57 protein-coding genes (1 of these 57 running past the window's edge) are annotated in these 57,671 nt (G+C 54.4%); 14 read left to right on the top strand and 43 right to left on the bottom strand.

What is annotated here, in order from left to right; all coding sequences use genetic code 11:
- The 17 genes from GZ1_RS06605 to GZ1_RS06525 form a co-directional block, all read right to left on the bottom strand.
- Window positions 1-352, bottom strand: the 5' portion of a protein-coding gene (locus tag GZ1_RS06605; protein WP_060788155.1) for a methyl-accepting chemotaxis protein. The gene continues 938 nt to the left of window position 1, outside the view; only the first 352 of its 1,290 coding nucleotides appear in the window; it begins with the start codon at window positions 350-352; the stop codon falls past the left edge of the window.
- A gap of 25 nt (window positions 353-377) precedes the next feature.
- Entirely contained in the window at window positions 378-824 is a 447-nt protein-coding gene (locus GZ1_RS06600; RefSeq protein WP_033017317.1) for a low molecular weight protein arginine phosphatase, read from the bottom strand.
- Between the two features lie 253 nt (window positions 825-1,077).
- Window positions 1,078-1,629 carry a manganese efflux pump MntP gene (locus GZ1_RS06595; protein WP_011232841.1) on the bottom strand — a complete coding sequence of 184 codons (552 nt, stop codon included), beginning with the start codon at window positions 1,627-1,629 and terminating at the stop codon, window positions 1,078-1,080.
- A gap of 412 nt (window positions 1,630-2,041) precedes the next feature.
- On the bottom strand, window positions 2,042-3,109 hold the full coding sequence (locus GZ1_RS06590; RefSeq protein WP_013146615.1) for an L-threonylcarbamoyladenylate synthase: 1,068 nt from the start codon (window positions 3,107-3,109) through the stop codon (window positions 2,042-2,044).
- A gap of 129 nt (window positions 3,110-3,238) precedes the next feature.
- The gene (gene spoIIR / locus GZ1_RS06585; protein WP_013146616.1) at window positions 3,239-4,102 is read right to left on the bottom strand and encodes a stage II sporulation protein R; all 864 of its coding nucleotides are present in this window, start codon (window positions 4,100-4,102) and stop codon (window positions 3,239-3,241) included.
- A gap of 59 nt (window positions 4,103-4,161) precedes the next feature.
- Entirely contained in the window at window positions 4,162-5,043 is an 882-nt protein-coding gene (gene prmC / locus GZ1_RS06580) for a peptide chain release factor N(5)-glutamine methyltransferase (protein WP_033005969.1), read from the bottom strand.
- A complete protein-coding gene (gene prfA / locus GZ1_RS06575; protein ID WP_033005971.1) occupies window positions 5,033-6,109 on the bottom strand; it encodes a peptide chain release factor 1 in 1,077 nt (358 codons plus the stop codon). Before prfA ends, prmC begins: the two co-directional genes overlap by 11 nt.
- Window positions 6,110-6,204: 95 nt before the next feature.
- Window positions 6,205-6,645 (bottom strand): hypothetical protein, encoded by a 441-nt coding sequence (locus GZ1_RS06570; protein WP_011232846.1) that lies wholly within the window; start codon window positions 6,643-6,645, stop codon window positions 6,205-6,207.
- Window positions 6,646-6,780: 135 nt separating this feature from the next.
- The gene (locus GZ1_RS06565) at window positions 6,781-6,963 is read right to left on the bottom strand and encodes a hypothetical protein (RefSeq protein ID WP_060788154.1); all 183 of its coding nucleotides are present in this window, start codon (window positions 6,961-6,963) and stop codon (window positions 6,781-6,783) included.
- A 17-nt stretch (window positions 6,964-6,980) separates the two neighbouring features.
- The gene (locus GZ1_RS06560; RefSeq protein ID WP_014196962.1) at window positions 6,981-7,604 is read right to left on the bottom strand and encodes a thymidine kinase; all 624 of its coding nucleotides are present in this window, start codon (window positions 7,602-7,604) and stop codon (window positions 6,981-6,983) included.
- A 401-nt stretch (window positions 7,605-8,005) separates the two neighbouring features.
- The gene (rpmE, locus tag GZ1_RS06555; RefSeq protein ID WP_011232848.1) at window positions 8,006-8,206 is read right to left on the bottom strand and encodes a 50S ribosomal protein L31; all 201 of its coding nucleotides are present in this window, start codon (window positions 8,204-8,206) and stop codon (window positions 8,006-8,008) included.
- A gap of 257 nt (window positions 8,207-8,463) precedes the next feature.
- Complete coding sequence (rho, locus tag GZ1_RS06550; protein ID WP_020754397.1) at window positions 8,464-9,738, bottom strand: transcription termination factor Rho; 1,275 nt, start codon at window positions 9,736-9,738, stop codon at window positions 8,464-8,466.
- A gap of 252 nt (window positions 9,739-9,990) precedes the next feature.
- Complete coding sequence (gene glpX / locus GZ1_RS06545) at window positions 9,991-10,953, bottom strand: class II fructose-bisphosphatase (protein ID WP_011232850.1); 963 nt, start codon at window positions 10,951-10,953, stop codon at window positions 9,991-9,993.
- A 34-nt stretch (window positions 10,954-10,987) separates the two neighbouring features.
- Entirely contained in the window at window positions 10,988-12,274 is a 1,287-nt protein-coding gene (gene murA / locus GZ1_RS06540; protein WP_013524815.1) for a UDP-N-acetylglucosamine 1-carboxyvinyltransferase, read from the bottom strand.
- Between the two features lie 132 nt (window positions 12,275-12,406).
- Window positions 12,407-13,048 (bottom strand): fructose-6-phosphate aldolase, encoded by a 642-nt coding sequence (fsa, locus tag GZ1_RS06535; RefSeq protein WP_011232852.1) that lies wholly within the window; start codon window positions 13,046-13,048, stop codon window positions 12,407-12,409.
- A 75-nt stretch (window positions 13,049-13,123) separates the two neighbouring features.
- The gene (locus tag GZ1_RS06530; protein WP_011232853.1) at window positions 13,124-13,987 is read right to left on the bottom strand and encodes a class II fructose-bisphosphate aldolase; all 864 of its coding nucleotides are present in this window, start codon (window positions 13,985-13,987) and stop codon (window positions 13,124-13,126) included.
- 209 nt (window positions 13,988-14,196) lie between these two features.
- The gene (locus GZ1_RS06525; protein ID WP_013146624.1) at window positions 14,197-14,559 is read right to left on the bottom strand and encodes a response regulator; all 363 of its coding nucleotides are present in this window, start codon (window positions 14,557-14,559) and stop codon (window positions 14,197-14,199) included.
- 123 nt (window positions 14,560-14,682) lie between these two features.
- On the opposite strand from GZ1_RS06525, the gene GZ1_RS06520 reads away from it, so the two are divergent.
- Window positions 14,683-15,204, top strand: coding sequence for a DUF2529 domain-containing protein (locus GZ1_RS06520; protein ID WP_025949631.1), 522 nt, complete (start codon window positions 14,683-14,685; stop codon window positions 15,202-15,204).
- Between the two features lie 180 nt (window positions 15,205-15,384).
- Here GZ1_RS06520 and pyrG read toward each other — a convergent pair whose 3' ends face one another.
- The 9 genes from pyrG to GZ1_RS06475 form a co-directional block, all read right to left on the bottom strand.
- Window positions 15,385-16,980 carry a CTP synthase gene (gene pyrG, locus GZ1_RS06515; RefSeq protein ID WP_020754390.1) on the bottom strand — a complete coding sequence of 532 codons (1,596 nt, stop codon included), beginning with the start codon at window positions 16,978-16,980 and terminating at the stop codon, window positions 15,385-15,387.
- Between the two features lie 160 nt (window positions 16,981-17,140).
- Window positions 17,141-17,698: a DNA-directed RNA polymerase subunit delta gene (gene rpoE, locus GZ1_RS06510; RefSeq protein WP_060788153.1), complete on the bottom strand. Its 558-nt coding sequence runs from the start codon at window positions 17,696-17,698 to the stop codon at window positions 17,141-17,143.
- Between the two features lie 380 nt (window positions 17,699-18,078).
- Window positions 18,079-21,339: a fused isobutyryl-CoA mutase/GTPase IcmF gene (gene icmF, locus GZ1_RS06505; RefSeq protein ID WP_060788152.1), complete on the bottom strand. Its 3,261-nt coding sequence runs from the start codon at window positions 21,337-21,339 to the stop codon at window positions 18,079-18,081.
- Between the two features lie 17 nt (window positions 21,340-21,356).
- Complete coding sequence (locus GZ1_RS06500; RefSeq protein WP_011232859.1) at window positions 21,357-21,989, bottom strand: TetR/AcrR family transcriptional regulator; 633 nt, start codon at window positions 21,987-21,989, stop codon at window positions 21,357-21,359.
- A 207-nt stretch (window positions 21,990-22,196) separates the two neighbouring features.
- Window positions 22,197-23,339, bottom strand: a complete 1,143-nt coding sequence (locus tag GZ1_RS06495) for an acyl-CoA dehydrogenase (RefSeq protein ID WP_060788151.1) — start codon at window positions 23,337-23,339, stop codon at window positions 22,197-22,199.
- A gap of 426 nt (window positions 23,340-23,765) precedes the next feature.
- Entirely contained in the window at window positions 23,766-24,911 is a 1,146-nt protein-coding gene (locus GZ1_RS06490; protein ID WP_060788150.1) for an acyl-CoA dehydrogenase, read from the bottom strand.
- A gap of 233 nt (window positions 24,912-25,144) precedes the next feature.
- Window positions 25,145-25,996, bottom strand: coding sequence for a 3-hydroxybutyryl-CoA dehydrogenase (locus GZ1_RS06485; protein WP_013146630.1), 852 nt, complete (start codon window positions 25,994-25,996; stop codon window positions 25,145-25,147).
- Window positions 25,997-26,239: 243 nt separating this feature from the next.
- Window positions 26,240-27,418, bottom strand: coding sequence for an acetyl-CoA C-acetyltransferase (locus GZ1_RS06480; protein WP_060788149.1), 1,179 nt, complete (start codon window positions 27,416-27,418; stop codon window positions 26,240-26,242).
- A 156-nt stretch (window positions 27,419-27,574) separates the two neighbouring features.
- The gene (locus GZ1_RS06475; protein ID WP_060788148.1) at window positions 27,575-29,671 is read right to left on the bottom strand and encodes a heterodisulfide reductase-related iron-sulfur binding cluster; all 2,097 of its coding nucleotides are present in this window, start codon (window positions 29,669-29,671) and stop codon (window positions 27,575-27,577) included.
- A 335-nt stretch (window positions 29,672-30,006) separates the two neighbouring features.
- Here GZ1_RS06475 and cls point away from each other — a divergent pair, with 335 nt between their 5' ends.
- Complete coding sequence (gene cls, locus GZ1_RS06470) at window positions 30,007-31,197, top strand: cardiolipin synthase (protein ID WP_060788147.1); 1,191 nt, start codon at window positions 30,007-30,009, stop codon at window positions 31,195-31,197.
- Window positions 31,198-31,325: 128 nt separating this feature from the next.
- On the opposite strand, the gene GZ1_RS06465 is transcribed toward cls, so the two are convergent.
- The 5 genes from GZ1_RS06465 to speE all read right to left on the bottom strand — a co-directional run bounded on the left by GZ1_RS06465 (window position 31,326) and on the right by speE (window position 35,635).
- Window positions 31,326-31,493, bottom strand: a complete 168-nt coding sequence (locus GZ1_RS06465; protein ID WP_060788146.1) for a XapX domain-containing protein — start codon at window positions 31,491-31,493, stop codon at window positions 31,326-31,328.
- Window positions 31,494-31,572: 79 nt separating this feature from the next.
- Window positions 31,573-33,246, bottom strand: coding sequence for an arginine--tRNA ligase (argS, locus tag GZ1_RS06460; protein WP_060788145.1), 1,674 nt, complete (start codon window positions 33,244-33,246; stop codon window positions 31,573-31,575).
- 3 nt (window positions 33,247-33,249) lie between these two features.
- Entirely contained in the window at window positions 33,250-33,681 is a 432-nt protein-coding gene (locus tag GZ1_RS06455) for a YwiB family protein (RefSeq protein WP_011232869.1), read from the bottom strand.
- Between the two features lie 237 nt (window positions 33,682-33,918).
- Window positions 33,919-34,794, bottom strand: coding sequence for an agmatinase (gene speB / locus GZ1_RS06450; protein WP_014196976.1), 876 nt, complete (start codon window positions 34,792-34,794; stop codon window positions 33,919-33,921).
- Between the two features lie 13 nt (window positions 34,795-34,807).
- Window positions 34,808-35,635, bottom strand: a complete 828-nt coding sequence (gene speE, locus GZ1_RS06445) for a polyamine aminopropyltransferase (RefSeq protein WP_033006446.1) — start codon at window positions 35,633-35,635, stop codon at window positions 34,808-34,810.
- A 226-nt stretch (window positions 35,636-35,861) separates the two neighbouring features.
- On the opposite strand from speE, the gene GZ1_RS06440 reads away from it, so the two are divergent.
- Entirely contained in the window at window positions 35,862-37,907 is a 2,046-nt protein-coding gene (locus GZ1_RS06440; RefSeq protein WP_060788144.1) for a transglycosylase domain-containing protein, read from the top strand.
- Between the two features lie 131 nt (window positions 37,908-38,038).
- Here GZ1_RS06440 and GZ1_RS06435 read toward each other — a convergent pair whose 3' ends face one another.
- Window positions 38,039-38,554: a YwhD family protein gene (locus GZ1_RS06435; protein WP_060788143.1), complete on the bottom strand. Its 516-nt coding sequence runs from the start codon at window positions 38,552-38,554 to the stop codon at window positions 38,039-38,041.
- A gap of 19 nt (window positions 38,555-38,573) precedes the next feature.
- Window positions 38,574-39,242, bottom strand: a complete 669-nt coding sequence (locus GZ1_RS06430) for a site-2 protease family protein (protein ID WP_013146641.1) — start codon at window positions 39,240-39,242, stop codon at window positions 38,574-38,576.
- 131 nt (window positions 39,243-39,373) lie between these two features.
- On the opposite strand from GZ1_RS06430, the gene thmT reads away from it, so the two are divergent.
- Together thmT and GZ1_RS06420 are read left to right on the top strand one after the other, a co-directional pair.
- The gene (gene thmT, locus GZ1_RS06425) at window positions 39,374-39,562 is read left to right on the top strand and encodes a 2-hydroxymuconate tautomerase (RefSeq protein WP_025949649.1); all 189 of its coding nucleotides are present in this window, start codon (window positions 39,374-39,376) and stop codon (window positions 39,560-39,562) included.
- A gap of 99 nt (window positions 39,563-39,661) precedes the next feature.
- Window positions 39,662-40,963 carry an NCS2 family permease gene (locus GZ1_RS06420; protein WP_060788142.1) on the top strand — a complete coding sequence of 434 codons (1,302 nt, stop codon included), beginning with the start codon at window positions 39,662-39,664 and terminating at the stop codon, window positions 40,961-40,963.
- 183 nt (window positions 40,964-41,146) lie between these two features.
- On the opposite strand, the gene GZ1_RS06415 is transcribed toward GZ1_RS06420, so the two are convergent.
- The 3 genes from GZ1_RS06415 to GZ1_RS06405 form a co-directional block, all read right to left on the bottom strand.
- On the bottom strand, window positions 41,147-41,665 hold the full coding sequence (locus GZ1_RS06415; RefSeq protein WP_020753878.1) for a YwgA family protein: 519 nt from the start codon (window positions 41,663-41,665) through the stop codon (window positions 41,147-41,149).
- A 13-nt stretch (window positions 41,666-41,678) separates the two neighbouring features.
- A complete protein-coding gene (locus tag GZ1_RS06410) occupies window positions 41,679-42,977 on the bottom strand; it encodes an HD domain-containing protein (RefSeq protein ID WP_013524829.1) in 1,299 nt (432 codons plus the stop codon).
- Between the two features lie 144 nt (window positions 42,978-43,121).
- Window positions 43,122-43,349 (bottom strand): YuzB family protein, encoded by a 228-nt coding sequence (locus GZ1_RS06405; RefSeq protein ID WP_011232879.1) that lies wholly within the window; start codon window positions 43,347-43,349, stop codon window positions 43,122-43,124.
- Between the two features lie 175 nt (window positions 43,350-43,524).
- On the opposite strand from GZ1_RS06405, the gene GZ1_RS06400 reads away from it, so the two are divergent.
- Window positions 43,525-44,178, top strand: a complete 654-nt coding sequence (locus GZ1_RS06400; RefSeq protein WP_033011014.1) for an RsfA family transcriptional regulator — start codon at window positions 43,525-43,527, stop codon at window positions 44,176-44,178.
- A gap of 144 nt (window positions 44,179-44,322) precedes the next feature.
- Here the strand turns inward: GZ1_RS06400 and lipL are convergent, their stop codons facing one another.
- Both lipL and pta read right to left on the bottom strand, forming a co-directional pair.
- Complete coding sequence (lipL, locus tag GZ1_RS06395; protein ID WP_033011015.1) at window positions 44,323-45,174, bottom strand: octanoyl-[GcvH]:protein N-octanoyltransferase; 852 nt, start codon at window positions 45,172-45,174, stop codon at window positions 44,323-44,325.
- 439 nt (window positions 45,175-45,613) lie between these two features.
- Window positions 45,614-46,594, bottom strand: coding sequence for a phosphate acetyltransferase (pta, locus tag GZ1_RS06390; RefSeq protein WP_060788141.1), 981 nt, complete (start codon window positions 46,592-46,594; stop codon window positions 45,614-45,616).
- 228 nt (window positions 46,595-46,822) lie between these two features.
- Between pta and hemQ the strand changes: the two genes are divergently transcribed.
- The 5 genes from hemQ to GZ1_RS06365 all read left to right on the top strand — a co-directional run bounded on the left by hemQ (window position 46,823) and on the right by GZ1_RS06365 (window position 50,500).
- Window positions 46,823-47,569 (top strand): hydrogen peroxide-dependent heme synthase, encoded by a 747-nt coding sequence (gene hemQ, locus GZ1_RS06385; protein WP_011232883.1) that lies wholly within the window; start codon window positions 46,823-46,825, stop codon window positions 47,567-47,569.
- Window positions 47,570-47,890: 321 nt separating this feature from the next.
- Window positions 47,891-48,337 carry a cell wall hydrolase gene (locus GZ1_RS06380; protein WP_011232884.1) on the top strand — a complete coding sequence of 149 codons (447 nt, stop codon included), beginning with the start codon at window positions 47,891-47,893 and terminating at the stop codon, window positions 48,335-48,337.
- Window positions 48,338-48,355: 18 nt separating this feature from the next.
- Entirely contained in the window at window positions 48,356-48,943 is a 588-nt protein-coding gene (gene gerQ / locus GZ1_RS06375) for a spore coat protein GerQ (RefSeq protein WP_015376086.1), read from the top strand.
- Window positions 48,944-49,077: 134 nt separating this feature from the next.
- Window positions 49,078-49,578 (top strand): hypothetical protein, encoded by a 501-nt coding sequence (locus GZ1_RS06370; protein WP_014196991.1) that lies wholly within the window; start codon window positions 49,078-49,080, stop codon window positions 49,576-49,578.
- 19 nt (window positions 49,579-49,597) lie between these two features.
- Window positions 49,598-50,500, top strand: a complete 903-nt coding sequence (locus GZ1_RS06365) for a prenyltransferase (RefSeq protein ID WP_060788140.1) — start codon at window positions 49,598-49,600, stop codon at window positions 50,498-50,500.
- Window positions 50,501-50,552: 52 nt separating this feature from the next.
- On the opposite strand, the gene GZ1_RS06360 is transcribed toward GZ1_RS06365, so the two are convergent.
- The 4 genes from GZ1_RS06360 to GZ1_RS06345 all read right to left on the bottom strand — a co-directional run bounded on the left by GZ1_RS06360 (window position 50,553) and on the right by GZ1_RS06345 (window position 53,727).
- Window positions 50,553-50,924: a DUF423 domain-containing protein gene (locus GZ1_RS06360; RefSeq protein WP_015376087.1), complete on the bottom strand. Its 372-nt coding sequence runs from the start codon at window positions 50,922-50,924 to the stop codon at window positions 50,553-50,555.
- A gap of 70 nt (window positions 50,925-50,994) precedes the next feature.
- Entirely contained in the window at window positions 50,995-52,248 is a 1,254-nt protein-coding gene (gene iscB / locus GZ1_RS06355) for an RNA-guided endonuclease IscB (RefSeq protein ID WP_240673893.1), read from the bottom strand.
- Window positions 52,249-52,719: 471 nt separating this feature from the next.
- Window positions 52,720-53,019 (bottom strand): YwdI family protein, encoded by a 300-nt coding sequence (locus GZ1_RS06350; RefSeq protein WP_033011021.1) that lies wholly within the window; start codon window positions 53,017-53,019, stop codon window positions 52,720-52,722.
- An 18-nt stretch (window positions 53,020-53,037) separates the two neighbouring features.
- Entirely contained in the window at window positions 53,038-53,727 is a 690-nt protein-coding gene (locus GZ1_RS06345) for a uracil-DNA glycosylase (protein WP_060788163.1), read from the bottom strand.
- Between the two features lie 388 nt (window positions 53,728-54,115).
- Between GZ1_RS06345 and GZ1_RS06340 the strand changes: the two genes are divergently transcribed.
- Genes GZ1_RS06340 through GZ1_RS06330 form a run of 3 tightly spaced genes read left to right on the top strand, consistent with a single transcriptional unit; the run spans window position 54,116 to window position 55,684 of the window.
- Window positions 54,116-54,466 carry an STAS domain-containing protein gene (locus GZ1_RS06340; RefSeq protein WP_011232889.1) on the top strand — a complete coding sequence of 117 codons (351 nt, stop codon included), beginning with the start codon at window positions 54,116-54,118 and terminating at the stop codon, window positions 54,464-54,466.
- On the top strand, window positions 54,463-54,951 hold the full coding sequence (gene rsbW, locus GZ1_RS06335) for an anti-sigma B factor RsbW (protein ID WP_060788138.1): 489 nt from the start codon (window positions 54,463-54,465) through the stop codon (window positions 54,949-54,951). Before GZ1_RS06340 ends, rsbW begins: the two co-directional genes overlap by 4 nt.
- Window positions 54,911-55,684: a sigma-70 family RNA polymerase sigma factor gene (locus GZ1_RS06330; protein ID WP_060788137.1), complete on the top strand. Its 774-nt coding sequence runs from the start codon at window positions 54,911-54,913 to the stop codon at window positions 55,682-55,684. Before rsbW ends, GZ1_RS06330 begins: the two co-directional genes overlap by 41 nt.
- A gap of 37 nt (window positions 55,685-55,721) precedes the next feature.
- Here the strand turns inward: GZ1_RS06330 and GZ1_RS06325 are convergent, their stop codons facing one another.
- Window positions 55,722-57,632, bottom strand: coding sequence for a SpoIIE family protein phosphatase (locus GZ1_RS06325; RefSeq protein WP_060788162.1), 1,911 nt, complete (start codon window positions 57,630-57,632; stop codon window positions 55,722-55,724).
- Window positions 57,633-57,671: the final 39 nt, after the last annotated feature.

The following is a 57,671-nucleotide window of genomic DNA, read 5'->3' as shown; positions in this document are numbered from 1 at the left end:
AATGGCCGAGCATCCGGTTGAACGCGACAGCCAGCGAGCGGATTTCATCATGGGAAGAGGGCAGCGGAACATCCTCATCGATATGCCCTTCTGTCGCCTTTGCCGCCGCTTCCTCGAGCCGTTGCAGCGGCCTTGTAATCCAGCCAGCGGCCAAATAGGCAAGCACTCCGGACCAAAAGATGCCAAGGAGCAGCACGATCATCGTGAACACGCTTTTGTTCCATGAGGCGAACCACTGATCATACAAAACGTACAAGAAAAAGGCGCTCGTTGAATACGTGATCAGCGCCAACGCTGTCGTAAAAACGATGAGCTTCAGGCGCAAACTGAACTTACGACTTGTCCCCCCCATTTGTGTTCCCCCTCACTTCTTTACCTCATTGTTCTGTTTGCAACTTTTCCGCCAAGCGGTCAATGAGCGTCTCCAGCTCATCGCGCGCCGCCCGGTACACTTCAATCGGCCCGCCGAACGGATCGGCGATGTCGCCGTCTGTTCCCGAGACGAACTGCTTCAACGTAAACGTTTTGTCCTTCGCTTCTGGGAAACGCTCGACGATCATGTCTTTATGGCCGGATGTCATCGCCAGCACGTGCGTCGCCCAGTCGATATGCTCTTTTTTCAGCTGCGAGGAGCGGTGGGCCGCTTCGATTCCTTTTTCCTTCAACACCATCTTGGCGTGAACCGACGCCTCGCTCCCTTCCGCCGCAAACACGCCGGCCGATTTCACCTCGACGCCTGGCAGCTGCTTATTCTCCAACAATGCAGCGGCCATCGGGCTCCGGCATGTATTGCCCGTGCAGACGAACAAAATGCGGTATGGCATACAACCACCTCTTCACATCAATGACTTACCATCAATATACCATAGGGAAAAGAGCAAAAAAAGGCTCTTCACCACAACATGTACTTGACAAGCAATGCGGTTTCCTGCGTAAGGATAGGAAAAAAGTGCTGATTTTCCCTCACAAGCGTAAATAGGGTATGTTCAGAAAAAATCAAGTACAACTTTTGGTGAAGAGCCGCAAAAAAGCAGGCCGTCCGCTTTTTTCCACTGAAGGAAAACCGCCTGCCGCCGTTTATAGAAAAAGCAGCTTGAGCCCGAACGCCAGCAAAATGCTGCCGCCGAGCGCTTCGCTGTAAGAACCGAGCCATTGCTGAAAATGGCGGCCGACAAAAAGCCCAACCCATGTCAGCACCATGCTGAACAGACCAAACAGCAAAATCGTCACCATCGTCCGCGCTCCGAAAATGCCGAGGCTCAGCCCGACGGAAAAGCTGTCTAGGCTGACGCTGAACGCAAAAAAAAGCAACCCCACCCCACGCGGAAACAGCGGTGAGCCATCGTCCCTCCGGAACGAGGCGATGATCATTTGCCCGCCAAGCCATAACAGCAGCGCCCCGCCCGCGTATGTCGCGACACTTCCGAACTCGCGCGACAGCAGGCGGCCGACCGCCATGCCAGCAAGCGGCATGAGAATATGAAACAAGCCGATCGTCAACCCGATATAAAACATTTGCCGCAGCCGGAGGCGCAACAGCCCCATTCCTAAAGCGACTGAAAACGCGTCCATGCCCAGCGCCAGCGCCATCATTGACAGCGCGATGATTTCGCCGATGAATGCGCCCATGTTTCTTCCCTCCCGGACCGGCCTTATTGCTAAACATATGCACGTCCAGGGCAGTTTAGAAGCAGAGCGGGCAGCCAATGGGCGCCGCCTGATTGACGGGCGGACGGAAAAGAAAAAACCGGTCCACAACAGACCGGTTTCGCGCTTGGAAACGGCATCCCCCAAATCCTCTAGTTGCCATTTGAACCTTACCGTTTGCAGAGCCGTTTTCTCGACTATCGCACGACCGAACAACGCCGCTTCCAAACCCATACATGGATCTGTGAAGCGCGTTTCCGTTCGGTCTTCCGTCACGCCAAGGCGCGACGAAGAAGCCTGCGGCTTGCCTCCGACCGTCAAAAAATAGACAAGCTGCTTTTTCGACCAGGATACGTGAAACTTGTTCACTGCATCTATACAGACGGCCGTCCTTTCATTTCCGCTGTTCGCTGATGGCGCGTCCGCCGGCTGCTTTGCGGAGCCGGTTCATGATCGCCGCGCCGATTCCTTCTTCCGGAAACGCCTCGCTGTAAATGAGATCGACGTTCGTTTCATCAAATCGGCGCAGCGTGTCGTACAGCCGGCTCGCGACCGTCTCAAGCGCCTGGCGCGTTCCGCACGGCAGCACGACATCGGCCGCATACTGATCCCGGTTCTCCTCGGTCGTCAACACGCCGACCGTTTTCCCTTCCGCCCGGCTTTCATCGACAAGCCGCTGCAAAAACGCGGGCGGGCCGGCGACGATCCAAAGCGGCGCTTTCGGCGCATAATGCGTATATTTCATCCCCGGCGCTTTCGGCGCCGCCTCGTCATCCACAGCAGCGGCCTCTTCAACGCGGCCGATCGCTTCAATAAGCGCCTCTTTCGTCACTCCTCCCGGGCGCAAAATCGTCGGCACGCCCCCACTGCAATCGAGCACCGTCGATTCAACGCCCACGCCGGTCGGCCCGCCGTCGATCACCCCGGCGATCCGCCCGTCTAAATCGGCAAGCACGTGCGCCGCCGTCGTCGGACTCGGCCTTCCTGACCGATTCGCGCTCGGGGCGGCCAACGCCAAGCCGCTCGCCTCGATCAACGCCAGCGCCAGCGGGTGATCCGGCATGCGCACCGCCACCGTCGGCAGCCCGGCCGTCACCCGTTCAGACACCGCTTTGGCCCGTTTTGGCAATACTAACGTGAGCGGCCCCGGCCAAAACCGCTCCATCAACGTTTTCGCCATCGGTGGGATCGAGGCGGCTACCGCCTCCGCTTGGGCCATGCTGGCGACATGAACGATGAGCGGATTGTCGCTCGGCCGCCCTTTGGCGGCGAAAATTTTTTCCACCGCGGCTGTATTGGCCGCATCAGCCCCCAACCCGTACACCGTTTCCGTCGGGAATGCGATAACTTCCCCGGCCCGCAGCCATTCAACCGCCTCTCGTATTTGTGGATAAACTTGCTGTTTATCAACAATATTATCCACAACCCAAACACGCGTTTTCAATCGTTTCACCTTCTCCATCGCCGTGATTCGCCTTGAAAATGGCGGCTTTTTTTACAAGCGTCAGATCGCCGCCCGATGCCTTTCCACAGTTATACACAAATTGTGAATAAACTTGTTATTTTTGTGGATAACTTTGTGGATAGATGCTTATGGAATGAGATGGCTGAGCCACTCTTTGAAGAAAAATTTGACTTCCACCGGCTGTTCCGGCTCGGCCATGACGACGAAGGACGATTCTTGATCATCAGTGTGCCCTTTGTCCTTCTCGCCATCCGCATGGATGGACGAAGCGGCGCGATCTTCGGTTTCCGCCATCGCACCCCTCTCCTCTTTCGGTTCGTCCCGCTCGATGGCCTGCTCGCCGCTTCGCATCGCCTCAGCTTCCGCTTCGGCCGACTCGCTGTTTTGCTTCGACCCGGCTTCCATTGACCGGACGCTCTCAGCCGACACCGGTTCATTCGTTCCTGCAGGCGATCGGTTCGCCGCCATCATGACGGCATCGCTGTTGGAAAAATCGAGAAAACAAAGCGGCGGGAACAGAACGCACCACCAGTTTGCTCCTTTTCCTTCCCCAAGCGTGATCAGCACGGCATCATAGATGCCAGCCGGATATACGTAGTTGCCGTACACTTTCGTCGGAAAATGAACCGGGCCAAACTCCACTTTGTACGTTTGATCGCTTTGTTCATCGCGCAACACGCGGGCGACCGTCCGCTCGATGTCCGGCAGGTGAGAGCGGATGACGCGCTTTGCTTCCTCAAACGAAGTGAGTTCGGCCACCCAGCCGTTGATTTGCGCATTGACCGCATCACGCACTTTTCGCTTCAATTGTTGGTCTTCATCGGCGTCGCTGTTGGCTAAAATGCGCAGGCGGATTGCCTCATCAGGGATGGCGACCGCCGCGTTCGCCCCGGCGTCCGTCTTGTGGCCGTACAGCTCGACGAGTACGCCTGTCGTTAATAGAATGATATATAAACATATGGCAATGGCATTTCCTTTGATGGTCATCATCGGCACCGTCCTTTCACCTTTCATTGTGGACGGCGCCGCTCGTTTTTAAACCTATCAATCTAACACGTTTTCCCGTTTTTCGGCCGCGTCATGTACACCATCCGGTCTTTGCCGTTGAGGTCAAAATCGACTTCCACTTCGGCTTCTGGAAACGCTGCGGCCAAGAGCGCCGCCACTGCTTCCCCTTGCCCGGCGCCGACTTCAAAAGCGGCAAGCGCCGGCGCGCCGAGCACAAGCGGCAACTCGCGGGCGAAGCGGCGGTAAAAATCGAGCCCATCGCGGCCGCCAAAGAGCGCCGTGTGCGGCTCATAGTTTTTGACGACCGGGGAAAGCATAGCGGCGTCCGTCTCTGGAATGTACGGTGGATTGGAAACGACGACATCGACCGTCCACCCCATGGCCATGATCGGCTGCAGCAAGTCGCCGCACAAAAATGAAACATTCGCCCCGAGCCGCCGGGCGTTTTCACGGGCGACCGCGAGCGCCGCTTCGGAAATATCGGTTGCGGTCACCGACAACGCTTTGTTCTCCAGCGCCAATGTCACGGCGATCGCCCCGCTGCCAGTGCCGACGTCAACGACATCGATCCGCTTCCGACCAGCAAATAGGCGCGGCACCCGTTTTAGGACGCCAAGCACCAGTTCTTCCGTTTCCGGGCGCGGGATCAACACATGGCGGTTGACAAGAAACGGCCGGCCGTAAAACGATTCATAGCCGATCAAATATTGAATCGGCACATGATCCACCGCATGGCGGCGCACATCGGCCGCAAACCGTTCATATACCGCTTCGTCGACCGGCTCGCGCCAACGGGCGAACAGCCCGGCCCGGTCCACGCCTAAATGGTGGCACAATAGCCACTCTGCCGCCCGCTCCTCTTTTCCGTGGGCGCGCAAAAAAGAAGAAGCCCAGGCGAGGACTTCGTGGACGTTACGACGCATCGTTCGCTTGCTCCAATTTTTTCGCCTGATCGTCCAAAATGAGCGCCTCGATAATTTCGTCGAGGTGGCCATCGAGCACTTGATCGAGCTTTTGGATCGTCAATCCGATGCGGTGGTCCGTGACGCGGTTTTGCGGGAAGTTGTACGTCCGGATGCGCTCGGAACGGTCGCCGGTGCCGACTGCCTGCTTGCGCGTTTGGTCATATTCGGCGCGCGCTTCTTGCTGGTACTTGTCATAAATGCGGGCACGCAATACTTTCATCGCTTTTTCTTTGTTTTTGATTTGCGATTTTTCGTCTTGGCACGTGACGACAATGCCGGTCGGAATATGGGTGAGGCGCACGGCCGACATTGTCGTGTTGACGCTTTGCCCACCCGGTCCGCTTGAGGCGAACGTGTCGACGCGAATGTCTTTTTCATTGATTTCGACTTCGATTTCTTCCATCTCCGGCAGGCAGGCGACCGTCGCCGTCGACGTATGGATGCGCCCGCCTGACTCCGTTTCCGGGACACGCTGGACGCGGTGCGCGCCGTTTTCAAACTTCAGCTTTGAATACGCCCCTTTGCCGTTGATCATAAAAATGATTTCTTTATAGCCGCCGAGGCCGGTCGGACTCGCTTCGATCACTTCCGTCTTCCACCCTTGCGATTCCGCATAGCGCGTATACATCCGGTACAAGTCGCCGGCAAACAGCGCCGCCTCTTCGCCGCCGGCGGCCGCGCGGATTTCCATAATGACGTTTTTCTCATCGTTCGGATCTTTCGGCAAAAGCAACACTTTCAGCTTTTCAACGAGCGCCTCTTCCCGTTCTTCCAGCTCGTCAATTTCCTCTTTCACCATCTCGCGCAGCTCCGGATCGAGCTTTTCCTCAAGCATCGCTTTCGCTTCGGCCAGCTGCTCGCGAACCGATTTGTATTCGCGGTACGTTTGCACCGTTTCTTCCAAATCCGCCTGCTCTTTCGAATAATCGCGCAGCTTTTTCGGATCGTTGATGACGTCGGGGTCCATCAACAGTTCATTGAGCTTTTCATACCGTTGCTCCACAGCTTCCAACCGATCAAACACATCATTCACCTCTGTTTTTCCCACACAGTCTAATTTTAGATTATAGCATGAAATGAAGCCAAACAAAAACCCCCGCTTTTGGCAAGCGGGAGCTCTCAGTTGACGCGCACGATGATCTCGTATGTCGGGATCGCTTTTGTCAGCAACTTGTCAATGCGTTGCGCCTCGCGCTGCCGCTCCTCGTCAGACAGCTCTTCCGGTGCATCAACGGTCACATACATATTGCCGCCGTGAAACCAGATGGAGTCGGCGTGGTAATCGGTGTACCGCTCGATGAGTTGTGCTGCCTTGCGCGTATCGGCGCGCTGGTTTTCGCTTCCTTCGGTCAAGCTGATAAAATTCGGGTTTTGCCGCACGTTTTCCGGATCGTCGAAGTTGTTGTACAAGTCTCTGTCAGCGTCGATCTTCGGCCGCCCGTCCGTCATCAGCCGCGCGCCGTTTTTGTCCTCGCTTTGCTGGCGGTAGGACGGATGATCCGGAGCGAGCGAACAGGCCGAAAGCAGGAAGATCATTCCTAACAGCCAGATGCGTCTCATCCTTTTTCGCCTCCTTAGCTGTTAGGATGTCCATGATCGCCCGTCAATGATACACGGCAAGCCATAAATCTTTCTGCCATCATTCGTCTATTTTGCGGCGAACGAACAAAAGGGGCAGCCTAGTCAAGCGAACGATCAATGATGAACGAGCCGCATGCCAAACGCTTTTTCCTCCCATAGCGAATGGACGCACGAGACGGGCGAGAATGATGGCGCCGCTTCCGCCCTTCTCGGTCGGCGAAACATACGAATATGCACCGTTTCCATCAACGATGGCTGCGCTTCGCCACTTGACCGATGAAAGCGGCCAAACAACATCAGTGACCGCCTCACCATCACTCACCCGTATGTCCAGCAAGCGGGCGGTTGTATCGCTTTTTCGGTTTGCCAGGCACTTCATGGTGATGGCGGCAGCGAGGCTCGTACGCCTCGCTGGCGCCGACGAGAATCACCGGATCGTCATAAGAGGCGGGCGCACCGTTAATGAGCCGCTGCGTCCGGCTGGCCGGGGAACCGCATACCGTGCAAACCGCCTGCAGCTTCGTCACCGACTCCGCGATCGCCATCAGCGCCGGCACGGGGCCAAACGGTTCACCGCGAAAATCTTGGTCGAGCCCCGCGGCGATGACGCGGTAGCCGCAATCAGCGAGCGTTTGCACCACATCGATGATGTCGTCGGAAAAAAACTGTATTTCATCGATGGCGACGACGTCGGTGGCGGCGGAAATGTAGCGGAACATTTCCGCCGGCGTCGCGACCGGAATGGCGATCACCGAATTGCCGTTGTGCGACACGACTGCGTCTTCGCTATAACGATTGTCGATCGTCGGTTTGAACACTTTCACTTCCTGCTTGGCAAACTGAGCGCGGCGGACGCGGCGAATCAATTCTTCTGATTTGCCGGAAAACATGCATCCACAAATGAGCTCAAGCCAGCCGGACTGCGTCATCACGTACATTGGGGCCTCTCCTTTCACACAACACTGTCCTCAAACCATCGGCCGCTCCTTGCCGTCTGCCATCGCAACGATCAGCGGGATCAGCTTGATAAGCAACCGGCCTTCCATCTGTATAGATGCAATTTGAAGCTTTACGATTTGCAACTTTTACCGAGTATTTGATCGACTGTCGGGCGACCGAACAACGCCGCTTAAAGACCCATATATGGGTCTGTGAAGCAGGCGGTTGTTCGGTCCTCCGTCACGCCAAGTCGTGACGGAGAAGCCTGTGGCTTTCCTCCGACAGTCGAAAAGGGGCAAACCGCTTTTCCGTCAAAGATATGGTAAACTTCTCCGTTGCATCTATATGCTCTCACGAAAAAGCAGGCAAGTTTCGCTTGCCTGCTTTCGTCACGTCCTTGTTACTTAAGGCCGTATTTTTTATTGAATTTATCCACGCGGCCCGCTGCCGTAACAAATTTTTGTTTGCCCGTGAAGAACGGATGGCATTCCGAGCAAATCTCCACGCGCAGCTCGTCTTTGACCGAACCGCTTTCGAATTCGTTGCCGCATGCGCAACGGACGATGACTTTTTTGTACTCTGGATGGATGCCTTGTTTCATCGTTTTCATCTCCTTCCGCCCTGTATCTTATCGAAACAGAGTGATTCGTAGCATGGAACGCTTCATGCTTATGCGCGCCCGCCCGTTTGGCAAGGCGCAGCGCATGGAACAGCCGGGACTCCACCGAAGCGAACCCAGCCGGTGCAAATCACGGATCGCACAAACCAAAAGGCGATAGCCAAAACACACATGTTAAGATTATAACAGCTTTTCTGTCAGTTTGCAACGGGCGATTCGCGGCAAATTCCGCCAACGGCCTACAGACGGAGCGGGCCGCCCTGTTTCCACTCCTGATCGAGCAAGGCGAAAAACTCTTCGTTTGACTTCGTCCGGCGCAATTTGTTCAAAAACCGCTCGATAAAGTCGGGCGAATCGGCCATCGTTTTGCGGATCGCCCACAGCTTTTCCAAATGTTCTTTTGGGATGAGCAGCTCCTCTTTGCGCGTTCCCGAACGGCGAATGTCAATAGCTGGAAAAATGCGGCGCTCGGCGAGCGAGCGGTCAAGATGGAGCTCCATGTTGCCGGTGCCTTTAAATTCCTCGTAAATGACGTCATCCATGCGCGACCCGGTGTCAATGAGGGCGGTCGCCAAAATCGTCAAGCTGCCGCCTTCTTCGATGTTGCGCGCCGCGCCGAAAAACCGCTTCGGGCGATGAAACGCCGCTGGGTCGATCCCGCCCGAGAGCGTGCGTCCGCTCGGCGGAATGACCAAGTTGTACGCCCGGGCGAGGCGGGTGATGCTGTCCATTAAAATGACGACGTCACGCTTATGCTCAACTAATCGCATCGCCCGTTCTAAGACAAGCTCGGCCACTTTAATATGGTTTTCCGGCACCTCATCAAACGTCGAGCTGACGACATCGCCTTGCACCGACCGCTCGATGTCGGTCACTTCTTCCGGCCGTTCGTCAATGAGCAAGACGATCAACTCGACATCCGGGTGGTTTGTGGTGATGCTGTTGGCAATTTCCTTCAGCAGCATCGTCTTGCCAGCTTTCGGCGGCGCGACGATCAACCCGCGCTGGCCAAAGCCGACGGGAGCGATCAAGTCGATGATGCGGGTCGACAGCTTGTCCGGCGTTGTCTCCAGCTTCATTTGCCGATTCGGGTAAAGCGGCGTTAACGCTGGAAAGTGAACGCGCTCCTTGGCGACTTCCGGGTCTTCGCCGTTGACCGCTTCGACATGAAGCAAGCCGAAGTAGCGTTCATTTTCTTTCGGCGGCCGCACTTTGCCGGATACTTTATCCCCGTTGCGCAAATCAAAACGGCGGATTTGGGAAGCGGAAATGTAAATGTCTTCCGAGCTCGGGGAATAGTTGATCGGGCGCAAAAAGCCGAATCCTTCCGACGGAATGATTTCGAGGATGCCTTCCATGAAAAAGAGGCCGTCTTGTTCGGCACGCGCTTTCAAAATCGCAAAAATAAGCTCCTTTTTCGTCAACTTGCTGTAGTATGAAATTTTGTATTGCTTGGCGAGCTCATACAGCTCCTTCAATTTCATGTTTTCTAGTGCTGCTAACGTTAATTCCATCTTGACACCACACTTTGCAAATTTTCCTATTCTCCCATCGTTCGTGTTCGGACGTATTGGTCATCAATTCGACAGGCGAAGGGATTCATTTCGAAGATGATGAAGGCTGAAATGAAATAAAGAAGTAGAATGGCAGAGCTTATTTTTGCATAAGCAACACGACTATTTTACCCTTTTTTCTTCTTTTTAATCAATATTTTTTTGTTTTTCCGAGCCAGGCGCGGCTCCGGCGCCCGGCCGGATGGCAGGATATCATTTGATGACTAAGTTCGGTTTTTTCTTCAAACTGTGCCGCCCTTCGATGAAGCGGACCGTGCCGGACTTGGCCCGCATGACGACGGAGTGGGTGAGGCCGTACGCCCCTTTCAGCCGCACGCCGCGCAACAGCTCGCCGTCGGTGACGCCGGTGGCGGCAAAAATCGCGTCGTCTCCTTTCACCAAATCGTCCATGCGCAGCACTTTGTTGACGTCAATGCCCATTTGTTTGCACCGCTCGACTTCATCGTCGTTTTGCGGCAGCAGCTTTCCTTGCAGTTCGCCGCCAAGGCATTTCAACGCGACCGCCGCGAGCACTCCTTCCGGCGCGCCGCCCGAGCCGAACAAAATGTCAACGCCGGTATGGTCAAACGCCGTGTTAATGGCGGCGGCGACATCGCCGTCATTGATGAGCTTAATGCGGGCGCCGGCTTCACGCAGCTCATGAATGAGACGCTCATGGCGCGGGCGGTTGAGAACAACCGCGACGACGTCTTCAATATCTTTGTTTTTCGCCTTCGCCACCGCCTTTAAATTGTCGATGATCGGCGCCTCAATGTCAATCATCCCGACCGCTTCCGGCCCGACGGCGATTTTCTCCATGTACATGTCCGGCGCGTGAAGCAGATGACCGTGGTCAGCGACAGCGACGACAGCCAAGGCGTTCCATCCCCCGGAAGCGACGATGTTCGTCCCTTCAAGCGGGTCGACAGCGACATCGACGCGCGGGCCATAGCCGTTGCCGAGCTTTTCCCCGATATACAGCATCGGCGCTTCGTCCATTTCCCCTTCGCCGATGACGACGGTGCCTTTCATCGGCACGGTGTCAAACACGTCGCGCATCGCCGACGTCGCGGCGTCATCAGCCTCATTCTTTTTCCCGCGCCCCATCCAGCGGGCGGCGGCAAGCGCCGCCGCTTCGGTGACGCGCACGAGTTCCATCGATAAGCTTCGTTCCATCGTCGTTCTCCCCTTCCCCTTTGTCGACTGGACGTTACGCGTTTTTCACTTGCTCGATTTCTTCATCGGTCATTTTTTCGCGCCAAATGGTGGCGCCGATGTCAGACAGTTTTTCGACGAGGTTGCTGTAGCCGCGGTCGATATGCTCGACGCCGGTGATCTCCGTCACTCCTTCAGCCATCAGCCCGGCAATGACAAGCGCCGCCCCGGCGCGCAAATCGCTCGCCTTCACTTTCGCCCCTTGCAGTTTGACGGGGCCGGTGACGATGGCTGAGCGGCCTTCGACTTTTACATTGGCGTTCATGCGCCGCAATTCATCGACATGCTTGAAGCGGGCGCTGTAAATCGTGTCGGTGACGACGCTTGTGCCGTTGGCTTTTGTCAGCAGCGCGGTAAACGGCTGCTGCAGATCCGTTGGGAAGCCCGGATAGACGAGCGTCTTGACGTCAACCGCTTTCAAAACGTCGGTGCCGCAGACGAGAATTTGATCTTCCCCCGTCTCCACGCGCACCCCCATTTCGCGCAATTTGGCCGTCAGCGATTCAACGTGCTGCGGGATGACGTTGTCGACGACGACTTCGCCATTGGTGGCCGCGGCGGCAATCATGTACGTCCCGGCTTCGATCCGATCCGGGATGATGGCATGGCGGCAGCCCGATAATGTTTCGACGCCGTCAATGCGGATCACATCGGTGCCAGCTCCTTTGATTTTCGCGCCCATATTCGAAAGCAATGTCGCGACATCGATGATTTCCGGCTCTTTCGCCGCATTTTCGATAATCGTCCGCCCTTTGGCGCGCACCGCCGCCAGCATGATGTTGATCGTCGCGCCGACGCTGACGACGTCCAAAAAAATGCGGGCTCCGCGCAGTTCTTCCGCGCGCAAATAAATGGCGCCCTGCTCGTTCGTTACGGTGGCGCCCAGCGCCTCAAACCCTTTGATATGCTGGTCAATCGGGCGCGGACCGAGATGACATCCGCCCGGCAAGCCGACAACCGCTTTTTTGAAGCGGCCAAGCATCGCCCCCATCAAATAGTAGGAGGCGCGCAGCTTTTTCACCTTCCCATTCGGAAGCGGCATGGACACCATATTCGTTGGGTCGATGACCGCCTCTTTGCCGTCAAACGAAAACGAGCCGCCGATTTCTTCGATCAAGCTTCCTAAAATGTGCACGTCGGAAATGTCCGGCAACCCCTCGATCGTCACCGGCGAATCGGCCAAAATCGCTGCAGGAATCAAAGCGACCGCGCTGTTTTTCGCACCGCTCACTTTGATCGTTCCCCGCAGCCGATCTCCGCCGATAATTTTCATTTTATCCATCGTCGTCTCCCTTCTTTGCTCGGAAGTTGGCTTCACCCCTGGGACGAAAAAGCAAAGCCGGGCGGGCTCATCACGTCCGGCCTGAACGCGGCAGAGCGAGCCCGCTTCACCCAAGAGGCAAACGGCTTACTTTCATTTTTGCCGATTCCAGTCGGCGAGAAACTTCTCAATTCCTTGATCGGTCAGCGGATGGTTGAACAATTGCATAAGCACCTTGTACGGAACCGTGGCAATATGCGCCCCGCGCAACGCCGCTTCCGTCACATGGTGCGGATGGCGGATCGAAGCGGCGATGATTTCCGTTTCAATGCCATGAATGTTGAAAATCTCAGCGATGGTGGAAATGAGCTCTAAACCGTTATGGCCGATGTCATCGAGGCGGCCGAGGAACGGAGAGACGTACGTCGCGCCGGCGCGTGCGGCCAAGAGCGCCTGGTTGGCGGTGAACACAAGCGTCACGTTCGTTTGAATCCCTTTTTCGCTGAACGCCTTGACTGCTTTTAAGCCTTCCGGCGTCATCGGAACTTTGATCGTAATGTTCGGGGCGATTTTCGCCAGCTCTTCTCCTTCCGCGATCATGCCAGCGGCGTCGGTCGAAATGACTTCAGCACTCACCGAACCAGAAACGATCGATGTAATTTCGCGCAACCGATCATGGAACGATACGTTTTCCTTCGCCACGAGGCTCGGATTGGTCGTGACGCCGGCCAAAATGCCGAGTTCATGGGCGTGTTTGATTTCTTCCAAGTTGGCAGTGTCGATAAAAAATTTCATGCTGAACCCTCCTTGTTATTCGTTGCACATGCAAAGGCAGCCGCGCGGCGGCCAAACGCCGCCCGCGAAGCCGATTCATCGCGCCGCTTTTCCGGACGAGCCAAACTCGCGCATTTTGCCGATGACCGTCGCTTTGATGGCGTCGCGGCCCGGGCCGATGATTTTGCGCGGATCATAGACGTTCGGGTCTTTCGCGAGCAGTTCGCGGACGACTTTGGTAAACGCCATTTGGTTTTCGGTATTGACGTTGATTTTCGATGTGCCAAGGGAGATCGCGCGTTGAATTTGTTCGGTCGGAATGCCGGTGCCGCCGTGGAGCACAAGCGGAACGCCGGTTAAATCGCGGATTTGCTCCATTTCGGCAAATCCGAGCTTCGGCTCTCCTTTGTATGGGCCGTGCACAGAACCGAGCGCCGGGGCGAGACAGTCGACGCCTGTCCGTTTGACAAGCTCTTCGCACTCTTTCGGGTCGGCGTAAATGATCCCTTCTCCGACGACGTCGTCTTCCTGCCCGCCGACGATGCCGAGCTCCGCTTCGACCGAAACGCCGCGCGCATGAGCATATTCAACGACTTGCGAGGTGATGCGGACGTTTTCTTCAAATGGATGGTGGGAGGCGTCAATCATAACCGAGGTGAACCCGGCGTCAATCGCCGCTTTGCATTTTTCAAAGCTCGATCCATGGTCGAGATGGATGGCGACCGGAACGGTGATGTTCATGTCTTCCATTAACCCTTTGACCATATTGACGACCGTTTTGAATCCGCTCATATAGCGGGCCGCCCCTTCGGAGACGCCGAGAATGACCGGCGATTTTTCCTCTTCGGCCGCCGCTAAAATGGCTTGCGTCCATTCCAAGTTGTTGATGTTGAATTGACCGACCGCATATTTGCCGCGCAGCGCCTCGTTCAACATCTCTTTCATTGATACTAACGGCATGGTTCCATCCTCCTTAGCTGATCGTCGTCTTTGTCGCCATGACGGTGGTTGAATCCATCGGCGCAAAATGCATCTACGTTTATAAGCATATCAACTTGCCGGCAAAACGGCAACATTTCCACCCTTTCATCTCCGAAAGACGACAGCGTCATCCATACTTATTGCTTCGCTTTCTTTGCCAAAGGAAAGCCGCTCATCGATGGCGCTGTCTAGGCGGTAATGTATTTTTTGACGGCAACGCGCAAATCGTCAATATCAAACGGCTTGGCAAAATGCATCAGCGCCCCGAGCTCTTTCGTTTCTTGAATCATATCGAGCTCCCCGTAGGCGGTCATGATGATCACCTTAATATCCGGATCAATCTCTTTCAACCGTTTTAAAATTTCAATGCCGTCCATGCCAGGAATTTTCATATCCAGAAGCACAAGATCGGGGTGATGTTTGCGGGCGATTTCGAGCGCCTGCATGCCGTTGGCGGCCTGATACGTTACATACCCCTCCCGCTGAAACACTTCGTTGAGCAAAATGCGGATGCCATATTGATCATCGACAATTAAAATTTTGTTTCCCACCGTTATGCACCTCTATTCCCTGTTTTCTCCCTATTAATGTTTCGCATTTGGCAAACCCATTTCCTGCTTGCTTTTCTTGTTGTTTGCCGATTTTGTATAATAGCGGCGAAGGGAGGCCGAACCGTGAAAATTTTAACGACGCAAACGATCGGATTGTTGCAAAAAATCGCCGCGGACGAAGAGCTGGCGCTCGAAGACGGGGCGCGTCTGCTCGCTCAGGCCGCCATCGGTGATGGGCGCATTTGGCTGTATGGCATCGGTGAACTCGATGCGGTCGTCACCGCCGCGCTTCTTGGCCCCGATCCGCTGCCGAAAGCCAAACGGCTTGAGCCGACAGCAACCGATGACTGGCAGGAAACGGACCGAGCGCTTCTATTTGCCCGCTTTTCCAATGATGCTGAGGCCATTCGCCTCGCCGAACAGCTGCAGGCGCACGGCGTCGATGCAGTGGCCGTCGCGGCGCTCGTCAAGGATGAACCCGGACTGGCCGATATGGCCACCGTCTTTATCGACAGCAAACTTTCCCGCCCGCTCGTGCCGACCGAAGACGGCCGCCGCATCGGCATGCCGACGATCATCACCGCTTCATTCATCTACTACGGACTGCGCGTGTTGCTCGATGAAATTTTGGCGGAATATGAATAACAGCCGCCATGAAAACGAGCGCTCTCCCGCCGGCTGAAGGCAAAGAGGTATAGAAACCGCCCAAAAAACGGCGCCTGATCAATGGGCATCGTGCTTGACAAGATGAAAAATATCCAAAAAAGAAAGGGGGCTGGACCCAAAAGGCCGTTCTACGGCTTTTTTGGGACAGCCCCTTTTTCGTTACTCTTTCAGCGACGCTCTGACAAACTCGCGGAACAACGGCTGCGGCCGCGTCGGGCGCGAGGTGAATTCCGGGTGGAATTGCGCGGCGACGAACCACGGATGATCCTTGAGTTCGATCACTTCAACCAACCGTCCGTCCGGACTCGTGCCGGAAAAGACGAAGCCGTGCTCTTCCATGATCGGCCGGTATTGGTTGTTGAATTCGTACCGATGGCGATGGCGCTCGTAAATGACTTCATCGCCGTAGGCGGCGTAGGCAAGCGTCCCTTCCTGCAGCTTGCACGGATACAAGCCGAGGCGGAGCGTGCCGCCTAAATCTTCGACATCCTTCTGCTCCGGAAGCAAGTCGATGATCGGATGCGGCGTGTTCGGGTCAAACTCGGACGAATGGGCGCCGGACAACCCGACAACATGGCGAGCAAATTCAATCGAGGCAAGCTGCATTCCTAAGCAAATGCCCAAAAACGGCACGCGCTGCTCGCGGGCGTAGCGGATCGCCTCAATCTTCCCTTCGACCCCGCGGTCGCCAAACCCGCCCGGAACCAAAATGCCGTCCGCATCTTTCAACAGGTCGGCCACATTGTCACGAGTCACATGCTCCGCATTGATCCACTGAATATCAATGTCGGTGTCAAACGCATACCCCGCATGACGGAGCGCCTCCACAACAGAAATATAGGCGTCCGGGAGCTCGACGTATTTGCCGACCAAAGCGATTTTCGTCGTTTTCGATAAGTTGCGCACTTTCTCGACGAGCGCTTTCCATTCGGTCATATCCGCTTCGCCGCAGTTGAGGCGCAAATGTTCGCACACGATTTGGTCCAGCTTTTGTTCTTGAAGCATAAGCGGGACCGCATACAGCGTGTCGGCATCGCGCGCCTCGATGACCGCTTTCGGATCAATATCGCAAAAGAGGGCGATTTTCTCTTTCATTTCCTGCGGCATCGGCATTTCCGTGCGCACGACGATGACGTTCGGCTGAATGCCGAGGCTGCGCAATTCTTTCACGCTGTGCTGCGTCGGCTTCGTTTTCATTTCCCCAGCCGCCTTGATGTACGGCACGAGCGTGCAGTGGATGTACATGACGTTTTCGCGTCCAACATCGCTTTTGATTTGGCGGATCGCTTCTAAAAACGGAAGCGATTCAATATCGCCGACCGTGCCGCCGATCTCCGTAATGACGACATCGGCGTTCGTCTCTCTTCCGGCCCGGAAGACGCGCTCTTTAATTTCGTTGGTAATGTGCGGAATGACTTGCACCGTGCCGCCTAGGTAATCGCCGCGGCGCTCTTTGCGGATGACGGCGGAATAAATTTTTCCTGTCGTCACGTTGCTGTATTTGTTTAAATTAATATCGATGAACCGTTCATAATGCCCTAAATCCAAATCCGTCTCTGCACCGTCGTCCGTGACGAACACCTCGCCGTGCTGATACGGGCTCATCGTCCCTGGGTCGACGTTAATGTACGGGTCAAACTTTTGGATCGTCACGTTCAACCCGCGGTTTTTCAACAAACGTCCAAGCGAAGCCGCCGTAATCCCTTTCCCGAGCGAGGAAACAACGCCGCCCGTCACAAAAATGTATTTCGTCATTTTGTCTTCCCCCTTGCCGAAATTGCGGTAACAGTTTCAGTGTTTGCGAAAGGCGCAAATAAAAAACGCTCCGCTTACCGTACGTAAGGGAGCGATCGATTTGTTCGTTTTCAAGAGCCCAACACACATTGTACCGGGTTCCCCTGGCAAAGTCAAGCGGTTATTCGTCTTCGTCCGGCTCTTCGAGATCAAGCTCTTCATCAAGCGGCGCATCGTCCAGTTCAAACTCTTCATCGCCGAGAATGTCATCGTCAAACGCGACATCTTCATCTAGATCGAATTCTTCATCTTCCAAGAGCTCATCTTCATCAAGCTCGAGCTCTTCCTCATCATATTCATCCAAATCGTCGTAATCGAGATCTCCATCTTCAAGCAACTCATCGTATTCATCGTATTCATCGTCAAGCGCTTTTTTCTTCTTCTTCGGCTTGACGATCGTCACCGTTTCGTCTTCTGTCTGGTCAAACGGATACCATGCGCGCAATCCCCAGACGTTTTCTCCAACGCAAATAAACCGGCCGTCGATGTTTAAATCGGTGTAATATTGGGCCAGCCGCGCCTCCACCACTTCTTCCGATATGCCGGCCAGCGCTGCTGCTTCACGAACGAGTTGATCAAACGGCAGCGCCTCCCGCTTGTCAAGCAAAATGAGGTTCGCCAGCTCGACGAACGACATCTCCTGCAATTCCTCCGGCGAGTATTGCTGCTGCAGGCTCAAGTTCAGCACTCCCCTTCTATATTAATGAAACAAATGAATGCAAGTGGAATACATACCATTCATTATAAACAAATTGTCGGGGTTTATGCTACCCATTTGCCGAAAAAAGCAAAGGAGGGCAGCCCTGCGGCGAGGGTGGCCCTCCTTCCGATTCCGACATATCCGTTGTCACAATCACCTTTGTTCACACCGCTCCACTTTTTCCTTACGAAGCCCATTCGTCTTCATCTTCTGGCCTCATCCGCGTTCCGTGCGTTTCGCCTCCAGCGAACCGACAGCCGCTGCCTATCATTCTACCGATCTGCTAAAGTTCAACGGGCCGTTATCCATTGTGATCGAGGCCGTCCATCGAAAGCTGTGAACAACGGAACGCGCTTGAATTACATATTCCGCCGGTATTGTCCGCCGACTTCGTACAAGGCGCGGGTGATTTGTCCAAGGCTGGCGACTTTCACCGTTTCCATCAATTCTTCGAAAATGTTGCCGCCGCTTGTCGCCACTTGCTTCAGCCGTTCAAGCGCCGGACCGGCTTTGTCTTTGTTCCGCTCTTGGAATTCGCGCAAGTTGCGGATTTGCGTCTCTTTTTCTTCATACGTCGCCCGGGCGAGCTGAATGTTGTTCAGCTCCTCTTCTGACGGTGGATTCGGGTTCAAGAACGTGTTGACGCCGATGATCGGCAGTTCACCGCTATGTTTCTTCGTTTCATAGTAAAGCGATTCGTCTTGAATTTTGCCGCGCTGGTATTGCATCTCCATCGCCCCAAGCACGCCGCCGCGGTCGTTGAGCCGTTCAAACTCTTGCAACACCGCTTCTTCGACCAAATCGGTCAGCTCTTCAATGATGAACGACCCTTGAAGCGGGTTTTCGTTTTTGGTCAAGCCAAACTCTTTCGTGATAATGAGTTGGATCGCCATCGCCCGACGGACCGACTCTTCGGTCGGTGTCGTGATCGCTTCGTCATAGGCGTTCGTATGCAGGGAGTTGCAGTTGTCATAAATCGCCAGAAGCGCCTGCAGCGTCGTGCGGATGTCGTTGAAATCGATCTCCTGCGCGTGCAATGAACGGCCGGACGTTTGGATATGGTATTTCAGTTTCTGGCTCCGTTCGTTGGCGCCGTATTTTTCGCGCATGACGATCGCCCAAATGCGGCGGGCGACGCGGCCGATGACCGAATACTCCGGATCGAGGCCGTTGCTGAAGAAAAACGACAAGTTCGGCGCAAAATCGTCAATGTGCATGCCGCGGCTCAAGTAATACTCGACATACGTAAAGCCGTTCGCAAGCGTAAACGCCAGCTGCGTGATCGGGTTCGCCCCCGCCTCGGCGATATGGTAGCCGGAGATCGACACCGAGTAGTAGTTGCGGACGCGGTGCTTGATGAAATACTCTTGAATGTCGCCCATCATTTTTAAGGCGAAATCAGTCGAGAAAATGCACGTGTTTTGCCCTTGGTCTTCCTTCAAAATATCGGCTTGCACCGTGCCGCGCACCGTTTGCAGCGTCCATTCCTTCACTTGTTCGTACTCTTCCGGCGTGAGCGGGCGGCCAAGCTCGGCTTCCTTTTTCTCGACTTGCTGGTCAATCGCCGTATTCATAAACATCGCCAGCAAAATCGGAGCCGGACCGTTGATCGTCATCGACACGGATGTGAGCGGGTCGCACAAGTCAAACCCTTTGTACAGCTTTTTCATATCATCAAGTGTACAGACGCTGACGCCGCTTTCCCCGACTTTGCCGAAAATGTCCGGCCGGTAGTCCGGGTCTTCGCCATAGAGCGTCACGGAGTCGAACGCGGTGCTGAGCCGCTTCGCCTTGTCTTCTTTGCACAAGTAATGGAAGCGGCGGTTCGTGCGCTCCGGCGTCCCTTCGCCGGCAAACTGCCGTTTCGGGTCTTCGCCTTGGCGCTTGAACGGGAAGACGCCGGCCGTATACGGGAACGAGCCAGGGACGTTTTCTTTATACACCCAGCGCAAAATCTCTCCGTAGTCTTTGAATTTCGGCAAGACGACTTTCGGAATGTCCAAACCGGACAACGTTTTCGTCGTCAGTTCGGTCACGATTTCTTTATCGCGCACTTTCGTGACCAATTGTTTTGCCGCATATTTCGCTTTCGTTTCTTCCCATGTCGCCAAAATGCGCTTCGATTCCGGCGTCAATTTCGCCTCATAATCCGCTTTGAGCGTCTCGAGCGCGCGGATCACGTCTTCCGCTTCGCCCCGTTCCTTCGCCGCTTCGATGGCCCCTTCGATTTGGAAGAGGCGTCGGGCCACCCCGACTTGCTGCTCGGCGCGGCGGTGGTACGAACGGACCGTTTCCGCGATTTCGCGCAAATAGTAGCGGCGCTCGTTCGGAATGATGACATTATGCTTTTCGACATTGGCGACCGTTTTCAAGCTTGTTTTCCAATTCGTTCCTGCTTTTTGATTGATCGTATCCACAAGCGCGACAAAAAGCGTATTCGTGCCCGGGTCGTTAAACTGGCTGGCGATCGTGCCGTACACCGGCATTTCCGAAACATCGCGGTCAAACAGCTGATGGCTGCGCTGATATTGTTTTTGCACTTGTCGTTTTGCGTCTTCTGACCCTTTGCGCTCGAATTTATTAATGACAATCAAATCGGCATAATCGATCATGTCGATTTTCTCAAGCTGCGTCGGCGCGCCGAACTCGCTTGTCATGACGTACATCGACACGTCGCACACTTCGGTAATGGCGGCGTCGCCTTGGCCGATTCCGCTCGTTTCAATGATGACAAGATCAAATCCGGCCGCCTTGACAACCGAAATGGCGTCGCGAATCGCGGGCGACAACTCGGAGCGGGAATGGCGCGTCGCCAAGCTTCTCATGTAAACGCGCGGCGAGTTGATCGCATTCATCCGGATGCGGTCGCCCAACAGCGCCCCGCCCGTTTTTTGCTTCGTCGGGTCGACGGACAAGATCGCGATTTTGATATCCGGAATTTCGTTTAAAAAGCGGCGGACGAGCTCATCGGTGAGCGAGCTTTTCCCAGCCCCGCCTGTGCCGGTGATGCCGAGCACCGGCACGCGCTTCTCGAGCGCCTTCACTTGTTCAATGGCGGCTTCCGCCGCCGCGGCCGCCTCTTTGTTGTCCGCCTCAGCGCGGTATTCGCACAGCGTGATGAGCCGGGCGATCGCCTGCACATCGCCGGACGGAAGCCGCTCCAGTTCATCGGTCACCGTCGTCACGGTCGGAAAATCGCACTCTTCAAGCATGACGTTGATCATCCCTTGCAAGCCGAGGCGTCGGCCGTCTTCCGGCGAGAAAATGCGGGCGATGCCATATTCGTGCAGCTCTTTGATTTCCCGCGGGATGATGACGCCGCCCCCGCCGCCGTAAATGCGGATATGGGACGCCCCCCGCTCTTGGAGCAGGTCGTACATATATTTAAAAAATTCCATATGCCCGCCTTGATACGAGGAGACGGCAATGCCTTGCACATCTTCCTGAATGGCGGCATTGACGATTTCCTCCACCGATCGGTTATGGCCTAAATGGATGACCTCGGCGCCGCTCGCCTGCAAAATGCGGCGCATAATGTTGATTGAGGCGTCATGGCCGTCAAACAAGCTCGATGCAGTCACAAAGCGGACGTGATGCTTCGGACGGTAAATGTGCGCCATCGTTTCTTCTCCCCCTTTTAGACTCGCTGTTTCTCCATAATCCCCTTTAATAAAAACTCGGTTTGCAGTTCGATATATTCATCGAGTGTATACATTTTCCGCAGCACCCAACGGCGGAACGCCCACATTTGCCCAAGAACGACGATGTTGTGGGCGAACAGGCGGATTTCGCTTTCAGAAAGCTGCAACGCCCCGCTCTCAACGCATGCGCGCAAAATATGTTCGAAAATCGCCGCCATATCGAGTTCTTTATTCAACACATACGGCAGCGATTCTTTGCTTAGCGCTTTCACTTCTTGATACATGACGAGCACTTCATCATCGAGTTCATCAACAACGCGGAAATAGTGGGCAATGGCGCGCCTTAACCCTTCGATCGTGCCATGGTGGGCACCGAGGTCTTGTTCCGTCCGCTCCCGCACTTCGTCGTAAATGCGGTCGCACACGAGATAGAGGACGTCTTCTTTCTTGCGGATGTACTCGTACAACGTGCCGATGCTGAAGCCGGACGCTTTGGCGATCTCCCTTGTCGTCGTTTGGTGGAAACCTTTTTGTTTAAACAAGGAAATCGCGCCTTTGATCATCTCATTGCGCCGTTTTTTCACGAGCTTTTCGTCTTTGACCGATGCAATCACTTCCCGTTTTTTCATGTTCGTTGTCTCTCCCCCATTCCCATTTGACGGCGGGGCGCCGCCCCGCCCCATGCCTATCCGTGCGCCCTTTCCCAAAGCGCCAAGCCGCCGTTCAGATCCAAAACCATTGAAATGACGCACAATGTTTCAATCGCGCGCCAACACGAATGAGTGGACGCGCAATGTTTAATTGCGTGTCAACACGAATGAGTGGACACGCAATGTTTAATTGCGTGTCAACATGCGCGAAATGACAAGGCGTTGGATTTCTTGCGTTCCTTCGTAAATTTGCGTAATCTTCGCGTCGCGCATAAACCGCTCGACCGGGTAGTCCTTCGTGTAGCCGTTGCCGCCGAAAATTTGCACCGCCTCGACCGTCACTTTCATCGCCGTGTCGCCGGCAAACAGTTTCGCCATGGCGGATGCTTTGCCGTACGGCAAGCCATTCGACTCCAACCATGCCGCTTGATAGGTCAAGAGCCGCGCCGCTTCAATGGCCGTCGCCATGTCAGCGAGCTTGAAAGCGATCCCTTGCTGCTCGATGATCGGTTTGCCGAACTGGACGCGCTGTTTCGCATAGTCCACCGCCGCATCCAGCGCGCCCTGGGCAATGCCGACCGCTTGGGCGGCGATGCCGTTGCGGCCGCCATCGAGCGTCATCATGGCGATTTTAAACCCTTCTCCTTCTTGACCGAGCAAGTTTTCTTTCGGAATGCGGCAGTCTTCAAAAATGAGCTCCGTCGTCGGCGACGAACGAATGCCGAGTTTCTTTTCCTTTTTGCCGAACGAAAAGCCCGGCGTTCCTTTTTCCACGATAAAGGCGCTGATCCCTTTATGCCGCTTTTCCGGATCGGTGACGGCAAATACGACGTAAATTTCCGCTTCGCCGCCGTTGGTGATCCATACTTTCGAGCCGTTTAAAATGTAGTGGTCCCCATCTTTTACCGCACGCGTTTTCATCGAGGCGACATCCGACCCCGCCCCCGGCTCGGACAGAGCATATGCCCCTAGTTTTTCCCCAGTCGCTAAGGCGCGCAAATACTTCTGCTTTTGTTCTTCGTTGCCGAACTTGTAAATCGGCCAGCTGGCGAGCGATATATGCGCGGAAAGCGTCACCCCGGTCGAGGCGCAGACGCGCGACAGCTCCTCAACGGCAATGACATAGGCCAAATAATCGCTGCCAATGCCGCCGTATTCTTCCGGCCACGGAATGCCTGTTAAACCGAGTTCCGCCATTTTGTTGAAAATGCCGCGGTCAAACCGCTCTTCTTCGTCTCGCTCAGCGGCAGTCGGCGCCACTTCGTTTTCGGCAAATTCGCGCACCATTTTTCGCAGCATTTCATGTTCTTCGCTCAATCGAAAGTTCATCGTTTCATTCCCCCGTTTTCCTATATATCCGAAATCCTCGTCCCCCGTGCCAGCGTGATCACCATCTTCCAGATACAGACATAAACTTGTTGGTGAGTTCCCGTTGCACCACAAAACGCCGCAAAAGACAGAGCCCCATGTTTATGCCTCGATCCCTGAAAGCGGCGTTGTTCGGTCTTCCGAAAACCCGGCGCTTAGAGCTATTTCCACCATTTCATTCGATCGCCAATCATGAGCTGGCTGAACACAAGCTTTTCTGCCTCTTTCCTCGAACAAGAACGCCAGAGGGCAAATGCCATTTGCCCGCAAAACGTCCATTGTTCGAGGAGGGCATGCTGTCGCATGCCCAGTCGGCAAGCGAACGGCTTGCCGACTACGGCAGAAAAGCTAGGAACAGAGCCTTCTCATCTGGTTCGGATTGGTTCATCAGCATGCCTGGCACAAATGTTTGCTGATGACGATGCGCTGAATTTCGCTCGTTCCTTCGTAAATTTGCGTAATTTTCGCGTCACGGAACAGCCGCTCGACCGGGTAGTCTTTCGTGTAGCCGTTGCCGCCGAAAATTTGCACCGCCTCGATGGCATTGTCCATCGCTGTTTGTGAAGCGAAGAGCTTCGCCATCGACGCCTCTTTTCCGCACGGCAGCCCTTGCGCGCGCAGCCAAGCGGCGCGATAGACGAGCCATTTCGCCGCTTCCGCCGCCGTCGCCATATCGGCAAGCTTGAAAGCGACGCCTTGCTGCTCGATGATCGGTTTGCCAAACTGCACCCGCTCTTTCGCGTAGGCGACGGCATGTTCGACTGCCGCCTCCGCGATGCCGAGCGCTTGGGCGGCGATGCCGATCCGACCGACGTCAAGGTTGGCCATCGCGATTTTAAATCCTTCCCCTTCCTGACCGAGCAAGTTTTCCGCCGGCACTTCGGCGTCTTCAAACGTAATGGTCACCGTCCGCGACCCGTGCAGCCCCATCTTCTTCTCATCTTTACCAATCGACATCCCTGGCGTCCCTTTTTCCACAATGAACGCGGAAATGCCGCGGCTTCCGGCTTCTTCCGGATTCGTGCGGGCGAAGACGATGTACGTATCTGCCTCCCCGCCGTTGGTGATGAATATTTTTGAGCCGTTTAGCACATAACGATCTCCACGGCGCACCGCTTTCGTCTTCAAGCTTTTCACATCCGAGCCGGCGCTCGGTTCAGTAAGGCAAAACGCCCCCAAGTACTCACCTCGGGCGAGCTTTGTCACGTATTTTTGTTTCTGCTCTTCGGTGCCGAAATACAAGATCGGATTCGTGCCGACCGACGTGTGCACGGATAAGATGACACCGACGGTCGGGCTCACTTTCGAAATTTCATGAATGGCGATGATGTACGACACAAAGTCCATACCCGCGCCGCCATATTGCTCCGGGACAGTGATGCCCATTAGGCCGAGTTCGGCCATTTTCGCTAAAATCGGGCGCGGAAACTCCCCTTGTTCCATGCGCTCGACAAATGGGGCGATCTCCGCCGCGGCGAACTCGCGCACCATTTGCCGCATCATTTCCTGCTCTTCGGTGAAGCGAAATTCCATGAAATGGCCTCCTTCCGATGTCGCTGACACAATGGTGTTTTCAGGCGCTCCTCCGCTCCATGGGGTAGCCAGCAGGCAGCTGAACGATTCTATAGATTTGCCTTATAGGCTGTAAAACAGCGTTCCCGCATGCACCTAACGTGCGGCGTTACGGTCGGCAGACAGCATAGCGGGCGCCGCCCCACGCACATTGCGGCACGCTTCGGCGTTGTCCTAGAGCGACGCCAAGCGGTTTATTCATACGTGTAAAATCCGCGGCCCGTCTTGCGGCCGAGCCAGCCGGCTTTCACATATTTGCGCAAGAGCGGGCATGGGCGGTATTTGTCATCGCCGAACCCCTCATGAAGCGTTTCCATAATGTATAAGCACGTATCGAGCCCGATAAAATCAGCGAGCGTCAGCGGACCCATCGGATGGTTCATGCCGAGCTTCATCACTTCATCGATGGCTTCTTTGGTCGCCACCCCTTCGTACAAGGCGTAAATCGCTTCGTTGATCATCGGCATGAGGACGCGGTTCGAAATAAAGCCCGGAAAGTCGTTCACTTCGACCGGCACTTTGCCGAGCTTGCGGGCAACGGCTTCGATCGTTTCATACACGTCATCAGCCGTCGCCAATCCGCGGATAATTTCGACGAGCTTCATCACCGGCACCGGGTTCATAAAGTGCATGCCGATCACTTTCTCTGGCCGTTTCGTCGCGGCGGCAATTTCCGTAATCGGCAGCGACGACGTGTTTGACGCTAAAATCGTCTCCGGGCGGGCGAGCGCATCGAGCTCGGCGAACAGCTTTGTTTTCACGTCCATGTTTTCGACGACCGCTTCAATGACAAGATCCGCTTTGGCGGCGGCATGCAAGTCGGTCGAGCGGGCAAGCCGCGCGAGCGCTGCGTCTTTGTCCGCCGCTGTCATTTTCCCTTTTTCCACTTGGCGGGCGAGCCCTTTTTCGATGTTGGCGATTCCTTTGTCTAACTGCGCCTCGCTAATGTCGTACAAAAACACTTGATAGCCGGCGACAGCGCATACTTGGGCGATGCCTGACCCCATCTGTCCGGCGCCGACGACCATAATCGTTTTGACGTCCATCGTTCCATCCCCCTATAGCAAAATTCGCAAACGCTCTTGTTCGTTTATTGGCTCCATCCTGGGACAACGCAGATCGCAAGCCAGCGGCCGCAGCGCCCAAGGGCGCGGCGGGCCATCCATATCCCCAAACCGCGGCCGCCCCACCGCCAGGCGAACCGCCTCCTGTATGGCGACAACGCCGTCGGGCGGCATGACGCGTCACGCCTCGACGGCGGCGGCCGCGATGACGTGGCAGGCCATTCCTTATACTTCGATTAAGATGGCGTCGCCTTGGCCGCCGCCGCTGCAGATGGCGGCGATGCCGAGGCCGCCGCCGCGGCGTTTCAGCTCATAAATGAGCGTGAGGATGATGCGTGCGCCGCTCGCGCCGATCGGGTGGCCGAGGGCGACAGCGCCGCCGTTGACGTTCACTTTTTCCGGGTCAAGGCCAGCGATTTGGATAGCAGCAAGAGCAACAGCGGCAAACGCTTCGTTTATTTCGAACAAGGCAATGTCGTCGACCGTTTTTCCCGTTTTGCGGAGCAACTCGTTGATGACAAGTCCCGGCGTTTTTGGGAAATCTTTCGCCTCAACGGCGATGGCGGTGTGGGCGACAACAGTCGCGAGCGGCTCAAGCCCCTCGCGGGCGGCGCGCTCCTCGCTCATCAAGACGAGCGCCGCGGCGCCGTCGTTGACGCCCGGGGCGTTGCCGGCCGTGATCGTTCCTTCCGGGTCAAACACCGGCGGCAGTTTCGCCAACGCTTCAAGCGACGTGTCTTTGCGCGGCGCCTCGTCGTGTTCGACGACAAGCGGCTCTCCTTTGCGCTGCGGAATCGTCACCGGAACGATCTCTTCCGCGAGCCGACCGGCTTCGATGGCAGCAATGGCTCGCATATGGCTGCGGTACGCCCACTCATCCTGTGCCTCGCGTGTAATGCCAAGTTCACGCGCTGTATTCCCGCCATAAACGCCCATATGGACGCCGGTAAAACTGCATGTCAAGCCATCATACACCATTAAATCCTTCACCGTGCTGTCGCCCATTCGCAACCCCCAGCGCGCTTTCGGCAGCACGTACGGGGCGTTGCTCATCGATTCCATCCCGCCCGCGACAACGACATCGGCATCGCCTAAGCGGATGAGCTGATCCGCGAGCGTCACGGCGCGCATGCCCGATGCGCATACTTTATTGACCGTCTCGGTGCGAACATGCCACGGAATGCCGGCATGGCGCATCGCCTGCCGCGATGGGAGCTGTCCTTGTCCGCCTTGCAAGACGGTGCCTAAAATGACATGATCGACTTGTTCCGCGCTCACATCCGCGCGGGCAAGCGCTTCTTTCACGGCAATGCCGCCGAGTTCTGACGCTGACAGCGCTTGCAAAGAACCGCCGAGTTTTCCGAACGGGGTGCGCGCCCCGCTGACAATCACTGTTTTTCCCATATTCCTCTCCCCTTTTCATCGGATAAGAAAGCGATTACAAAACACAGACTGAACGCTCGCTCGGTCGTGGTGCGAAAGAGAAGGTGTACGATCATACACCTTCTCTTTCATTATACTTATTATTTTAAAAAATAGAAATTGTCTTCGCAACTATTTTTACGACGCCGCTTCTTCTTTTTCTTCACCAAATACTGATTTTGCCAAAATCTCGGCGACATCGTACGTAAAGACGCGGTCTTCCACTTCCTTGGCCTTCGTGCCGTCTGACAACATGGTCAGACAGTACGGACAGCCGGAGCTGATGACCGTCGGATTGACAGCGAGCGCTTGCTCCGTGCGGGCGACGTTGATCCGGTTGCCGGTCGTCTCCTCCATCCACATGAGGCCGCCGCCGGCGCCGCAACACATGGCGCGTTCGCGGTTGCGCTCCATTTCAACAAGCTCGACGCCCGGGATGGCGCGCAAAATTTTCCGCGGTGCGTCATAGACGTCATTGTAGCGTCCTAAATAGCACGAGTCATGGAACGTAATGCGTTCATTTACCGGATATTTTGGCACCAAGCGCCCTTCTTCGATGAGCTTGGCGAGCAGCTCGGTATGATGATACACTTCGGCCTCGAACCCAAAATCCGGGTACTCATTTTTGAACGTATTGTAAGCGTGCGGGTCGATCGTCACGATTTTCTTGACGCCCGCTTTTTCAAATTCTGCGATGTTGTTCGTCGCTAATTCTTGGAACAAAAACTCATTTCCTAACCGGCGCGGCGTATCGCCCGAGTTTTTCTCCTTGTTGCCTAAAATCGCGAACTTGACGCCTGCTTCGTTCAACAGCTTGGCAAAAGCAAGGGCGATTTTTTGGCTCCGGCTGTCATACGACCCCATCGAGCCGACCCAGAACAAGTACTCGATTTCCTCTCCCGCTTTCGTCGCCTCTTTGACGGTCGGCACATGCACATCATCGCGCAGCTCGCGCCAGTTCTCCCGCTCTTTTCGGTTCAAGCCCCACGGATTGCCTTGGCGTTCGATGTTCGTCATCGCCCGCTGCGCGTCCGGGTTCATCCGTCCTTCCGTCAGGACAAGATAGCGGCGCAAGTCGATGATTTTATCGACATGCTCATTCATGACCGGGCATTGGTCCTCACAGTTGCGGCACGTCGTACAGGCCCAAATCTCTTCTTCGGTGATGACATCGCCGATGAGGCTCGGCATTTCGATCGTCGCCGCCTGCTCGGACGCCGCGGCGAACGCGAGCTGATTGCCCCTTGTATGTTTGAAAGCGAACGCGGGCACCCACGGCGTGCGCGACGTGACGACCGCCCCTTTTTCCGTCAAATGGTCGCGCAATTTTAAAATCAAATCCATCGGCGACAACATTTTCCCCGTGCCGGTCGCCGGACACATGCTTGTGCAGCGGCCGCACTCGACACAGGCGTACAAGTCGATCAATTGCTTTTGCGTGAAATCCTCAATTTTGCCGACGCCAAACGATTCTTGGCTTTCGTCTTCAAAGTTGATTGGCGCCAGCTTCGGCCGCGTCAGCCGGCTGAAAAAGACGTTGATCGGCGCAGCGATCAAATGGGCGTGCTTTGATTGCGGCACGTACACGAGGAACGTGAGCAAAATCAACAGATGCACCCACCAGGCAATAAAGAAGAGCACCGCAGCCCCCGTTTCGCCGACCCAGGAAAACGCGGCAGCAATGAGCGAAGCGACCGGCTCGCTCCATGTCGCTTCTTCGCCGTGCCAAATGATGCTCATCCCGTTGCCGAACAACACCGACAGCATGAGCCCGGCGATGAAGATGAGGACAAGCCCAGCTTTCAAGTCGCGCTTTAAACGGACGAGCTTTTCAATGTAACGGCGGTAAAAGGCGGCGAGCACCGCGATCAAAATAAGCAAAGTGACGATTTCTTGGAAAAACGTAAATCCCGCATACAGCGGCCCAAGCGGCAAATGCGCCCCCGGCGCAAGCCCTTTGATGATGAAATCAATCGCGCCAAATTGGACGAGAATAAAGCCATAGAAAAAGACGACGTGGATCAGTCCGCTTTTTTTGTCCTTGAGCAGCTTTTTCTGGCCGAACACGTTGACCCAGATGTTTCGCAGCCGCTCTTTTACTTTGTGGTCAAACTCGACTTTTTTGCCGAGTTTGATGTACATCGCCCGCGTTTTGACGACATAGGCAAACAAGTAAATTGCGTAAGCGGTTACAAGCAAAAACGCGAGCCAGTTCACCACCAACAAGGCATTCATCTTCTCTCCCCTTCCCCCGTTTTTCGAGCGAATGTGTTGCCATAACAAAAGAAATTTTCAGAATTCGCTTTATGTCTATTGTACAAATGAATGAGCATTCAGTCAATAACCTTTTTTCATCCCAACCGTGAAAACTTTCCCTTGGCAACGGAGCGATCGCGGGGGAATCATCGATTTGTTCAGCCCTCTATAGACTCCCTTGACGAAAAACATTCATCAATATGGAAATTTGATTCATTTGGAGTTTGGGTATGTTCACGGTAGATGCAATTTGAAACGTTTTGCGCGTTCTCGGGCACATTAATACATACCGAATCGACATAGGAGGAGAAGATATGGTCGTCATTTCCGTCATTGCCATCGTATTGTTGCTCGTTTATCTTGATGACAAGCTTGGACAGTTCATCTTCCGCAATGGGCGCAAAAAAGTCGTCTACCCGGAGCGGAGAAGCGATATTTCCCTCTATATCAACGGCAGGCATTTATTTTCTGATTACTTCGCTGAACTAGGCCGCGCCCGCGATCATATTCACGTCTTGTTTTACATTATAAAAAATGACGAAACGAGCGCGCCATTTTTCCAGATTTTAAAGGAAAAAGCAGCTGCCGGCGTGAAAGTGCGAGTGTTGACCGATTGGGTCGGCAGCTTTGGACTGCCGAAAGCGCTCATCCGTTCGCTCGAGGAAAGCGGGGTGGAGTTCGCCTATGCCCGAAAGCCGCGCTTTCCGTTTTTCATTTACCGCCTCAACCGCCGCAACCATCGGAAAATTACGGTCATCGACGGGCGGGTCGGCTACATCGGCGGCTTTAACATCGGCCGCGAATACAACGGAAAAGACGCCAACTTCGGCGAATGGCGTGATTACCACTTAAAAGTGAACGGCGAAGGGGTTCACGACTTGCAAGAACAGTTTTTGCACGACTGGGAAGAAGCAACGGACCGGACGGTGCCTGACAAACATCGCTACTTCCCGCCGCTTCCGGCCGGCGCCATTCGCCATCAGCTCGTCGCCACCAACGGCGCTGCCCTTGAAGAACAGTTTATCGAGGTCATCCGCCAGGCGAAAAAAGAAATTATGATCGGCAGCCCATACTTCATCCCAAGCCGGCCGCTGTTTAACGAGCTGATGCAAGCGCTTCGGCGCGGGGTGCGTGTGACCGTCCTTGTGCCGCTGAAGGCGGACCATTTATTTGTCAAAGAGGCTGCCTATCCGTACTTTTATCGACTCTTGAAAGCCGGCGCGCGCATTTACCGCTTTTACCAAGGATTTTACCATGCCAAAACGCTCGTCATCGATGAGGAGTGGTGCAACGTCGGCACAGCCAATTTCGATCGGCGCAGCTTGTTTTTGAACGGCGAAATCAACTGCTATGTGTTTGACCGCGCGTTTACCCGCCTCGTCAAACGGGCGATCGAGCGCGATTTGTTGCGCGCCGAGCCGCTGACGCTCGATTTTTGGCGGAAGCGTTCGCTCCTTGACCGCGGCAAACAGTCGATTTCCCAGCTCATCTCCGCCTGGCTTTGACCGGTCCGAAATTCCATTTCCCTCGCAAACAACAGAAGAAGCAAAAAACCCGGCCAGCGCTTCCGGCGGCTTGATGCTGCCAAAATGGCGCCAACCGGGTTTTGTTCCCCGTTTGATCATGCAAGTGCTTACTTCCAAAACACCGTGAACCATTGAAACAACCGCATGCCGAGATACACCCCGACGATGCCGGCAATGCCGGCCAACGCCGGGGGAGCGGGAATCGGCAACCGAAGCAAGGTGAACAAAAAGCCGACGATCATGCCTGTCAGAAGCGACAGCACGATTTCTTTCATGAGATTCGTCCTCCACTGTTTGTTTTTCTTTAGAATGCCCAAAAAAGAGGGGGCGCTCTCCGCTCTCCCCCTCATTCCTTTACATTTGTTCCGGCGCTGAGACGCCGATCAACGTCAATGCGTTTTTCAGCGTAATTTGCACCGCCTTGACAAGCGCAAGGCGGGCTTTTGTTTTTTCGATGTTGTCCAGATCAAGCACTTTTTCCGCGTTATAAAAGCTATGGAGCGCGGAAGCCAAATCGAATGCATAGGCGGTGACGCGATGCGGCATCCGCTTGAGCGCCGCCTCTGCGACGACGTCAGGGAAATCGCCGAGCACTTTGAGCAGCTCGATTTCTTTTTCCGTCTCCGCTAAATGATGCAAAGCGAGGCCGCCTTCGTACGACACGTTTTGCTCTTCCGCCTGGCGGAGAATGCTTGAAACGCGGGCGTGCGCATATTGGACGTAGTAAACCGGATTTTCATTCGACTGCGACACGGCCAAGTCCATGTCAAAATCCAAATGCGTATCGCCCGAGCGCATCGCAAAGAAATAGCGGACGGCATCGACGCCGACTTCTTCCATGAGCTCGCGCATCGTCACCGCCTTGCCGGTGCGCTTGCTCATTTTGACGCGCTCACCGTTTTGGTATAGGTTCACCATTTGAATGATTTCCACTTCAAGCGCCTCCGGATCATAACCGAGCGCAGCGATCGCCGCCTTCATGCGCGGAATGTAGCCGTGGTGGTCCGCCCCCCAAATGTTGATGAGCTTTTTGAACCCGCGCCGCAGCTTGTCTTGATGGTAGGCGATGTCCGGAAGCAAGTACGTATATGTGCCGTCCTGCTTAATTAAGACGCGGTCTTTGTCGTCCCCAAACGCCGTCGAACGGAACCATGTCGCCCCGTCCTGCTCGTAAATATAGCCGCGCTCGCGCAAAGTGGAAAGCGCTTCGTCGATTTTTCCGCTTTCATAGAGCGATGTTTCCGAATACCAGACGTCAAACGGCACACGGAAGTCGGCCAAGTCTTTTTTGATTTTTTCAAGCTCATAGCGGAGCCCATAGTCGCGGAAAAAGGCAAGCCTTTCTTCTTCCTCCATTTCGACAAACCGGTCGCCGTACTCTTCGGCAAGCTTTTTGCCGATTTCGACGATATCGTCGCCGTAATAGCCGTCCTCCGGCAACGGCATATCGACACCGAGCGCCTGAAAATAACGGGCTTCGACCGATTTCGCTAAATTGTAAATTTGCTTGCCGGCGTCATTAATATAGTATTCACGCGTCACGTCAAACCCGGCTTTCGCCAAAATGTTGCAAAGCGAATCGCCGACCGCCGCGCCGCGGGCATGACCTAAATGCAGGTCTCCGGTTGGATTGGCCGAGACGAACTCGACTTGCACTTTTTCCCCGTTGCCGACGTTCGATTCGCCATACGCTTGTCCCGCCTGCAAAATCGCCGGCACGACCGCCGTCAAATAGCGGTTGTCCATGTAAAAGTTAATAAACCCTGGCCCGGCGATCTCGATGCGGGCGACCGACATGCGTTCGCGGTCAAGCTGCCCGACGATGGCTTCGGCGATCGCCCGCGGCGGTTTTTTCGCGATGCGGGCGAGCTGCATGGCGATGTTCGTCGAGTAGTCGCCATGCGCCTTGTCGCGCGGCACCTCAAGCAGCACATCCGGCAGCTCGTCGGCCGAAGCCAGCCCTGCTCTTACCGCCGCCTGGCGGATTTCTTCTTTCATCTTTTCCTTGATTTGTCCGACAATGTTCACCGCTTATACCCCCTTAAATGTCAACGTCAACGTATGGCGCCCGCTTCGCTCATCGCCTAGCATCAGTTCATAGGAAAGAAAGAGCCGCCCCTTTTTCCGCTGCTCATCATAGTGAAACTCCATGGAGCTCGTTTTGGCCGCCAGCGCCCATCGTCCAAACGCTGTCCCATAATGGCCCGATGTTTCTTGGCGGCGGCGGAACGTTTGCCGCATCTCGACCGCTCCGGAACGAAGGACGGTCACCTCGTCAGGCGCGATTTTCACAATGTTGTTCACCCGCCCGAGTTCGTTTTCTTCGGCAAACTGCAAATAAACGGTTTCCCCTTTTATGTAATACGTGCCATCCGCCTCAAGCACAACCGTCTCTTGGCGCGGACCGTCGCGAATGACAGCCACTTGGCGGAGGCGCGCCGGGATGCCGTTTGTTTCCTTCATATCGATGAACACACCTTTGCGAACAAACAGTCATAATTCATAGTATAATGAACTGTTTCGCTCCATTCAAGAGGGGACAAACCCGATGGCAGATTTCTGCTCCAGTTAAAAAAAGGGACTGACCCAAAAGGTTGTTTTTCCTTAAATAAAACGTACGCTCATATTCCTGCATCTTTTGTCCCACCAAAGAAAAAAGCGCCCTCGCAAACTTGCGATTTAGGCGCTTTTTCTCATTTTTCACTTCGCCACCCAGCCAAGCAGCATTTCTCTCACAAGCTTGCTCGCCGTATTGGCCGTTTGTTCGGAATGGTCATAAATCGGTGCAACTTCCACCAGATCGGCGCCAACGACTCGCACGTCGGAGCGGGCGATCTCGTGAATGGCCGAAAGCAGCTCTTTTGACGTAATGCCGCCGGCATCGACCGTCCCAGTGCCTGGGGCATGAGCGGGATCAAGCACATCGATGTCAATCGTCACATACACCGGACGGCCAGCGAGCTTCGGCAACACGGAGCGGAGCGGTTCAAGCACTTCAAACTTGGCGATGTACATGCCGTTTTCTTTCGCCCATTCGAACTCTTCCTTCATGCCGGAGCGGATGCCGAACGAAAAGACATTCGTCGGGCCGATCAAGTCAGCGACTTTGCGGATTGGCGTCGCGTGCGACAGCGGCTCGCCTTCGTAATGTTCGCGCAAGTCGGTATGGGCGTCCATGTGAATGACGGCCAAATCCGGGTAGTATTCATACACCGCTTTCATGACCGGCCAGGAGACAAGATGCTCTCCGCCAAGGCCGAGCGGAAACTTGCCGGCGTCAAGCACCTTTTTCACGAACTGCTCAATCAGCTCTAAACTGCGGGCCGCATTGCCAAACGGCAGCGGAATGTCTCCAGCGTCAAAGTAGCGGATGTCTTTGAGTTCGCGGTCCAAATATGGGCTGTACTCCTCAAGCCCGATTGACACTTCGCGGATGCGGGCCGGGCCAAACCGCGAGCCAGGCCGGTAGCTGACCGTCCAGTCCATCGGCATCCCGTAAATGACCGCTTCGCTTTCTTCAAAATTCGGATGGCTGCCGATAAACACGTTGCCCGAATAGGCTTCATCAAATCGCATTGCCTGCGCCCCCTTACTTCGTTAAATCCGCGACAAATTTCGGCAAGACGAAACACGCTTTGTGCAATTCTTTCGTGTAATATTTCGTCTCAATGTCATGGAACCGGTCGTCGCTCACAGCGAGCGGGTCGTATTGTTTCGAGCCGAGCGTAAACGTCCAGAGCCCGCTCGGATACGTCGGAATGTTCGCCGTATACAAACGGGTGATCGGGAAAATTTCTTTCACATCGCGGTATACGTTGCGAATCAAATCGGCCTTAAACCACGGATTGTCCGTTTGGGCGACGAAAATGCCGTCTTCCTTCAACGCGTTGGCGATGCCGGCGTAAAACCCTTTTGTGAACAAGTTGACCGCTGGGCCGACCGGTTCGGTTGAGTCAACCATAATGACGTCATACTCGTTTTCGCTTTTGGCGATATGCATAAACCCGTCATCGACTTTCACTTCGACGCGCGGATCGTCAAGTTGGCCAGCGATTTCCGGCAAGTATTTTTTCGAGCACTCGATCACTTTGCCGTCAATTTCCACAAGCGTCGCTTTTTTGACGCTTGGGTGCTTCAGCACTTCACGAATGACGCCGCCGTCGCCGCCGCCGACGACAAGCACGTTTTCCGGATTGGGGTGGGTGAACAACGGCACGTGGGCGACCATTTCATGGTAGACGAATTCGTCTTTTTGCGTTGTCATGACCATGCCGTCTAGAATGAGCATGTTGCCAAACTCCGCCGTTTCGACCATATCAAGTTTTTGGAACGGCGTCTGTTCTGTATGTAAAGTGCGGATGATGCGTGCGGTGATGCCAAAATGCTCCGTTTGCTTTTCGGTAAACCAAAGTTCCATTCGGTAACATCCTTTCTCCGAGCGTTGCTTACTATACAAGTTTTCCTTAGCCAACGAAAAACTAAACATGAAAAAGTATAGAGCAATCTAGCAAAAATGCAAGAGGAACAAGTTTAAAATAAAAAATTTTTTTTCATACTGGTAAGAAAAGCGGAAAGCGCCAACCGCATTTTGCCAGAGGGCCAAACGATGCGCTTTTCCGCCAACATCGCCGAGGTGATGCGCAATGGAACCGATCCCGGGCAGCCGTTTTCGCGGCACGTGGAAATATGTGCGCGCCGCCGTCTTTATCGGCTTTTTTCTCGCCATCTTTGCCTTCGCCGCTCTCGGGAGCTTTGTGTTGTTCGCGAAAATCGAAGGCGCCCCGCCGGTCGCCGTGCCGCAGACGACGATTTTTTATGCGGACGACGGCCGCAAAATCGGGGAAAGCGACCATGGGCAAAAACGCTATTGGGTTCGGCTCAAAGACATGTCCCCGCACGTCATCGAAGCGACGATCGCCGTTGAAGACCGGAAGTTTTACGAACATCACGGGTTTGACTTGAAACGGATCGCTGGCGCGGTGCTCGCCAATCTCGAGGCCATGGACAAAGTGCAAGGAGCGAGCACGATCACCCAGCAATATGCACGCAACTTGTTTTTGACGCATGAAAAAACGTGGTCGCGGAAAATCCAGGAAGCGTTGTACACCATCCGGCTTGAAGCCAACTACAGCAAAGATCAAATTTTGGAAGGCTATTTAAACACGATTTACTACGGCCATGGGGTCTACGGCATTGAAGCAGCGGCTCGCTACTATTTCGGCAAGCACGCGAGCGAGCTGACGCTCAGCGAGGCAGCGATGCTGGCCGGCATTCCGAAAGGGCCGTATTACTACTCGCCGTTTGTCAATGAACAGCGGGCGAAAGCGCGTCAAAAAATCGTGCTTACCTCCATGGTGGAAGCCGGCTACATCAGCCGCGAAGAAGCGGAGCAGGCGTACCGCGACAAGCTCGTCTACGTCCGCCACCACGAACAAGAGCAGCCGATCGCTCCGTATTTTCAAGATGTCGTCAAACAGCAGCTGCGCATCAAACTCGGCCTTGATGAGCGGACGATTGAGCTCGGGGGGCTGCGCGTCTACACAACGCTCGACCGACGCCTGCAGCGAATCGCCGAAGAACAAGTTAAGCAAGTCATCAGTCCCCATTCTGCCATCCAGGCGGCATTGGTGGCCATGGATCCGCGCACAGGGGAAGTAAAGGCGCTCATCGGCGGACGCAACTACGAAGAGAGCCCGTTCAACCGGGCCGTGCAGGCGGAACGCCAGCCAGGGTCGACATTTAAGCCGTTTTTGTATTACGCGGCGATCGAGCAAGGATTCACCCCATCGACCCAACTGCGCAGCGAGCTGACGACATTTACGTTTAACGGCGGCCGATCGTCGTACACCCCCCATAATTACAATGACTACTATGCCAACGGCCCGATCACGCTCGCCGAGGCGCTCGCCGTATCCGACAACGTCTTTGCGGTGAAAACGCTCCAGTTCATCGGCGCCGACAAACTCGTCGACACAGCGAAAGCGCTCGGCATCACAAGCAGATTGAAAGCAGTGCCGTCGTTGGCGCTCGGCACATCGCCGGTGAAAATGATCGACATGGTCGCCGCGTACAGCACGCTGGCCAACTACGGCAAACAAACCGAACCGGTGTTTATTCAAAAAGTCGTGGATGCAAACGGAAACGTGCTATATGAACATAAGCCGGAGAGCCGGCAAGTGCTCGACCGCGACGCGGCGTTTGTGACGACCCATTTAATGACCGGGATGTTCGACCCAAAGCTTAACGGCTATACAACCGTCACCGGGCAGTCCATCATCGATGACATCACGCGTCCGTACGCCGGCAAGTCGGGAACGACGAAAACGGACAGTTGGATGATCGGGTTCGCCCCGCAACTTGTCGCCGGCGTCTGGACCGGCTACGACCGCGGGGAAACGATGGATCGTCCTGCCGAAAGGCAATATGCCAAACAAATATGGGTTCACTTTATGGAACAAAGCCTCGCCGGCGAACCGAAAAAATCGTTCAAACCGACCAAAGGCGTCATCGGCGTCTACATCGACCCGCAAAACGGCAAGCTGGCCACCGACTCCTGTCCGGTGAAACGAAAAACGTACTATCTCATCGGTACAGAACCGACCGACTATTGCACCGACCATTTGGAAAAGAAAAAGAAGAAAAAAGAAGACGGAAAAAGCTGGTTCGAGAAATGGTTCCCATGGTTTTAAACAAGAAAATCCCCTGCGTTTGCCCGCAGGGGATTTTCTTGTCCTAGTTTTCCTGTGTTATACATGTAGATTTAGTTTATCCTTTTTTCCAAACGAGAACAAGCCCTTGCCCATATCTTTTCACAAAACCGTCACATTTCCACTTCCAAATCTTGTTTCAGCTTGTCGCTCGAACGGTTCCACATCCCAATGTCGTGCCCTTTCAAAAAGTCGGCGAGCACCCGTTTTGATTTCGCGTCCATATGATCGACAATAATGTGCCGCTTTAGCGATTTATCGAGCCGGTTCACATGTTCCGGCAATAACTTATAGCCGCGGCGCGCCTCACGGTCGATCGTCATTTCGCACGCCGTCACCCCGGCGTAATACGGGCCGTCTTCACGGCGCTCAATCGTCACCCAGACGATCCAATACGGCTTGCCGTTTGGCACGGCGGAACGGTCCGGCAAAAACTTGATGCCGCGCTCAACAGAGCTGCGGGCATGCATCGCCCCCATATCGACGAACGCTTCGCCCGCTTCGACGTCAATGATGACCGGCGACACGTTTTCTAAGCTCAACGCCCCGGCGCCAAAGCCGCGGTGCCCGTCGGTCGGATCGTCTTTGATGATATTAAAGCCGATGTTTTTTTTCTTTTTTTGCTCCATTCCGCTTGTTCCTCCTTCCTTACATAAACAAATTGGCGACCAACGACTGCAAATTTTCCAATACAAACGGCAGCGCCACTTGAAACACCGGCTCAATCGTATATCGGTCAAGCGGCGTGAGCACAAGGATAAGAAAAATGAGCGCCCCGTAGTTTTCCCATTGCGTCATTTTCGCCCGCAGCCCATCCGGGGCCAAGTCTTCAATAATACGATACCCATCAAGCGGCGGAAACGGCAATAAATTAAACACAAACAAGACAGCGTTCAAGCTGATAAAAATTTGGAAAAACAGATCAAACCCGGCCGCAAACCAATCCGGCAGCGCCCGCATGATGCCGAAATCGATCATCGCGTACCAAATGACAAATCCAAGCGCGGCAAGCACGAGGTTGCTCAGCGGTCCGGCAACTGACACGAGAATGCCGGCAAGGCGCGGATTTTTGAAATAAAAGCGATTGACTGGCACCGGGCGCGCCCAGCCAAACCCAGCGAGAAAAATCAGCAGGGTGCCAAGCAAATCCAAATGGGCAAACGGTGACAATGTCAGCCGTCCCTCGTTTTTCGCCGTCGGATCGCCGAACTTGTAGGCGACGTATGCATGAGCGAACTCATGCACGGAAAACGCCAGCGCCAGCGTCAACAGCACGTACGGAATTTCGCTTAACGAATACGGCAAAATGTGTTCCACTTGATTAACTCCTTTTCCCCTGTATTCACTATCCTTAGTATACATGATTTACCGCCAAAAGTGGACTGAACTTCACGGTTCCATGGTATAATAAGCGCGACAGCACCCGACAAGGAAATGGGGGAATGATGATGCCGTATGTCACGATCAAAATGCTCGCCGGCCGCACGGATGAGCAAAAGAAAGCGCTGGTGGAAAAAGTGACCGACGCCGTTGTAGAGACAACCGGGGCGAAAAAAGAGAGCGTTGTTGTGTTCATCGAGGAAATGACGAAAGACCATTACGCCATCGCTGGAAAACGGCTGAGCGATGCGGAGTAACAAACGGGGGGCGCCATCGGGCGTCCCCGTTGCTTTTTGGAATAAAAACGAATATTATTATAGTTGTCTTTCATATTGTTCGCCTTTAGGAGGTTGCCTATGATTCGTCTTCCGCACCATGCCAGCAAGCGCAAAACAGAGTTTCTCGCTGGCCTGACGACTTTTTTCACCATGGTGTACATCATCGTCGTCAATCCGGTCATCTTATCAGATGCCGGCGTCCCGTTTGAACAGGCGTTCACCGCCACCGTCATCGCGACCGTCGTCGGCACGCTGTGGATGGCAATATTCGCCAACTATCCGATCGCCATTGCCCCCGGCATGGGGCTGAACGCGTATTTTGCCTATTCCGTCGTCGGCTCGCACGGCGGCATTTCGTACGAAACCGCGTTTTCCGCTGTGTTTGTCGCGGGATTGCTGTTTTTGTTGCTGTCGCTCACCCCGCTCCGCAGCAAGCTGATCGAAGTGATCCCCGACAGCTTAAAACACGGCATCACCGCCGGCATCGGGCTGTTTATCGCCTTTATCGGCCTGCGGCTGACCGGAATCATCCAAGCCCATCCGCAAAATTTGGTCGCGCTTGGCAACTTGCATGCCCCGTCGGCCGTGTTGACGCTCATCGGCCTGGCGGTGACGCTCGTTTTCATGATGCGCGGCGTCAACGGCGCGCTCTTTTACGGCATGGTCGTGACCGGCGTCATCGCCTACGCGACCGGGCAACTTCACTTTGACAAAGGCATCGTCTCGCTGCCGTCGCTTCCAGAAGGGCTGATCATTACCAATCCATTCGCGGCCATCGGGGACGTCATCGGTCATAGTTTGTACACGGTCGTCTTCTCCTTTTTGCTTGTCACGCTGTTTGATACGACCGGCACAATGATCGGCGTTGCCCAGCAAGCCGGGCTGATGAAAGGAAACACGCTGCCGCGCGCCCGCGAGGCGCTCTTGGCCGACTCGGTCGCGACGACCATCGGCGCCATGTTTGGCACAAGCCCGACATCGGCGTACATCGAGTCGTCAACCGGCGTCGCCGCTGGCGGACGCACCGGCTGGACGGCGCTCACCGTCGCTGTACTGTTTGTCATCGCGGCCTTTTTCAGCCCGCTGGTTGGCGCGGTCGCCGGGTTATCCGCCATCACCGCCCCGGCGCTCATTATCGTCGGAAGCTTGATGATCAGCAACATCGCCCATATCAATTGGCGCGAACTGGACGAAGCGTTCCCAGCCTTTCTCATCATCTTAAGCATGCCGCTCACCTCCAGCATCGCGACCGGCATCGCGCTCGGCTTCATCTCGTACCCGCTCTTAAAAATCGCCCGCGGCCGCTGGCGCGATGTGCCGTTGCTGCTGTACGTGCTGGCGGTGCTGCTCTTTTTGCAGCTGGCGTTTTTGCCGCATTAACCAAAAAGAAGAAGGAGGTGTCCCAAAAGGATCGGGACACCCTCTTTCATCTCTATATATACGCACTAACCGCTTCTTTCGCACTATATTTTGTGTCTATCCTGAAGACAGACGGCCTTTTGGGTCAGCCCCTTTTCGTCTATGGCCAACTGATGATACGTTGAAGCAGCTTTTTCCGCCCGCCTACACGCGGGCTTTGTTGTGGCATCGGCTGCGCAGCGCCTCAATGTACGCGTACGCCTCATCGATTTCTTCTTCCGTATAGCGCTGCTTGCTTTTTAACACCGCAATTTTCTCTTTCACTTCGTCTTTCGGCAAATGTTCAAAATAAAGTACGGTGGACACAAGTTCCAAAAAACGGGCATTTTGTTCGTTCATCGCTTGCATGCACTCCGCCAAGCCCGGCATGTCCCAGTCATAATGGCGCAAAAACTGTTCGCCCGCTTCGGTCAATGTATAGCGATATTGCATATAACCGCTCTTTTTCTCTTTCACTTCATGCAAAAAGCCGAGCGCGCACAGCTCTTCGATGCGGCATGTCAGCTCTTCCGAATACGGGCCGTAAAAGTGGAAGTCAAACTTCTCATAAAACGGAAAGTCGAGCTTTTTCGCGATGTAGATCATTTTTTGCAGCTTTTTGCGGCCGGCAATTTCCCCGGCGGCCGCCAACGCCTTCATTACTTTCGCATGCTCTGTGAGCACTCTCCGTCATCTCCTAACCCTTTAAAATTTCCATAATCTTTTTCTTCACTGTCCGCTTCGTCGACAAGTCTTCCAGGAAATCAGCTGGGAAATACAGCTTATGGTCGGTGCGCCGCTTGCCGGAAATGGCGTCAACGAGCACCGATTCGCGCGACAGCTCGCGAAGCTCCCCGTTTGGCATCAACAAATAAATCGGAAGGCGCTCGCCTTCCTCGCCCGGCCGGTAAAAGTCATACGGCAAATCCGAGGACGAATCGACGACCAAGTAGTAGTCCGGGTCGATGCCCGCTTTTTTAAACAAACCGGTCAGCTCAATGAGCTTCTCCATTTGCTCGTTCGTCGGATGGAACTCCGTATATTTGAACAGGCGGCGGCGGACAAACCGCTGGCACAGATCGCTTAAAATCGGATCCCGTTCGTATTGCCATTGCTGGAAGTAAAACAAGATGACTGCCTCATCCAGCGCCAAGTAATCGCCAAGCGACACATTGCCTGCAAAAAACGACAAAAAGTGGACCGGCTTCGTCTGAAAACGATACCCCTCTTCATACAGCTTTTTCGCCCGATGCAAAATTTTCGTTAAAATGACTTCCGCACTGCGCGTCACAGGATGGAAATACACTTGCCAATACATTTGGTAGCGGCTCATAATGTAATCCTCGACCGCATGCATGCCGCTTCGTTTGATGACGACTTGGTCTTCGCGCGGGCGCATGACGCGCAAAATGCGCTCCATGTCAAAATAGCCGTAGCTGACGCCGGTGTAGTACGCATCGCGCAGCAAATAATCCATCCGGTCGGCGTCAATTTGGCTCGAAATGAGGCTCACCACAAGCTTGTTCGGGTACGTTTTGGCGATCACTTCCGCCACTTTTTGCGGAAAATCGTCGCCCACTTCGCGCAAGGCGGCGTTCACTTCTGTATCGCCTAAAATGATTGCCTGTGTAAAATCTTCGTGGTCGAGGCGAAACACCTTTTCAAATGAATGGGAAAACGGGCCGTGCCCTAAATCGTGCAAGAGCGCCGCGCATAGGCAAAGAAGGCGCTCGCTATGATCCCAATGATCGCGGCCGACAAACACGTCGTCAATGATGCGGCGGATGATTTCGTAAACGCCGAGCGAATGGTTAAACCGGCTGTGCTCGGCGCCGTGAAACGTCAAATATGTCGTGCCGAGCTGCTTGATGCGGCGCAGGCGCTGAAATTCTTTTGTGCCGATCAAATCCCAAATCACTTTGTCGCGAACATGTATGTATCGGTGCACCGGATCTTTAAACACTTTTTCTTCGTCAAGCTGCCCGCCGGAATACATCGCATCCTCCTCTTCCGTCTCCAACATACATCTATTATACGCCGTTTCTTTTGGCAAAGAAATAGTTGACTTTTTTCTCCGTCTTTCTCCATTATTGACGGAAAAAACAAAAAATCACCTTCTTTCGGCAAAGAAGGTGATCGGTTATCGCTTTTTCAACCTTTCGGCAATTTTATCAATCAGTTCGTCTTCCGTCAGCGCCGCCACCGGACGGTTGTTGACGAAGGCAAACGTCTTTTTCCGCCCTGGGCCGCAATACGACTGGCAGCCGATTTTGATGACCGCATCCGGATCAAGCTTTTTCAAGCGCGGAATCAATGTTTTTAAATTCGGCGCCTTGCAGTCGTCGCAAACGCGAAACTCATTTGCCATTATGCGTCATCCCTTTCTGCAGCGTTTGCTTTGTGTATTCTACCGCTTCCCGAAGAAAATTGCAAGTTTGCGGCCTTTCATTCTTTCAACTTGTCAATCCTGTAAACTTGCAACGTATAAATTCATTTTATTTTGTCCATGCTTTTACTAGCATTGAAAGAAGGAGTGGAGAACAGTGAAACAACGGCAAGACGCTTGGACGGAAGAAGACGATTTATTATTGGCGGAAACGGTATTGCGCCATGTGCGTGAAGGGAGCACCCAACTCAACGCCTTTGAAGAAGTCGGCGACAGGCTGAACCGGACATCGGCCGCCTGCGGCTTTCGCTGGAACGCGGTCGTCCGCCATCGCTACGAAGAAGCATTGCAGTTGGCAAAAAAACAGCGAAAAGAACGGCAACGGCTGCTCGCCAAACAAGGCGGCGCGAAAAAGCGGCGTCTGTACGAGCCGCCGATGCCATCACTCGAGGAGCTGGGAGAGGTGATGCAGCTGCCTGCCGTCATCCCATCCTCCCCGCCGCAACAAGTGACGCTGGATCAAGTGATCGCTTTTTTGAAAACGTTCCAATCCCATGAACGGAAACGGGAGACGCTGATCAAAGAAAACGAGCGGCTGCGCCGCGAAATTGAAGAATTAAAGCAAAAAAATAAAGAGCTTGAAGAAAAGGTTGCGAAATTAGAAGAAAACTCGTCAACGGTGCAAGAAGATTTCGAGACGCTCGTGAAAATCATCAACCGAGCGCGCAAAATGGTGTTAAAAGAGGAAGAAGAGCGGGGGCTGACCTTCCGTATGGACCCGAACGGCAACTTGGAAAAAATAGCAGAATAAACAAAATGAGGATGCCCTATCCATGGCTGCGCCTTGATCGCACTCTCTCCGGTGCGGCCGAGACACGGGGCATCCTTTTTGTCCGCCGGCGGCGTCAGGCGATGAACGCAGGCTCTTCGCCTGCCGCCGGACGGACTGCTTCCCTTACTCCCCTGCTGAAAGCGCACCGCTGAGCGCCGTTTCATTCCGTTCGACGATGCGCGCCCAATACTGCTCATACCAATTCCATTCGCCGTTCTCGAGGGCAGACGAATACAGCTCGCCGCCAAACGACTGCAGCGTGCGCCAAAGGGCGACAAGCAGCTCATCGATCGACAACTCGCAGCCGAGAAGCTCAGACAGCGACGCCATGACAGTTGGGACAACATCGGGGTAGGCGAATTTCGTTTTCTCTCCTTGGCGGCCGAGCTCATAAAAACGGCGAATAAGCTCAGCCCGCGCGGCTCCGCTCCCGTTGACGCAAAGGTAGATTTGCACGGCAACGCCGCCGCGCACGCGCCGTTGCGAAATGCCGGCAAACTTTTTGCCGCCAATGCTCAAGTCATAGCTCCCCGGGCAATACGAACCGACGATTTCCCCCGCCTCAACGCGGGCGCCGTATGAGGCAAGCATGGCGGCCATGAGCGCATACATCGCCTCATACCCTTGCTCGATGGCAATCGTGTTTTTCGTTTCCGGAAAAATGAGCGAAATATTCAACACCCCGCTGTCAAGGACAACGGCCAACCCGCCGGAATTGCGGACGACGACGCGATACCCTTCCTGGCGCAAAAACGAAATGGCCTCATCGATGTACGGAAGCTTCGTATCAGCGGCGCCTAAGACGACGGTATTCTCATGCACCCACGTGCGGACGACCGCATCCGACTGTCCCGCGCCAACCGCGGTGCATAATGCATCATCGATGGCAAACGATTGTTTCGCATCAAACAGCGGACCGAAATGCGACTGGTCGATGACCCGCCATTTCGGCTGCCGCAGCAATTCATGGCTCATCGCAGCAAACCCCTTACGTTGAACGTTCCGCTCTCATTATACCACATCAAATTGGAACGATTACGGCCAGTGAACTACCCGCCACCTACGCTTCGCTTAGAGGTGGAGGCTTCAAGCGACTTGTGCGTGTTCGCCGAACGGTAAGCCACACACAAGAACCCTTTACGCTTCCCTTCGTTCCGAAGGTGTCCGTTCTAGCCATATTCTATCCTATTCGTTGGCTAACGCCAACCGACATTCATCTCCCACCTACTCACTGGGTTACACCCTTCGCGTTCCTTGAGATGGAAGACTTCTTTCGGAAATCCGTTAAAAAAGAAAGCGGCTAAACAGCAGCCAGCCGCCTTCTTTGACACGAATCCATGCATGAAACAAGAGATCGCCCATTCTTTGGCAAAACGAACCGGTTCCGACTCCTCTTGCTCAGTTCGCCGCCTCTTTACTCCCCAAGCGACTGCGCCGCGGTGATGAGCGCGAGCTTGTAGGCGTCTTCGGCGCTGCATCCGCGCGATAAGTCGTTGACCGGCTTGTTCAGCCCTTGCAAAATCGGGCCGACCGCTTCAAAGCCGCCAAGGCGCTGGGCGATTTTGTAGCCGATGTTGCCCGCCTCAAGGCTCGGGAAAATAAAGACATTTGCGTCCCCTTGAATGACCGAGTCCGGCGCTTTCTTTTTCGCCACCTCTGGCACAAACGCGGCGTCAAATTGAAACTCACCGTCAAGGATCAGATCCGGCGCCATTTCTTTCGCCAACCGCACCGCCTCAACGACTTTTTCCGTCTCCGGCGACGAGGCCGACCCTTTCGTGGAAAAACTTAACAGCGCTACGCGCGGCGTAAGGCCGAACATTTTGGCCGTCCGGGCGCTCTCGACCGCGATTTCAGCCAAATCATGACTGTTAGGAGCAATGTTGATGGCGCAATCGGCAAACACATATTTTTCGTCGCCGCGCACCATGATGAACACGCCGGACGTTTTGCCAACGCCTGGCTTCGTTTTAATGATTTGCAAGGCTGGTCGGACCGTATCCGCCGTCGAATGTGCCGCCCCGCTGACGAGGCCGTCGGCCGCTCCCGTATAAACGAGCATCGTACCGAAATAGTTTTCATCGAAAAGCAACTCGCGCGCCGTTTCTTCTGTCACTTTCCCTTTGCGCCGCTCCACAAACGCCGAAACTAGCTCATCAAACCCGCCGTAGCGGCGCGGGGTGACAATCTCCACCCCTTCAAGCGGCAAGCCAAGCGCCGCGGCTTTCACCCTTATCGCTTGCTCATCGCCAAGGACGATCGGCTGCAGCACTTGCTCCGTCGCCAAACAGCTCGCCGCCGTTAAGATGCGGTCATCGGTTCCCTCGGGAAACACGATTTTTCGACCCGTATCGGTTACTTTCGCTTTTAATGCCGTAAATAAATCGGTTGTCACGATTCATGCCTCCTTCACGGTTGGCCCGCCTGTCTCCAGGCATCAGCCTTTCTCTACATTAAGCATACCGCTTCGATACGAAAACGCAACGATCGTAAGCCCGTCCAATCAATAATTCACCTTTTGGAACAATTCAGTATCTTTTGCTTTATGCACGGACACCCGCTTTTTTGGCCAAACTATGATATAGTGGTACTGTACAATTGATTGAATAAAGGAGTGACGATGATGAGCGAAGCGGCCCAAACGTTGGACGGTTGGTATTGTTTGCACGATTTCCGCACGATCGACTGGAGCGCGTGGAAAACACTTCCAAACGAAGAGCGCGAGGCAGCGATCAGTGAGTTTTTAGCGCTTGTCGACCAATGGGAGACGACGGAAAGCGAGAAGCAAGGAAGCCATGCCGTCTACACGATCGTCGGGCAAAAAGCCGATATTTTGTTCATGATTTTGCGGCCGACGCTGGATGAGCTGCATGAAATCGAAACAGCGCTTAACAAAACGAAACTCGCCGACTATTTATTACCTGCGTATTCGTACGTTTCAGTCGTGGAGTTGAGCAACTACTTGGCGTCCGGCAGCGAAGATCCGTACCAAATTCCAGAGGTGCGCCGCCGTTTGTATCCAATTTTGCCGAAAACGAACTACATTTGCTTCTATCCGATGGACAAGCGGCGCCAAGGCAACGACAACTGGTACATGTTGTCGATGGAACAGCGGCGCGAACTGATGCGCGCCCACGGCATGACCGGCCGAAAATACGCCGGCAAAGTGACGCAAATCATCACCGGGTCGGTCGGCTTGGATGATTTTGAATGGGGCGTCACCTTGTTTTCGGATGATGCGCTCCAGTTCAAAAAGCTCGTCTATGAAATGCGCTTTGATGAAGTGAGCGCCCGCTTTGGCGAGTTTGGTTCATTTTTTGTCGGCACTCGCTTGTCGGTGGAAAAAGTTCCTTCGTTCTTCCATGTATAAAAAAGAGGGGCCCAAACGCGGCAGGGCCCCTTCGCTTATTTTCCTGTTCTTCAAGCAACCGGCGAGCTCCTCCCCCTGAAAGGTCAGCCAAACGAGCGATTTCTTCCGCCGTCATCCCTTTGCACATCATGTTACGGGTCTTTCTTGCGCAACGGGTTTCCCTTTTTGGTCAACCTCCCCTGTTTCTGTCATATCCAGCCCAACTGCCCCATACATATAAATCAGAAATTCCTCCGAGAAATCGTCTGTCTGTCTGTCACCATTTTCCTGTTCCATCAATAGCCTATTACTGTCGAAATTCACAACGACTGAGGTGACGATATGGGTCAGATCGCTCCCTCCATTGTAGCCCACACAGAAGAGGAAGTAAAGTTGTTGGCTCGGCTCATGCGAGCCGAAGCGGAAGGAGACGGGCGGCTTGGGATGCTCATGGTCGGCAACGTCGGCGTCAACCGCGTCATCGCCGACTGCCTTGACTTCCGCGGCATCCGCTCTATCCGGCAAATGGTGTTTCAAAGCCCGGGAGGCTTTGAGGCGGTGCAAAAAGGGTACTTTTACCAACGGGCGCGCGAAGTGGACATCGGCCTAGCCCGCCAAGTGCTCCGCGGTTGGCGCTACCACCCAGCGACAAACGCCCTTTGGTTTTTTAAACCACCTGAAGGTCAACCGTGCCCACCGCAATGGTTTGGCCAGTGGAACGTCGGCCGCTACAAATCGCATTGCTTTTTTGCACCGACTCCATCCGACTGCCCACGTGTCTATTCTTAATATTGAGGAGGGTTCTTTATGCCGAACAATCCAGAAAATCAATTTTATCCACTTGATGAGGAGCAACAATCATTTTATTATTCGCCGTTCGGTCAAGAACGGCAACAACCGTATGCATCCTATCCATACGGCTATCCGTATCCGCAGCCGTACTATCCGGCGGCGTACCCGTATTATTACTATCCGCAAGCGGCTGCCGCTCCAACGATGACACCGGCGACAGCCGCCGCTCCGACGTTCGGTTTGCAGGCGCCGACGTTTACGGCCCCGACACCGATGCCGACCACCACCGGCCCATCGATTCCAGGGATGCTGCCGATTGAAGAATCGTACATTGAAAACATTTTACGGTTAAACAAAGGAAAAGTTGCCACTATCTATGCGACGTTTGAAAACAACCGTGAGTGGAATGCCAAGGTGTTTCGCGGCGTCATTGAAGCGGCTGGACGTGACCATGTCATTTTAAGCGACCCACAAACAGGCACACGCTATTTGATCCCGATGATTTACCTCGATTACGTCACGTTTGAAGGAGAAATCGCCTACGAATATCCGTTTGCCGGTGCTACAGCCGCAACACCGCTTGCTACGTATTCTCCACGCTAAACGGAAAAACTGTCTTTTGACAAGAAGGTTGCCGATGGCAACCTTCTTTTTTTGGTTGACGTGATGGCCATCACAAGCTGCTACTACACGGCCTTATATAATGGTGGTAAATGACACAAAAGAGGTGTCTACTGATGGTTTGGACGTCGCGTGATTTCCTGCTGGGGGTACATCTTATCGCGGCGATCATGTGGGTGGGGGGCGTGGCATTCATCGGCTGGGCAGTGTATCCAGCCTCCCAATTCATGCCGCCTCTTGAGCGCCGGCAATTTTTCCGCTCGCTCATGCAGTGGTCGCATCGGCCGCTCGCCGCGGCAAGTGCCGTCGTCATCGCCACTGGCATATGGCTTGGCACAGCCGCCGGACCGATCAACCGTTGGGCAGATGTATGGCAGACCGCCTATGGCCGTGTATGGCTGACCGCCCTTCTCACAGGCATCGCAACGCTCGCTTGGGGGATGTTCGTCGGCTACCGCAAGGCGATGACGGTGTTTTCCAATGAAGACCTTTGGCGCCAAGCCAATGGCGGTGACGATGCGCCGTTAAAAAAAGCGATGACCTCGATCATTGCCGTTCAGTCGGTCGAAGCGGCCGGATTTGTCGTGCTCATCGTATGCATGCTTTTACTCTCCTAACGGAAACGAGGGGTTCGCATTGCGATATGAACATCGTGAAGAAGATCGGCATTGGGTTTACCGTTTTTCATGGCTTCACTTAATGCGCCCGCCGACATGGAGCGGAACGATCAGCCCTGTGCTGGCCGCCACCGCGCTGGCGGCGAAAAAGGGCGCCGTTCGGATCGAGGTGCTGCTGGCGATGTTAGCCGCCTCTGTGCTGATTCAGTCAGCCGTCAACATGCTGAATGACTATTTTGATCGGTTGCGCGGCCAAGACGATGACAAATGGACGAACGGGCATGGCCATGGACCTGCCCATCGCTCGATCCCTGCCGTTGCTGGCGCCATGCTGGCCGTCGCGGTTGCGTTAGGCGCGTACTTGGCGTGGCAAAGCGATCCAGCCATCGCGTGGATCGGCGCCGCAGCGATCATCTGCGGGATCGCCTACTCAGCCGGGCCGCGTCCGCTCGCCTCGCTCGGTTTAGGTGAGTTGACCGCCGCCGTTTGCATGGGGCCGGTCGTGACCGCACTCGCTTATGCCGTACAAGGGCATGTTCCAGACACCGCTCTGTTTGCCTTGTCCATCCCGTTCGCCTTGCTGATCGCCTCGATGATTTTGACAAACAACATCCGCGACATCGAAAAAGACCGGCCGTTTCGCCGCACATTAGCCATCCGGCTCGGACGGAACAACGCCGTGCGCCTTCTCGGGCTTCTTCTCGTCTCCGCCTACTTGTCCATTGCTGCTTTGATCGTTTGGCATATCGTTCCTTTGCTTGCCGCGGTCACAGGGCTCGCGATGCCGCTTGCCATCCGGCTTCGTCTCTGTTTCCGCCCCGGCGCTAGTCGAACCGAGGAAGGAAGCGGCATGAAATGGGCCGCCCGCCATCATTGGGCCGTTGGACTGTTGTTGACGTTGAGTCTATGGCTTTCGCTATAGAGCGGAGAGGGACGGCGGCAAAAAAACGGAGCGCTCCGCTCCTGCGCTCCGTTTACAACCATTTTAACGCCGCATATCCGATCATCACCCAGGCGACCAAAAAAGCGACGCCGCCAAACGGAGTGATCGCGCCAAGCGGCTTAATCTGCGTTACACTTAATACGTACAAGCTCCCGGAAAACAACACGATGCCGGCGAACATCACCCAGCCCGCCGCACCGATCAGCCCGACATTTGGCGCCTTGCCAGCGAGCAATCCGACAACAAGCAGCCCTAATGCGTGGAACATCTGGTATTGGACCGCCGTTTTCCAAATCTCCAAATAACGATCCGGAATCTTCCCTTCAAGCCCGTGCGCGCCAAACGCTCCCAATGCGACGGCTAAAAACGCATTGAGCGCGCCGAGAAGGACGAATGTTTTCATAGCTGTTCCGCCTTTCTAATGAAAGATTGTTTTCCCTCATTCATCTTCTTTGGCGAGGAGACCCCGACTTCTAAGCGAGAGCGAAAGTCGGGGAGGAATCGCCCTTCCTCCTTTCAATTAACAATGTACTAGCATGCTCAACTCTTTTTAACTTTTTCCAGCTTGCTGAAGCATGCACTTTTGTGCCATCTAACAGCCGAAGGTCAAAATAACCACTGCTTCTTCTGCCAAATATAAAACATTCTTTCCTTTCGTATACCACCTTGTCAAACAGTTGAAACCCTTTGACAAATCGTGGAGCTTTGTTTGATTTTCGTTTTCCGCCTTTTAAGATGGTTGCTTTATGCAATTGACGGTTGTTTTTTCGAACGAATTTTAGAAGATAAACCGTGCCACTTGGCTTGGCTAGTGGATTTCCACTAATACAACGAGCATCCACCATATGAGATTTAGACAGTCCATTAGCAATGCGAATACATTTGGTGATATACCCGTATGTGATATTTGCATGCGAGTATTTTTCTCTTATCCTACTAAACATTGCCCATCGCATGGCGGTCATCTGACTAGCATCCCTCATAGGCGGTCGTTTGCGTTGAAATATATGCTCAAGCCCTTTTTCGTGAATTTCATGGTGGCATGTTTTGCATAGAGTGATCAGATTATCTGGTGAATCACCTCCTGTCTTTCGACTTTCAATATGATGCACTTGGAGAACAGGGTCTTTCTTTTTTCCTTTGCAATATTGACAAGTATGATTGTCTCTGTATAGAACATACTCTCTAACATTCCAAAACCCCATTTGTTCTCCTTGTTGATATTCCACCCCTCGGATATTTAGGTTTTTTAATTTCTGTGTATCGAATGCTGCTACCTCAATAGTGACAGATGTGGCAGGGAGAATATTGTGAACTAAGTCAATCAACTTTATATGCGAGTTGATTTTGTGTTGAATAGATGGTGGTAACCATCCCTCTGGTTTTCTTCTGTTAAGAAATCTGGCTTCTCGGTAGCGAGTCTTTCTGTTTCTTCGACTTCTACGGAACTGTCTCCGTATAGCAAGTAATTCCACAATATCTGTTCGAAGTTGCGCTTCCGCTTCAAACAGCACATCTTTCTTTGTTGTTGCAGAAATTCCTACATGTCGTGTCCCCATGTCAACACCCAATGACACGGGTTGTTTGTAACCACTGCTACCATATAAAAGCTGGATGGTAAAAGGTGTCCTTCTTACTACTTTTGCTTTCTTCTGTTTTAGCAAAAGTCTTGCTTTCCTTGGTGAGCATGGCATGAGTGGTTTTCCATGCTTATTGATAATGTACACGAACAAGACGTGTACCTCCTTTCAGGAGTGAGTTCCTCCTCCCCAATGTTGGAAGGGCTTGTTCGGCAGACAGCACCGCTCCTACCCATCAGAGCTTTTAACCATCTGCGACAGGGTTACGGACTGGAGGAGCATCCGTAAGTGTCATGACCCTTCCAACGTAGCCATTGAATGGCTGAGGGTAGTCAACTAGGGCTTGCCAAGCCCCCACTTCAAAAGCCGTTAGGCTTTAAGTGGTGGGTAGTTGACTAATATAATGGGAATGTTCCCCGACAACAAATTACTAATGAATGTCAGCCACTTCACTCGACAGAACCGGTCAATCGGGAGCGCCACCGGCAAGACCCGCATCCAAGCCGGTGAACCGCTTCTTGTTTTTTGGCGCAAACAAGGACAAGCGGTTTAAAGGAGTTCTGTTGATCAAGAATCCCTGTGGAGAAGGCCGTTCCACGGGGATTCGCTGTCCCACTCTCAGAAATCCAGCAACGACTCTCCGTTCGCCTCATCGTCAATGTCAGGGGAGCGTCCCCCGACAGAAACGGCTCCAAGCGAAAGCCCGCCAGCAACCGAAATCGGCCCGCCGACGACAAGCGGCCCGGCTGCGGCAGACGAAGCGGACGGCTGCGGATGGCTTGTTGCCTCCAACATCAAATCGCATAAAACGCGAATGGCAGCGACATGTTCACGCATCCGCTGCGGGTCATGGGCCGCCTTTGCCTTGCGCAATTCGTCTTCCATTTTGGCGACAACCGCCGCCAAAGAGATCGTCATGATGTCTTCCCCCTTTCTTCATTCAGCGCGGGCGCCGATGTTCTCGATTTGCCAATCGATCGGTTCGCGTCCGTGCTTGGTTAAAAACGCGTTCGTCCGCGAAAACGGGCGATGGCCGAAAAAGCCGCGCGCGGCGGAAAACGGGCTCGGGTGCGGCGCTTCAATAATCAGATGGCGCGGATTCGTAATCCGTTCTTTTTTCTCTTGCGCGTTCCGGCCCCAAAGCAAAAAGACGACCGGATCGTCTTTTTCGTTGACGAGCTCAATGACGCGGTCAGTGAAATATTCCCACCCTTTGCCGCGATGGGAGTTCGCCTGGCCGCGGCGGACCGTCAACACCGTGTTTAACAACAGCACCCCTTGCTCAGCCCATTTGACGAGATAGCCGTTATCTGGTATATAGCAGCCAAGGTCGTCATGCAGCTCTTTAAAAATGTTCGCTAAGGACGGCGGCACCGGCACGCCCGGCTTGACGGAAAAACTAAGCCCGTGCGCCTGCCCCGGGCCGTGGTACGGATCTTGCCCGAGCAGCACGACTTTGACGTTTGCATACGGTGTATAATGAAGGGCGTTGAAAATATCGTGCATATCGGGATAGATCGTCCGCGTCCGGTACTCCTCTTTTAAAAACTCGCGCAGCTTTACGTAGTACGGCTTTTGAAACTCCTCTTCAAGCAGCGGAGCCCAGTCGTTTTTGAGAATCAGCATTGCGAGCAACTCCTTTGCCATCGGCTTTTTCCCTTTTATCATTGTAGCCCAAAAGACACCAGCGTCAAAGCGAAGTGAATGTTCAGATTGAGGCAACCATAGCGAAACCTGTTTCCCCAACAGGAAATGCGCCAATCCCCTGCCGCAGCCAAACCGGAACACGCCGGTCGCGGCAGGCGGAATAGAGGACAAAAATCTCCTTTTTTATTCTCTTCGCCCATTGTTTCCATCTTTCCATCATCATGTCCCCTTTTCATTCGACATTCCCTGTTTCAACAAGTATAAAATATGGGTATAGAAAGCGTAAACGCCAAAGGCCGGACAAGCTAAGCCGTCGGCGCCAACGCAACACCGGGATATCCATCAAACGCACAGTGGGGTGAAAGAAATGGATCAGAAACAATTCCGTCTTGTTCATGACGAACAGCCGGATCGGCACGTTGTATACATAAAAGGCGAACTGGACCTGGCGGCAGCCGAGCAATTTCAACGCACCGTCGAACCGCTCGCCGGCGATGCGTCCAAACCGCTCGTTCTTCGTCTCGAAGATTTAACGTATATTGACAGCACCGGGATCGGCATGTTTGTAGCGCTGTTAAAAACGCGGCATCAACTCGGGGCGCCGTTTGCCATTGAAAACGTGCCGCCGAAAGTGCGGCGTCTGTTCGATTTAACTGGAGTATCCTACTTTTTTTCCGAAATGAACGATGCGTCAGAAAGGATCGGAGGCCAATCATGAAAGAGCACGAAACGATCGTACAGCTGTCGATTCCAGCCGATGCACAGTTTCTTGACATCGTGCGTTTGACGTTATACGGGCTGGCTGCCAAAATGGGATTTTCCTATGAAGAAATCGAAGATATGAAAGTCGCCGTCTCCGAAGCGTGCAACAACGTCGTGCTTCACGCCTACAACGGAAGAAGCGGCGATATTCACCTCCGTTTTGAGATGAGCGCCGATGCGCTTTCCATCGTCATTAAAGATGAGGGAAAAGGGTTTGACTACAAACGGGCGACCAAACAGGCGGCGTCGCTGTCCGGCAAGCCACTCCAAGATGTGAAAGTCGGCGGCCTCGGCCTCTTTTTAATGAAAGCACTCATGGATGACGTCCGCGTCACGACCAAAGGCGGAACGGAAGTCCGCCTGACGAAATTCCGCCATCGCGGCGAAGGAGAGCATGCCCATGAATGTATATCCCCCTCCTCTGTCCAAGAGCAAGCTTGACGCCCTTATTTCCGCCTATCAACAAACGAAGACGGAAGAAGCGGCGACAGCGTTGCTCGTGCGTTTTGAGCCGCTCATTGCGGCCGCAGCGAAAAAAATGGCGCGCAGCCGCCCTGATTTTTACGAAGACTTGTTTCAAGTCGGCCGGCTGTCGTTTTTGCGCCTTCTTGACCATTACGACCCGAACCAAGGAACAAACTTTGAATCGTATGCGATGAAAAGCTTGATCGGCTATATGAAAAACTATTTGCGCGACAAAGCGTGGTATATCCAAGTGCCGCGCCGGGTGAAAGAGAAAGGAAGCAAAGTGCAGCAAGCCATCGACGAACTGACCGTCAAGCTCGAGCGGTCGCCGAACATAGATGAAATTGCCGCCCATTTAGGCTTATCGGTGGAAGAGACGATCGAGATTTTAGCCGGCCGCGACCATTACCAGGCGATTTCGCTCGACGCCCCGGTGCAAGACGGGGAAAAGGATGCGACGACGATCGGTGAATTCGTCGCGGATGAAGCGAACGAAATCGAGTCGCTGATCGAGCGAATGGATTTAGAGCAGGCGATCGGCAAACTGAGCGAGCAAGAACAAATCGTCATCGACGCCGTCTTCCGCCGCGGCGAGACGCAACGGTCGCTCGCTGAACGGCTTGGCGTCTCGCAAATGACGATCAGCCGCATTCAAAAGCGGGCGATCGAAAAGCTGAAACGGCAGCTGGCCGCTGCCTACCCGTCGTAACAGCCAAAAACGCCGCCGCCGGCCGGCTAGGGCGGCATCAGCGGCGGCGGAGCAACAACAACGTCTGGTCGTCTTTTTGTTCGTATTGGTGGTACGCCTTGATATGCTCGTACAAATCGCGGACGATTTGCGCTGCCGGCTGGTCCAAATTGACGCGGGCAACCATCGAGGCGAGGACGGAAAAATCATCGTCCGCCTCTTCGCCGCGTTTTTCGGTCACCCCATCGGTGTACAGCAACACAAAATCACCCGGCTCGAGCACTACCGACTTCGTCTCAAACGAAAATTGCGGAAACAACCCGAGCGCGCATCCTTTGGCGTGCAGCGGGACGCATTGTTTCGTTTTCGCCCGGTACCAAAGCGCCGGTTCGTGCCCAGCGCACGCGTACGAGAACGTATGCGTCTTTTCGTTGTAATTGCCGACAAACATCGTGACAAACATCGACGGCTCGGTGTAGTCGTAGGCGAATCGGTTCAGCAGGTCAAGATACACGTGCGGCTGCGTTCCGTAATGAACGGTCCGGTCCAGAATAAATTTCATCAGCGTCATGAGCATTGCCGCTGGAATGCCTTTTCCCGATACATCGGCAATGCCGACGGACACCGATGTTTGATGGACAGCAAAGTGATAAAAATCGCCGCTCAACACTCGGGCAGGGACGCTGAGGACGCTGATGTCGACGTACGAAGGCAAATCCGCCTTCGACGATGTCTGCAAAAGCGCCCGTTGCATATTCGCGGCAAGCGACAGTTCAAAGTCGAGCTGTTCCCTCTCGCGCTCAAGCCGCTCTTTCTCTTTTTTCTCCGTCATGTCGCGCAAAACGGCGACAAGCCCTGTCAGCGCACCGTTTTCCATCACCGGCGCCAGCGTGTAGCCGACCGGCAGGCACACGCCGTCATGGCGGCGAAACGGCTCCTCCTCGACGCGAATCACCTCGCCGCTTTTCAGCTGTTTGACAACACGGCGCAGCCGCTTCCAGTCCCACGCGGACCCATCCGGCCCGGCGAGCGAGACAAACGAAAACAGTGGCTTCCCTTTCGCTTCCTCCGGATCAAGGCCAAGCAAACGGCCCGCTTCCGGGTTCATCCATACGATCCGGCCGTCGCGGTTTAACATCATCAATCCCTCGCCAAGGGCGTTCGCCATCATTTCCAGCTGCTGTTTGTGCTGTTTCAGCTCCACGTACGGTTTTTCGACCGTCTCGACGTACATTGCACGCACGACATACAAAAATCCGGCCATTTCATACAGCTGCCCCCATAGCGCATGGCCGCCGCCAAGCATAAGCAGCCATTGGCCGAGGGCAAACCACCATAACGCCAGCAGCCAGTACAGGAAGGATCGGGAACTCCCTTGCCGCCAACGACGCCATACAAGCAAAGCGGCGCCCGCATCGAGCAAACCGGCAATCCCTTCGCCGGCCTTCCACCAGAGCGGCCAGCGGCTTGTCCCGTCTCCCGGCCAAAGCGGCGCTACCCAATGGATGAATAGCCCAACGACCGCCGCATAAGCAAAAGCGGCGAAAAACGCTTGCCAACGCTGGCCGCTGCGACGCTCCATCACCTCATCGCGGCGCGAAAACAGAAAAAGAAGCCCCCAGGCAAGCGTCAATCGGGCCGAGAGCGAAAAAGGGGACGCTTCCACACCATCAGATGCAAAAGACAAGACAACATGCAGCGAAAACAACAAGCCTGAGGAGAAAAACAGCGCCCCCATCATCAGCCGCTCCAGCGACAACGTATGCGGAAACACGGCCCACCCTTGCACGGCAACAAGCCAGCAAACGACCACCACGGCGAGCCCTAAGGCAAGATGAATAGAATGATAGAATCCGGGCGAAACAGGCAGCCGGCCGGCCGCAAACAGAAGCAAGCCAAACATTCCGGCCGCCAGCACGGCCATCGCGCTGTGCAGACGCACCAGGCGATATCGTTCGTATTCCTTCACCAACGAGGAACCCCCACTCTTCATTCTATATGGTTTATT

The organism is Geobacillus zalihae NBRC 101842 (assembly GCF_001544135.1).
GTDB lineage: Bacteria > Bacillota > Bacilli > Bacillales > Anoxybacillaceae > Geobacillus > Geobacillus zalihae.
This window is presented reverse-complemented; position numbering and strand designations above follow the sequence as displayed.

Coding starts and splice junctions, on each gene's coding strand:
- GZ1_RS06370 (WP_014196991.1), top strand. CDS start 49,078: ATGGTTTGGACGTCGCGTGATTTCCTGCTGGGGGTACATCTTATCGCG.
- GZ1_RS06485 (WP_013146630.1), bottom strand. CDS start 25,996: ATGGACGTCAAAACGATTATGGTCGTCGGCGCCGGACAGATGGGGTCA.
- GZ1_RS06595 (WP_011232841.1), bottom strand. CDS start 1,629: ATGGGCGCATTCATCGGCGAAATCATCGCGCTGTCAATGATGGCGCTG.
- pyrG (WP_020754390.1), bottom strand. CDS start 16,980: ATGACGAAATACATTTTTGTGACGGGCGGCGTTGTTTCCTCGCTCGGG.
- GZ1_RS06465 (WP_060788146.1), bottom strand. CDS start 31,493: ATGAAAGAAATCGTGCTGTCGCTTCTGACAGGCATGATCGTCGGCTTT.
- GZ1_RS06380 (WP_011232884.1), top strand. CDS start 47,891: ATGGGTCAGATCGCTCCCTCCATTGTAGCCCACACAGAAGAGGAAGTA.
- gerQ (WP_015376086.1), top strand. CDS start 48,356: ATGCCGAACAATCCAGAAAATCAATTTTATCCACTTGATGAGGAGCAA.
- GZ1_RS06600 (WP_033017317.1), bottom strand. CDS start 824: ATGCCATACCGCATTTTGTTCGTCTGCACGGGCAATACATGCCGGAGC.
- GZ1_RS06490 (WP_060788150.1), bottom strand. CDS start 24,911: ATGGAATTTCGCTTCACCGAAGAGCAGGAAATGATGCGGCAAATGGTG.
- GZ1_RS06405 (WP_011232879.1), bottom strand. CDS start 43,349: ATGGCAAATGAGTTTCGCGTTTGCGACGACTGCAAGGCGCCGAATTTA.
- GZ1_RS06350 (WP_033011021.1), bottom strand. CDS start 53,019: ATGACGATCTCTTTGGCGGCGGTTGTCGCCAAAATGGAAGACGAATTG.
- GZ1_RS06440 (WP_060788144.1), top strand. CDS start 35,862: ATGGAACCGATCCCGGGCAGCCGTTTTCGCGGCACGTGGAAATATGTG.
- GZ1_RS06560 (WP_014196962.1), bottom strand. CDS start 7,604: ATGTACGTGATGACGCAGTCCGGCTGGCTTGAGCTCATTTGTGGATGC.
- GZ1_RS06495 (WP_060788151.1), bottom strand. CDS start 23,339: ATGAACTTTCGATTGAGCGAAGAACATGAAATGCTGCGAAAAATGGTG.
- rsbW (WP_060788138.1), top strand. CDS start 54,463: ATGAAAGAGCACGAAACGATCGTACAGCTGTCGATTCCAGCCGATGCA.
- GZ1_RS06565 (WP_060788154.1), bottom strand. CDS start 6,963: ATGTTGTTTGGCCGCTTTCATCGGTCAAGTGGCGAAGCGCAGCCATCG.
- icmF (WP_060788152.1), bottom strand. CDS start 21,339: ATGGCGCACATTTACCGTCCGAAGCATCACGTCCGCTTTGTGACTGCA.
- thmT (WP_025949649.1), top strand. CDS start 39,374: ATGCCGTATGTCACGATCAAAATGCTCGCCGGCCGCACGGATGAGCAA.
- speE (WP_033006446.1), bottom strand. CDS start 35,635: ATGGAACTTTGGTTTACCGAAAAGCAAACGGAGCATTTTGGCATCACC.
- GZ1_RS06500 (WP_011232859.1), bottom strand. CDS start 21,989: ATGAAAAAACGGGAAGTGATTGCATCGGTCAAAGACGAAAAGCTCGTG.
- rho (WP_020754397.1), bottom strand. CDS start 9,738: ATGGAATTAACGTTAGCAGCACTAGAAAACATGAAATTGAAGGAGCTG.
- GZ1_RS06435 (WP_060788143.1), bottom strand. CDS start 38,554: ATGGAGCAAAAAAAGAAAAAAAACATCGGCTTTAATATCATCAAAGAC.
- lipL (WP_033011015.1), bottom strand. CDS start 45,174: ATGAGCCATGAATTGCTGCGGCAGCCGAAATGGCGGGTCATCGACCAG.
- fsa (WP_011232852.1), bottom strand. CDS start 13,048: ATGAAATTTTTTATCGACACTGCCAACTTGGAAGAAATCAAACACGCC.
- GZ1_RS06480 (WP_060788149.1), bottom strand. CDS start 27,418: ATGGGAAAAACAGTGATTGTCAGCGGGGCGCGCACCCCGTTCGGAAAA.
- speB (WP_014196976.1), bottom strand. CDS start 34,794: ATGCGATTTGATGAAGCCTATTCGGGCAACGTGTTTATCGGCAGCCAT.
- GZ1_RS06360 (WP_015376087.1), bottom strand. CDS start 50,924: ATGAAAACATTCGTCCTTCTCGGCGCGCTCAATGCGTTTTTAGCCGTC.
- GZ1_RS06330 (WP_060788137.1), top strand. CDS start 54,911: ATGAATGTATATCCCCCTCCTCTGTCCAAGAGCAAGCTTGACGCCCTT.
- hemQ (WP_011232883.1), top strand. CDS start 46,823: ATGAGCGAAGCGGCCCAAACGTTGGACGGTTGGTATTGTTTGCACGAT.
- GZ1_RS06455 (WP_011232869.1), bottom strand. CDS start 33,681: ATGAAGGAAACAAACGGCATCCCGGCGCGCCTCCGCCAAGTGGCTGTC.
- prmC (WP_033005969.1), bottom strand. CDS start 5,043: ATGCGTCGTAACGTCCACGAAGTCCTCGCCTGGGCTTCTTCTTTTTTG.
- GZ1_RS06530 (WP_011232853.1), bottom strand. CDS start 13,987: ATGCCGTTAGTATCAATGAAAGAGATGTTGAACGAGGCGCTGCGCGGC.
- GZ1_RS06410 (WP_013524829.1), bottom strand. CDS start 42,977: ATGTATTCCGGCGGGCAGCTTGACGAAGAAAAAGTGTTTAAAGATCCG.
- rpmE (WP_011232848.1), bottom strand. CDS start 8,206: ATGAAACAAGGCATCCATCCAGAGTACAAAAAAGTCATCGTCCGTTGC.
- cls (WP_060788147.1), top strand. CDS start 30,007: ATGGTCGTCATTTCCGTCATTGCCATCGTATTGTTGCTCGTTTATCTT.
- murA (WP_013524815.1), bottom strand. CDS start 12,274: ATGGATAAAATGAAAATTATCGGCGGAGATCGGCTGCGGGGAACGATC.
- GZ1_RS06570 (WP_011232846.1), bottom strand. CDS start 6,645: ATGAGACGCATCTGGCTGTTAGGAATGATCTTCCTGCTTTCGGCCTGT.
- GZ1_RS06420 (WP_060788142.1), top strand. CDS start 39,662: ATGATTCGTCTTCCGCACCATGCCAGCAAGCGCAAAACAGAGTTTCTC.
- GZ1_RS06590 (WP_013146615.1), bottom strand. CDS start 3,109: ATGGAGAAGGTGAAACGATTGAAAACGCGTGTTTGGGTTGTGGATAAT.
- GZ1_RS06345 (WP_060788163.1), bottom strand. CDS start 53,727: ATGCTGATTCTCAAAAACGACTGGGCTCCGCTGCTTGAAGAGGAGTTT.
- GZ1_RS06475 (WP_060788148.1), bottom strand. CDS start 29,671: ATGAATGCCTTGTTGGTGGTGAACTGGCTCGCGTTTTTGCTTGTAACC.
- GZ1_RS06340 (WP_011232889.1), top strand. CDS start 54,116: ATGGATCAGAAACAATTCCGTCTTGTTCATGACGAACAGCCGGATCGG.
- spoIIR (WP_013146616.1), bottom strand. CDS start 4,102: ATGATGACCATCAAAGGAAATGCCATTGCCATATGTTTATATATCATT.
- glpX (WP_011232850.1), bottom strand. CDS start 10,953: ATGGAACGAAGCTTATCGATGGAACTCGTGCGCGTCACCGAAGCGGCG.